We start from the raw sequence: 45,011 nt of genomic DNA on the forward strand, positions 1-45,011 counted from the left end.
CCACACCCGACCGCATCAGGCCCTCAACATGCGCCCACCAGTCCCCGAAACTCTAGTCCGAGATGGCCCAGAACAAGGGGGCTAGACATACGGACCGCACAAGACGCTTTACAGCCGCTGGAAACGCTGGAGCTAGAAAGGGGGCTTCGCGCGGATGATGTCAGGATTAGCCGCTAAACACGGCGACGAGAAGACCGTGATGATGGATGCTACCTACCTGAAGGCGCTTTGCACAGCGACCAGTTTGGGCGTCAAAAAGGGGAACGTGGACACCTGATCGGTCGGACCAAGGGCGGCATGAACACGAAGCTGTACGCCATCTGCGACAGCTAGGGACGACCGCTTGATCTACTCGTCACTGCCGGTCAGGTCAGCGATTACATCGGCGCACGGGCGTTGCTCAGTAGTTTGCCAAAAGTCGACTGTCTATTCGGAGACCGCGGCTATGACGCCATCTGGTTCAGGGATGCGTTAAAAGACAAAGGGATACGCGTCTGCATCCTTGGCCGGAAGCAGCGCAAGGCCCCGGTCAAATACGACAAACGCCGGTACAAGCGACGCAATCGGATCGAGATCATGTTCGGCAGGTTCAAGGATTGGAGGCGCGTTGCAACCGGCTATGATCGTTGTCAAAAAGTCTTTCTCTTCGCCATCACGCTCGCGGCAATCGTTATCTATTAATGATGAATCCTGACCCTAAGAACTTAAGAACCTACCCGGTCTTAGCGTCGATCGATGCAATTTTGAGTTGCCGATAGCTCTATTTTGTTCCCGAACCCAAAAAGCTTGCACGGCTCCCCAGTACTTTTTTTGCTAAGTCGATACCTTCGCGCCCCAAAAAAAGCGTTGGACTAACGTAAGTTGCGACTAACAAAGAAAACGAAACCATTACAATTCCAAGACCCAACGTTACCCATGAAGACATACCAAATGTTAAGTACTTTGTCGCCAACCCAACCAGCAAAACTCCAAAACCAGACAGAAGGGACGGCCAGTGAAGTTTGGCTATCGCCGCCCATTCGATAACAATCGTTTTCTTGGTCAATCTGAGAGACAGGTAGAACTGGACGAATGCTGCGGTTGCGATTCCTAAGCACACTGCCGACAAACCGAACTCATGCAGCCCAACAATCAAGACTGACAACAACACAAGATATAGTACTTGAATTGGTATCAGGGCATATGGGCGACCTGTAGATTGAAAAATGCTTATAAGAAATCTCTGGCCCAAAATTGGATAGAACGACACCCCGAAAGTTGCCAACGGTATCGCCGCTGCAGCCCAACGAGAGCCAAGCATAACCGAGACTATCTCAACCGCGAAACACGCGCAAAATACACCTGCTGGAACTGTGAGTAGAGCTGTAACTGCCAGCCCACTTCTTAATGCCTTGCTTACGCGAGCCGCGTCGCCCTGCACAATAGACAAGCTCGGAAAGGCAGTGGTACGCATTATTCCGCTAAAAACAGTCAATCCTGTCTTTGCTAAAAAAGCCGATCGGGAGTAAAGACCTAGGTCGGATGCTCCCAAAAGTCGGGCTAGCAAGAGCCGATCAATGTTTTTGGACATGAACGAAAACGGTGCCATGACCGCAAAACCGATCCCAAGCGGTATGAGCTCACTAAGCGACTGCCGATCTATCCAGGGTGTCCGCAATTCTTCGCGAGCGAAATAGGCAAGCATCGAGCACCAAACGGCAGCCTCAGCAATGCTCATCGCAACCAGAGCCCAATACCCAAAATCAAAATAGGCGAGCGGTATTGCTACGAAAAAGGTAGCGAACGCCCAACTGATCAATGATGACATTGCAATCTCACGGGATTTCAGACTACGGGCCAAAATCGCCTCTGAAAGTCCACCTAAGACACGGAATAGAACCATCAGTGTAAGGAACTTAGTGACAAATGAAACTTCGTCGATGGCCAATAAGTGGGCAAAAACTGGACCTGCAAACCACATTCCAACAGTCAATAATACTGTCAAAAGCAAGCCGACACCGAATGCTGTAGCTACGTGACGAGCCAAAATCTCTTGTCTTTGAATAATTGCTGACGAAAGTCCCAACTGCCCCAACATTATCGCGAAATCTACAACGATAAGCGAAGCTGCCGCGATCCCGAAATCTGTCGGAGTCACCAAACGCGCAAGCACCGCCACTGCTAGCATTCGAATTGCAATGCGCATCAGTGAAGCTCCGCCCATCCAGGCTGCTCCCTTAAACGCTCTGCGTGTCAAATCTCGATCCCGATTCATCCTGCCAAACCAACAAATTTAAACCGAATATTACGCATAACCAGATGAGTTGCCCTTGTCAGCCTCCGTCTCAGTTTAAAGGCTGCAACATTATGTTCTGCAAAAAATATAACCTTTTAAAGGGTGCTGTCAGGCGAATTCGAACCAGTCTCAATTTGCCGCGGAGACCGTGAACCTATACCGAACAAAGTTGACGCCACTCAGCAAGAGCGGCGGTGCGCGTCAGCTTGAATGTGTCTCTGCTGGTCAGTGATCTTTCCTGGTTGAAGTGGTTGTAAACGGAGGAGTGGACGGAAGCGAATTTCTGCAAACTTCGCATGCGCCTGAAACGTTGCATGGCGCGTTCGCGTCGTCGAAATGGAAGATGCGAATTCTCGACGCAGTTGTTGAGCCAACTGCCCGTCTGCTGTTTTTCGGTAGCACCAAGCTCTCTGAAAGCGGCTCTGTATGAGGCGAGGCGATCCGTGACGACGTTTTCCGCTATACCGTGTCGCTTCACCAATTTCTTGAGGAATTTCAGTGCTTACTGCTTGTTTCGGCGTTCGGTGACAATAGCTTCCAGTACCTCGCCTTCTTGATCAACAACCCGCCAAAGATAATGTCGCTTGCCATTCACCTTCACGAAAACCTCATCCAAGTGCCACTTCCATTTGGAGAACGCACGCAACTGCTGAACGCGCTTCCGTCTAATCTCAGCAGCAAATATCGGGCCAAACCGGTTCCGCCAATATCGGACAGTTTCGTGGCTCACGTCGATGCCTCGCTCATGCAGCAGATCTTCGACATTTCGAAGCGAGAGAGGGAAACGGATGTACAGCATCACCGCAAGACGGATGATCTCGGGACTGGTTTTAGGGTACTTGAATGGTGATCGTCTTTTCATCCCCAGAGGCTACGAAAGCCCCCTGCCCTCCTCAACCCAAGTTCTTCTGACAAGACCTTGCGGACGTCATCGGCTTCCTCAAATTCTCCAAATTTGGCGAGAACTACCGATCTCAAGGGCCAACAGTTAAAGCTCGTACGACAAACAGCACTCCTGACACAGCAATAAGCGCCTCAATAAGATGGTTGTGAATGCACGCGCCCATCTTGTGGACCAAACGACTTGCTAGCCAAGTTCCTGGGATAGTGATCAAACCCATGTATAAGCCAAGAAGTATCAGGTTTTTATCCAACAAACCAAATCCGTAGAATGTCCCCGAGCGCGTCATAGCGTTGACCAAACCTATGACGGCGTCCGTTCCCAACAGCAATGGTCCGCTGAGGCCGATACTGTTAAAAAATGCGATGACCAGCATGCCCGAGCCGGCGGCAGTCCCGCTCACGAATCCGAAGGAAAAACCAAGGCCGAGAATAGTTTTCAACCCCGGCTCAAATGACGTTCTCTTCAGATATCGCCGAGCAGGAAGAACAATGATCAGGATCGTCCCCATAAAGCCGAGGAAGACCTGTTCGGGCACTTCTTTCAGGAAGCTCGCACCAAGAAATATGCCGGGCAGCGAAGCAAGTGTAAACTGAATGGCTGGTTTCCAGGCGATCGTTTTGCGATAGACGACGACCCGAGAAAGGTTCGCGCAGATCGCATAAACGCTGATCAAGGGGATCACCGCTTTGGCCCCAACAACTGGCGTCAGTACGATTACGATGATAAACGAGCCGCCAAAGCCGCCCAAACCACTGACCATTGATCCCAAGAAAGCTGCTAATGCAATCATGGCGTATTCGATGAGCAACCCGCTATCCCTTCAAGACCACGTAATCTGGTTCCCAGCGAGAACTGGCCTCGCCGCGTAGCATCTGGCCCGAATTCAGTGAGCCATAAGAACAGGCATGTCTGCGTGCTTCAGCAGATGGCTGGTCACGCCGCCGAGTATGGATTGGCGTAGACGTGTGTGAGAATATCCACCAGTCACAAGGAAATCGCATTCGGTGTCCGCTGCTAATTTGAGCAGCCCTTCTCCTGCGGAAATAGACTGGCCGCCCAATTCACGAATTTTTGTTTCAACGCCGTGGTGGCCGAGATATGCCCTCACGTCCTGTGCAGTGGGCCTGTCTTCCGCCTTGTCATGGCTGACTGCGATTGAGACTGAAGATGCGCGCTTTAGGAACGGCAATGATTGTTGCACCGCGCGCGACACTTCAAGTCCGCTGTTCCAGCCGATAAGTACATTGCTGTATTTAAACTCCCACATGCCGCGCGGCACCAATAGTACAGGACGCCCGGTGTGCAATATGGCCTCTTCGAAAGTCAGCGTCGCACCGCCCGACTTTGAATGCGGAATGATAATCAGATCACTGACTCGCCCCTGCAGAGAAATCATTTCGCTGCGCGCGCCTGCAAAATCACACCAACTAGCCGTAGGCCGTCCGCCTTCAGGCTTATCGCTAAGTACGACGCCAGCCTGCTCGCAAAGCTCCTGGAAATGCGCTTTGTGCTCCTCCCGCTCATCACGGGCACCTTCATCCATGATGGAAACGATACGATCACGGATGCTGGGTGACAGAGCGAACAACTCGTTTTCCAAACGGTCACTGGGCTTTGACTGCGCGTGGAGGACATTCAGGTGTGCGTTGAAGAAACATGCCAGCGACAGCGCGCCGCGTAGACGCTCAATTTCGTTGCCCCTAGTGTAAACGGGCATCAGGAGAACTTTCGGGTCTGTCATGTTCACTCTCCTTTTCTGATGGCGGACAACGCGTTGATATCGTCCAAATCTTCAAGCGCCCAAACCACGCCGATAAGTGCGTCGGCGGTCGCGCTGCCAAGAATAGGTGCAATCAGATCACGCGCCTTGACCTTCACGTCTTCCGGCGGCATTGGGTTTGACGGGGTGCCTCGCACGGCGACCGTGTGATGGCGGTAGTTTCTACCATCCCCCGTTTCGATCTCGACAATGGCCTGACGCGCCGGTTTTGCCACGGTTAATTCAGGCGAAGGAATTACCGTCATCTTCTCTCTGAGCGCCAAAACTGCTGGATCGGACATACGCGCCTTGCTGTGGCAAGATTCAAACGAGGCTCCGCCATCCAACAGGCAAACGGCAACCATGTGTTGCAGGCAGACATCCGGCATGTCCCGGTTGTTCACGATGGTCAGGCGGTCATCCGGCATAACCAGATTGATCTTGTCTATGCGTTCTACGTCCAACCCTTTGTCCAGCAGCGCCATCACCGCATCAAGCGCCGCCTGTATCGGAGAGCCGACGCACCACTTCTTGATCGACGCTTCCATGATCTCAAACCTTGTGCCCAAACCGTCGGTCAAAGCATTTGCGTCGGGGTTTTCGGCAAAGGCCGACAGATAGTTCAGCGGCCCTTCCAACGGGTCCTGCACACCCGTCATGCCAGCCGCAACCATCATTGCCGAGGAAACCCCGTTCCGCGCTCCCATGCCCCCGAAGTCAAACGCTTTTTCGACGTGCTCTGAGTCCCGCTCCCAATAGGGAATACCGCTGGCTTGCTGTATAGCGTAGGACAGAGTCGACGCGTTTTGCTCGACATTGAAGTCCATAAGTGAGGCCGCAGAAGCGGTCGCCCCAAACAACGCCCCGAGGCTGTGCGTACTGTGGGTCGCGGTTCGCGGGCCTGACACCCCTATCGCAATGGTGAACCGCGCACCGATATCGTACCCGGCGGCCACGGCGTTCAGGACAGCAGTGCCCGAACTTTTCTGACGTTCCCCAACAGCCAAAGCCGCCGGAACCACGGCGCAGCCGGGATGAAACCGCCCTGCTAAATGCGAGTCATCGGTTTCGTCTGCATGCGCCGCGATGCCATTGACCAGCGCCGCGTTGATCGCTGTCGTGCGGATATCCGTACCCCAGACGGTTGCCTCGGGTGTGCCACCTTGAGTGGCGATAAAGCCGGTCGCCAGCCTGCCCGCCCTCAGCCGCGAGCCCGAAATGATCGCAGCCAACGAGTCGATCAGATGGCATTTCGTCTTGATCGCGACCTCTTCAGGCAGATCCTGTTGCGCAACCGAACCAAGGTAGCTCGCGATTTTTTTCGTCGTGCCGATGGGCGCGCGGATTTCAGGGTTGTTTCTGGGCATTACGCCGTCACCGTGTCCAAAATCTCGTTCAGGTTCGACAGCGTTTCGAACTTCTTCGCCAAGTTCAAAAACGCCTCCATGCTGTCAGCGCTTAGTACGCCTTGCGAGGCGTCCCGAAACTTGTCCGAAACCTCGTCCCAGGTCAGCGGGTTCTTTGGGCCACCACGATAGTATCGGTCGGACTCTTCGAAGAATTTCTGACCGGCTTTGGTTGTTAGAGTGATCCGGGAGACGATCACGCCCTTGCCCATGGCGACGATCTCATCGTCCAGAACAGCGGTGACTTTCTTTTGCATCTCCTGACATTCAGGCGATTGCACGAACGCGTCTGAGAACTCGGACAACCCTGCCTTGCGACGCAAGACGATTGCCGCCATCTGGAAAGCCACGCAGAACTTGGCTTCCAACTCGTTGCTGGCGTGTGGGATACGCAGCGGTCCCGGCGTGATGACGTTGGCACCGGTGCGCACTTCGATGCTTTCGACATCCTCTGGCTTGATGTCATGCTTTTCGACTAGCTTCTTCATCGTATCCATGCCCGGATGCCCAACCACGCCGCTGGGGTACGGTTTGATCGACGTGCCGGGATATACAATGGCCCAGGGGTTACCCATCCGCCCTATGATCCATTTGGGGTCATAGCCACCGCCGAAGGCCTCAAAGAAACCTCGACCTGCCTCAAGTGCGTTATTCGGGCCGGTCATTCCGCGTGCCGCGAACAGGGCCGCGGTCACGCCGTTTTCAGCGGCTCGGGACATGTTCAGAGGTTTGGACATGGTGCCGTGGTTCGCACCAACACCCGCCGACATAGTCGAGGCGATGCCCATCGCGTTGGTGATCTGCTTGTAGTCAAGTCCCAACAGTTTGCACGCTGCGATGGTCGCGCCGAATATCCCGATTGTACCGCTCGTATGAAACCCGCGACCGCCTGTGAAATGCTCGGCGTTGACGGCTTCGGCAATTTTCACCTGCACTTCGAAGCCAAGGACAAAAGCCGTCAGAAACTCTTCGGCCGTCACCCCCAGTTGCTCGCCGAGAGCGTAGCAGGACGATAGAGGTTGGACCGTTGGATGGATTAGAACCGAACGGTCCTTTTCCTCGGACAACGCGGTGTCGTCATAATCCAGCGCATGGCCGGACATGCCATTGATCTGTGCCGCGATCTGTACAGGAACCATCATCGAGTCCTTGCCTAATGTCCGTGCCTGTTTCGCCCCTCCGACCTCAGCGGCCAACTCGCGCAGGATGATGGGTGCCGGTTCAACCGAGCCTGCCATCATACAAGCCGTTCCGTCGACAATGCAGCGCTTTGCGATCTCGATCGTCTCGGCCGGTAGATCGGCGTAAGTGGTATCAGCGACGAACCTGACCAGTTCGTGTGTGACGCCTTCTTTGAAGGATTCAATTGCCATTTCTTATGCTCCTATTGCAGCGGCCAGGGGAGTGTGACGACATTCTGAAGCAGCCCGGTTGGATAGCGCAGCGTCAGTTGATGAGAGATGATGCCCAGGAAAAGGACAAAGCCTGCCCCTCCGGCGATGGCTTTCCACCAGTCCAGCTGCGCAGCGCGGCGCAGGAACAGCGTGATGAAGGTCGCGATGCCAAGAACAAACCCGACCAGTCCCGCGAACAGCAGCATGACGACGAGCATGCCGATGTAGAATTCAGCTGACCGGCCGCTTTCTGGAGCATTCTGCCGTTCCGAGTCGTAGAAGAACTCGGAAGGTGCTTTCTTGAAAGCCATGGCAAGGACGATAGGCGTCAGGAAGATCATCGTGCTGATCGAGGCCACCGTCGGGAACAGCCCGGTCAGGCGGTTGAACTGCATTCCGTTCTGCAAAACATAGAGAGCGAAGACGACGACACCGGCGATGAAGATCCACTGCGGCCATTTTTGAAGATGACTGTGTGGGCCCTCGACGGTAAGCGGCTCGCTGCTTTTCTGTTTTAAGAAAATTGCAAGCGCGATGGATAACACAGTCAAGACCAGCAGGGCCATTACGATTGGTCGTTGCAGGAACGAGGCCCCGTAGAGCGTCACGGTCTGATAGACCGAAGACTCTACCCGCTCGGATAAAACGAACCCGATCAGCAATGCGGGTCGCGACCAGCCAAAGCGTTTCATATAAATCGCAAGAACGCTCAGCAGCAGCAAGGCAATCAGATCACCCCAGTTGCGCGTTGCCTGAAAGGCCGCGAAAAAGATGATGCCAATCATAAAGGGCGCGATCAGCGTATACCGGATCGTTGTGATGCGCGCGATTTGTGGGGCCAGAAAGAAACAGATGCCTGCGCCAACAATGTTGGCCGCCGCAATGGACCAGATCATCAGATAGACCTTGTCCATATTGTTGTCGATCATGTCCTTGCCGGGCTCGATACCGATCAGAACCAGACCACCCAGTAGGATCGCCATGCTGCCTGACCCCGGGATACCCAGCAGGAGAGTTGGAACAAGCGCCCCGCCCTCTTTTGCATTGTTGGCGGATTCCGGAGCAACGACACCTCTGGGATCACCGGTTCCATAGGTTTCGCGGTTCTTTGTTGTCTGAACGGCGTGACCGTATGCGATCCAGTCCACAACACTACCGCCAAGCCCGGGCAACGCGCCAATGATTGAGCCGATCATCGAACAGCGCAGGGACAGCCACCAGTTTTTGGCCCAGTCCTGAAACCCTTTCAGCCACCCAGTTGGAGCAAGCTTGCCAGTCTCAGAAATGCTGGATTGTCGGCGCAGCAAATTGACGATCTCAGGAGTCGCGAACATAGCTAGTCCCACAACCACCAGCGGCAACGGGTCGAGCAAGTAATCGCTCCCGAAAGTGGCGCGTTGAACACCCGACATCGGCGCCGCACCCAAAGTGCCAAGCAAAAGCCCCAGCGAACAAGCTGCTAGGCCCTTCCAAAGGTTCGCGCCGGTCAAGATACCAACCATCGACAGCGCCAGAATCACGAGCATGAACTGTTCACCGAACCCGATCTGAAGGATGATCGGTTTGGCGAAGAACACCGCAAAAGACAGCACGAACGCGCCAAAAATGCCACCAAACAGAGAAGATACAAAGGCGATGGATAGCGCGCGAGTGCCTTCTCCACGTTTGGTCATTGGAAATCCATCCAAGACTGTGGCCTGAGAACCGGATGTACCGGGGATGCCCATCAGCACAGATGGGAACGTGTCCGATGTGGTTGTTACAGCAACAAGACCGATCATCATCGCCAGCGCCGAGTTGGGTTCCATCCCGAAGACAAGGGGCAACAAAAGCGCAAGCCCTGCCGTGCCTCCAAGTCCCGGGAGAATGCCAACAATAAGGCCAGTCACGACCCCAGCGACCAATGCCAGCATTGTCGACAAAGTCGTCAGTTGGGCGAGTGCTAAGAGTGCAGCATCCGACATTTGGGCTTTCCCGTTTGAAACTTACTTTGATCAATGTCCCCAGAGTGCCAGTGCCTCAAACGCAGGGCATCGGAACATCGATTGAGAGCGCATTGCGCCTCGTTGGTGGGGGCGCCCTTGCGGGCACTCCCCGGTTGTTTTGATTTAGTTGAGCTTGGTGTCGAAGCGTTCTTCCAAGAATGTCGCAACCCACTCGCGGACTTCTGGGTCCAAGGCCGTACCGCTTGCCAGCGCACGTTGGGTCTCATCACCGAAGTTCAGCGGCATCGAGCCAATCTCGCGTGGCAGCGCAGCTGCAACTTCAGGATCGGACGTCACCGCCTTCATCGCTTCGATATAGACGTCGCGGATGTTGTCAGGTGTCCCCTTGGGCAGCATAACCGCCTTCGAAAGCATGACTTTTGCGTTCATCAGCGACTTCTGCATTTCATATGCAGGGCCTTCCGGTGCCGAACCTGTCACGGCTTCATAAAACTCCGGGAACGTCGGGACGTCCGGCAGGTCCGGGTCGCGCTGCAGATCACCATTTTCGTCAATGACACCATAGCTCCAAACCGGGTTCACCTTGGGGTCTTCGCCATAGTCTTTCAGGTAAGACCGCGTATTGTCGGTGTTCATGTTCATTTCGCCACGCTGAAACGCGGCTTCGGCGTCCTTCGAAGACAAACCGAATAGATAGTTCGGCTCGATCCCCAGCATCTCCATTGATACGAAGTCTAGAAGCTCAGCCGACAACGGGGTTTCTGTGCCAAAGCGGATGTTGGCGTTTTTCAAAGCTTCATAGTCAGCTTTCATATCCGTGCCGCCTAAGCCGATATCGTCGCTGATCGCATACAGCGAAGCGCCGCGTGAGAAACCTGTTACCGCCACCCACTCATTCGGGTCATAGTTTGCAACGTTTGAGCCCATCAGAACCGGAAGCAAACCGGAAGTAGACGCCATAATCAGCATTGTGCCATCTGCGGGTGCATTCTCATGGAAATCGTTGGAAGCTGTAACTGACCCCCCGCCTGGCTTGTTGAGAACGATGACGTTCGGATTGCCGGGCAGGTTTTCGCTCATCTTGGTCTGCAGAACGCGCGTCAGACGGTCGGTACCGCCCCCTTCGCGAAAGCCGACGAGCCAGGTGACCGTTTTGCCTTCCAATGAAAAGTCTTCCGCCTGAACAGTTCCAGGCATCGCAACGGCGGCAGCGGTTGCTGCGCCAATCGCGATTTTCTTCAACCCATCCAGCATGGATTATCCTCCCTTTGAACGTTGCAACACAGCTCTCCTCGGTGCGGGTTTGCAACTCATTCGTCGATAGCGCGGAAAACTTGACACAGCCAAAAAAAGAACTCAAATTCAAAAAAATCAAAGATTATTGCATTCAAGGAATGAATAGATGCTGCGTGACATAACGCTTGGCGATATCAGCGCATTTGTCCTCGTTGCCCGACTGGAGAGCTTTGCCCTGGCCGCCGAAGAACTTCTGGTGACGCAATCTGCTCTGTCCAGACGTATCAAAAAGCTTGAGAACTCGCTGGGCGCACCATTGCTGGACAGAACGACCCGCTCGGTCACAGTTTCGCGTCTAGGTCGGGAGTTTCTGCCGCAGGCCGAGCGGATTGTGAATGATTTTCATAGGTCGTTGGACGACATCGACCAAGTCGTCAAAGTTCAACGCGGAATCGTCTCGTTTTCTTGCAACATGACAATATCCGATACGCTCTTGCCGGAGATACTCGCCCAGTTCAAAACCACCTACCCTGACATTCGAATACGCGTTCACGAGGACTCCAGTCCCCAAGCCATTGAACGCGTATTGAGCGGTCAGTCGGAATTGGCATTGGCGCAGTTTGGAGAAGGTCACCCAGACCTGGAGTTCGAAGCTTTAATCGACGATCGCTTTGTGATTGCGTGCCACAATAGCCATCCTCTTGCGAGTGCTTCATCGACAACGTGGGAGGAAGTAAAAGACGAGCAATTCGTCTTGCTGAGAAGCGAAAGTGGGACGCGGAAAATCCTGCAAAGGTATCTTGGCGAAAAATACGATGTTATCTCGAATGATATGCAGGTAGGCCATTTCCATTCTCAGCTTGGACTGGTCGGGAAAGGCATCGGCATCGCCGCCATTCCATCTCTGGTTCGCCTTTCGCGAAAAGACCTTGAATTGGCGATTATTCCGATTTCAAAACCCACGATCCGACGAAAGCTTGGGATCGTGACTTGTCGCGGACGGTCGCTGTCACCGGCGGCTGAGGAACTTCGCAAAGTTGCAGTCACTATAATGGGTGGATTTTCCGAATAGCGCCACCAACGCCCCTCAAGGCATTGGTGGCAGTTCATACGGCTGGTTTGCAAGAGACCTAAGCATTTCGTTTTCGTTGAGCGTCTCTGATCAAGGCTGCGAGCCGATAAAAGCCATGTGCCATCTTTGTGTACGGTATCAGCAGAAAGAACGTCAGGACCGATCCAAGGTGAATGGCCAGCAGTGCGGGCATAAGAGCTGTTGAGCCGAGGGCATAGAGAACCAACCCACTGAACCCCACAAACCCAAGCAACAGGATGAAACCGATATCACCGCCCCAAGCTGACGGGTCACCGAGATCGCGGTCAGATCTCTGTTTGAGCAGGACCATTGCGCCGCAGCCCACTGTCAGCAGAAGCCCACCGGAAATCCCGAATAATTTGGGCAATGACCAGAACCCGTAAGGCGCGTGCATTCCAAAGCCGTAGTGCATAACCGTCGCCACCGAGGTCGACGCAAAGCACAGCAGGAAGCCGTACATGACGGTGTGGTGAATGTGGCGCCGGCTCTGACTGAACCGGTCTTCGTCCTCGAAGTTGCAACCCTCGCCGTGGCCTGCGGCCAAGTCTTGCATCTTTCCAGCGCGTTTGAACGCAGCAGTCAGATCAGACATTTGGATGGGTTTGCCACCGACATCCGCCCAATAGCGTCTTAGGCTGATGGCTATGCTAATCAGCGGCAGCAAGAATGCCGGAGCAAAGATCGCGACCATCGCGTTGTGCGACAGAACGGCGTAGAACCCCTCCCCTCCGCTGGAGCCGATGGCGCGGATGGCCCAGAACAGCAGAGCAAACCCGAACACAAGCGCCAGCGCAATTGCCCCGCCATGGGTGTGGAACCGTCGCGCCAGCGGTTGTGGCCACGCGAAGCTTTCCCAACTGTCCCGCCGCACCTCGGCCAGAACTTTCGGCAGGTTGAGGGCAAACTCGTGCGGAGCCGTATACTGACAGGCGTAGTAGCAACCCCGACAGTTATGGCACAGGTTAGCCAATTGCGTGATGTCCCCATCCGAAAACGCACGTTCCGCATGGAGGGACGGGAAGACCGAGCAATAGCCCTCGCAATACCTGCAGGCATTGCATATCTCGGCCTGACGGCGGGCTTCTTGAATAAGATCAGTTTGCATAAGCGGCAGCCTCACGTCCTGCGATGCGTCCAAAAACGGTTCCGATGGTCATGCCAAAACCGGCCAGATACCCTTGCCCCAATATCGACCCGGCCATGGTTTCACCGGCCGCCCATAGGTTCTTGATCTTGCCGTCAGGGGTCGAGCATTGCGCTGTGTCGTCAACCTTCAGGCCCAGATAGGTGAAGGTCACACCAGTGCGCAGCGAGTAGCCATAGAAGGGCGGCTCGGTAATCGGACGGGCCCAGTTGGTCTTGGGTGGCGTCAGACCCGAGGTCGCAACCCCGTCCAGTTCGGTTGGGTGAAAGCCACTGGTGTCGCCGCAAGCGACATTGAATTCGTTGACGGTTGCGGCAAGCTTGTCGGCGGGCAGGCCCATCATCCCCGCCAGTTCTACCAAAGTGTCTGCCTTTATCGGAGGGAACACGGACGGCATGAACAGGTTCAGCGACTTGGCATCAATGATCACGTAACCCACCTGATCGGGCTGGGCCGCCACCAGACGTCCCCAAATCGCATAGCGCTTGGGCCAAACATCTTCGCCTTCGTCATAGAACCGCTGTGCATCCTTGTTCACCACGATAGAAAACGGGACACAATCCAGGCGGGTGACGATGCCACCATCGAATTTCGGCGCGCGCCCGTCGACGGCGACCGCGTGACATTGGGTCGGGTCGCCAACGTTCTCGACGCCTTGATCCAACAGATCAGCCAGCACCACACCTCGGTTGTAGGGAGTGCCCCGGATCAGGAAGTTCTTTGCAGGCTCACCCCAGGCGCGGGTCAGCCAATCTGTGTCGGCCTGAAACCCGCCCGAAGCGACAATGACCGCCTTGGGCATGATCCGGTGGGTTTTCCCTTCATAGGTGTAATCCACCCATTCAATCTGATCCTTGTTCAACTCCAAATGCGTAACCGCAGCCTCATAAAGTACATCAACACCTAAACCCGCCGCTGTTCGGTAGTAGGCGTTCACAAGAGACTTGCCGCCGCCCATGAAAAAGGCATTGGTCCGCGCCAGTGACAATGTCCCGGAAAGCGAGGGTTGGAACCGGACCCCGTGTTCCTCCATCCACGGCAGGCATTCCTCGGACGTACGGATTGCCAGACGCGCCAAATGCTCGTCTGTTTTGCCGCCGGTTACCTTCATCAAATCAGAGAGATATTCGTCTTCGCTGTACTCTTCGATCAGCGGACCCAAAGGCCCCCCATGCATACAACGAAAATTGCGCGTATGGCGGGAGTTGCCACCACGATAGGGTTTTGGCGCCGTCTCGAGGATCAGAACACGGGCTCCTGCCTCAGCAGCAGTCATCGCGGCGCATAGGGCTGCATTCCCGCCGCCGATCACAGCGATATCATAAGCTTCCTTTTGGGTGGCCATATCTTGTCTACCTACTGATTTTCGTCGGTTGTCCGGTCGCGTTCTTGCAACGCCCGAATACGCATCCGTTGTGCGGCCTGAATATGCGCGCGCATTTCGGTTTCAGCCGCTGCGCCATCGCGCGCCTTTAAGGCAGCCATGACGCGCTTGTGTTCGGCCACTGCTGTCTCGGCCCGGTCCCCGTCCAACAATTGCGATGGCCCAAGGATCAACAGCGCTTTTTGCAAAGACAACATAGACTTGGCAAGAAACCGGTTCTTTGCCGCATCCAAAAGTGTGGCGTGGAAAATCCGGTTGATCCTAGCGGCTTCCGGGCCGGTGCCAGCCTCGGCCAAGCGATCATTCAGGACGCCCAGTTCGTCCAACTCGACATCTGACGCCGCTCGCGCAGCTAAACGGGCCGCTGTTCCCTCGAGCACCGCGCGCATCTCATAGAGTTCCATTACTTCTGCGTAATCGAGGCTGCGTACGGTTGCACCCTGCCGTGGCACATGAATGACTAGCCCATCGGCCTCCAACTGTCGGATAGCCTCGCGTACAGGAGTGCGACTGACGCCGAGCCGTTCCGACAGCTCAATCTCGCGCAGGCGTTCGCCGGGCAGAAGTAAGCCATCCCGAATCTCGTCCAGCAGGCGTTGATACGCTGAATTGCCTTGCGGGCCAGGCTGTAAGGGGTCGTCTTGGATGGTCATCGAGCGATCTCTTGTAATATTGCATCCACTTGTATACACTTGGATACAATATGAGTCAATATCCTCGGAACCCACGCCTTGCCCACCCAGAACAAAACACCTTTTCCGCTAACAAAACGGGCCGTAACACTGAGCCTGGCACTGCTGGGTACCGGTGTTTTTTGGGCGTTGGATCTACCACTGCCATTTTTGTTCGGCCCAATGTGTGCGTGTCTCATCGCAGCCTTGGCGCATGCTCCTATGGAAGGTTTTGGTCAGGTCTCGGTTGCAGCGCGCACCATACTCGGCGTTGCAGTTGGGGCTTCGATTACCCCTGCCCTTTTTGCAGAGCTGCCGAAGATGGCTTCGTCTATTGCACTGATACCGTTCTTCATCCTGCTGATAGCACTGGTCGGAGTGCCTTTCTTTCGCAAGATCTGGGGGTTTGACTCCATGACAGCGTTCTACGCCGCCATGCCTGGCGGATTGCAGGACATGATCATCTTTGGAACCGAAGCTGGCGCCAACCCGCGTACACTTTCCCTGATCCACGGTACGCGCGTGTTGATCATCGTGACGCTGGCCCCGCTGTTTCTGACAGTGTTTTACGATGCTCAACTCACCAACCCAATCGGAGAGCCTGCGCGCGACCTCCCAAAAAACGAGTTGGCGCTGATGGTATTGGCCGCCCTAATTGGCTGGAAAGGCGGTGAGCGGATCGGTCTGTTTGGGGCATCCATCCTCGGCCCAATGATCCTGACGGCTGCCCTGTCATTGGGCGACTTCATTCATACTCGTCCACCGCGCGAGGCCATCCTTGCAGCGCAATTCTTTATTGGTTGCGGGATCGGCGTGAAGTTCGTGGGCGTCACCTGGGTCGAACTCCGCCGGGTGGTTGCAGCGGGCTTCGCCTATGTCCTTGTCCTTGCCATCCTTGCAGCCGCTTTCACCGCCGTTGTCACTGCATTGGGGCTCGGCCAGCCGGTCGAGGCTTTTCTAGCCTTTGCCCCTGGCGGACAGGCCGAGATGACAGTGCTGGCCATAGTTTCGGGCGCGGATCTGGGCTTTGTGATCACCCACCATCTGACAAGGATCGTGCTGGTTATCATCGGCGCGCCCATAGCGGCCAACCTTATCCTGCGCTGGTCCAAACCTCGGGGTTGATCATGTGAATTGGATCGCCTTTGGCATAGGCGTTCACTTGATCGAAAATGTCTGCGAATTGCAGGTCGAACTCGTCCTCGGTTACAAAACCAATATGCGGCGTCGCAATCAGGTTTGGATGCGATAGCAACGGGTCATTCGGGTCAGTAAGCGGCTCTGTATCATGGACATCAATGGCGGCTTTACCGGGGCGCCTGGCATTCAAAGCCTCAAGCAATGCGCCCTTTGCGATTAGGCCCGCACGGGATGTATTCACAAACAGCGCCCCCGATTGCATCTGCGCGAAATCCGACGCGGTGATAATACTGTGAGTGTCTGGCTTCAGACGAACATGAACCGAGACAACATCGCTTTTGGCAAAGAATGCTTCGCGGCTTTCAGCGACCCGAACGCCATCTGCCTGTGCGCGCGCACGGCCATCGTCCGAGGACCACCAGACCACATTCATCCCGAATGCCTGGGCATACCCAGCAACAGCGCGGGCGATGCGGCCATATCCATACAGACCCAGCTGCCGCCCCTTCAGGGTCTTGCCAACTCCGGCCTGCCAACGCCCCGCTTTGACCGAGGCCATCTGAGCAGGCAAATCACGCATCCCGGCCATGATCAGCGCCCATGTCAGTTCGGCTGCGGCATATGAGGGCGTCCCGCCATGCATGTTCGAACAAAGCAGCACTCCGTTATCCGAGCATGCCTGAACATCAACATGCGGATACACGCTGCGCTGACTGATCAACTTCAGGTTTGGGAGTTTTTCAACCAAATCCCGGGTGATCTTGGTGCGTTCGCGAAACAACACCAGCGCCTCAGCCTCCCGCAAGCGTTCGGCCAATTCGCTGGTATTCTCAACATGATCTGCCCAGACCTTCACGTCATGGCGAGATAGCTTTTCAAAACAGGGCAGGCCCTGCAGTGTCTCAAACCAATCATCCAGAATGTGAACTTTCATCGGCTTTCTATACCCTACTCGGTGGTCAGTTTTCTTGGCGTAGACACAAAATGACGTGCGTCAAGTGCTTCAAGCGCATTGCGAACCCGTTCGCGTTGATCCAGCAAATGGTTAAATTGCTCATCACATCCGGCATTCGGTGTCGGGTATTCCGCGATGTCCCTCCGCAGAGCCGACTGCGCCAGCCTGAGTTCCTGACGCGCGATATCAAGGCATTCGGAATAGTCGTCCATCGTGATATCCTCATAATGTATACCATAGTATACCCAATGAGGATTGCCATTTCAACTGCCGCTCCACTCAGATTCCGGCACATAAACATGCCCATCCGCCAATTTACGCGCAGTCCTCACTAGACCGGCAGAAATTACGTTGAATTCCCCGTCGTTTGAGAAGTCCACCAGAACGTCGATCTTGCCTGAGGCGTGCTCCAACACAACTTCAGCCGGACTTAAAACCGGGCGATCAAGCAGCCCGTCGGCGACGGTTCCGGGTGTCAAAGCGCAGGATGCCATGCATTGCGCACCCGTAACGGCCATTGTCGGGTGAGTTTTCCATGGCATGAAATACCGAACCGTAAGGGTTCCACCCTCTCTGGCGGGTGCCATCAGGCCGAATTTGGGAGTTACCGATTTCGATACGTCCCCCATACCCATCAGTTCCCCGGCTTCGATCCGCACTGCCTCCATCCGATCGAAAAAAGCACGGTTGGCATTAAGTTCTTCGGCGCTTTCATACCCTGTCAGTCCAAAATCGCCAGCCCGGGCTATGGCCATAGGCATGGCGACATCCATGCAAGTCAGCTCGATCCCCTGCACTGTATCGCGCAAGTTTCCTGTGGGTAGAAATGCACCTGTTGCCGAGCCCACAACGCCCATAAAGCTCAGTTGCACTGGCGCAGAATGGCCGGGAACTCCGGCGATTTCCGCATCGCCCTCGTAGACCAACTCTCCGCCTGGGGTCTGCACTTTGGCAACGACACGGGCGCCTGTATTGACGGCGCGAATGCGGATTTCGGTCTCATCGCCTTTGGGCTGAAACAAACCCATTTCAATCGCAGCTGGACCGACTCCTGAGAGGATGTTTCCGCAAGTGGGTTTGAAATCGACCAGCTTCTCATCAACGGAAACCTGCGCGAAGAAATAATCGATATCGGCCCAGTCGTCCTCGCTGACTGACAGCATCGCAACCTTGGTCGTCACTGCGTTCCCACCACCGATCCCGTCGATATTGAGCGCTTGTCCAGCCCCGAGGGCAGCGACCAGCACATCAGCCAACTTGTCCCTATCTTCGGGCAGGTCAGAGCGTCGAAAATAAGGCCCTCGGGAAGTGCCGCCGCGCATGAAAACATATGGGATTGCTGTCTGGGTCATTGCGAACCCTCCTTTACAAACCTTTAAAATTTCTGATTTCAGTGTCGCCCGGCCCGCCTGATTGGCATGCCGGGCAACCGTGGAGCGCCTACTTGAGCGGCCATGGCAGGTTCACCATGTCTTGCAGCAGACCCGGCGGGAAATCCCGGTTCAAAGCGCCAGCCATGAAGCACATGAAACCGACGCCGCAGGCTGTCAGGAGCAACGTCATCTGCCAGCTGGACCCGGCGCGAATACGGAAGAATGCGATCAGGAACCCGATCAGGGCGAGGATGAAACCCACAACCCACGTGGCCGCGATCAGACCTACGAACCACGCGAGCGTCGACCATAGTCCATGTGGCGCGCTCGCATCCTCACCGGCGAGTTCTTTGTCAGCAAAGATCGCATCCCCCTCGGGTCGCCGCATCATCTGGATCAACAGAATGACGCAGCAGAACAGCGACACGCTGCCGATCACCAGCGGGATGATCTTGTCGGTCATGTTGTAGTCAGGGATCATGTTTGCATTGACCAATGCCACGATCAGATAGGCCATGATCACCAACAAAAAGATCAACGGCGCGCGCTTGCTTCCGGATTTGACCTCACCTTCGGCCATGATCATCTTGGCTTGACGAATACCCAGAATGACCGAAACCACGGTGACCACGATCAGTACGATAACGATCGGACTGAAGACATACTCCATCCCCTCACCAAAGCTTTTGCGGAAGCGGAAAGAGGCAATCTGGAACGCCTGGTTGGTGAATTTCTCAACCGGATTCGACAGCACGAACCCAATCAGAAAGGCAGGGCGCGACCAGTCGAACCGACGCAGAAAGATGCCGATCAGGCCAATCACGAATAGGGCCAGAAGGTCTTCGAAGTTTTGTCCGGACTGGAAGGCCGCGAAGCTGATCAGCATGAACAGAAACGGCGCCAGATAGGTGAAACGGATTGTCGTCAGCTTGGCGATCCCACCCGAGGCTGCGATGCATAAGATGGTGCCCACCACGTTGGCGAGAGCCAGCAACCAGACAATCGAATAGGTGATGTCGAGATTATCCTTGAGCATGCTCGGACCGACCTCGATATCACCGGATCCCAACAGAGCAACAGCACCGATAAAGATCGCCATCGAACCCGAGCCGGGAATGCCAAACAGAAGCGTTGGGACCAACCCTCCGCCCTCCTTGGCGTTGTTTGAGCTTTCCGGCCCGATGACGCCTCGCACTTCGCCCTTTCCGAAGTTGCTTTTGTCTTTGGTCGATTGAACCGAATGGCCATAAGCGATCCAGTCAACAACCGAGCCACCAAGGCCGGGAATGACACCGACAACCACGCCAATGATCGAACAGCGGACCGACAACCAGATGTTTGCAGCCCAGTCTTTGACGCCATCAAGCCAACCCGCGCCCAGTGAGGCGCCCTTAGCAATGGATCTGTCTTGACGAAGCAGCGAGACGATTTCCGGCACCGCAAAGATACCCAGGCCAACGATTACCAACTTCAGACCATCGGTCAGGTAAGGAATGTCATAAGTCGCCATACGCAGCGAACCGCCTGCGTCCGCCTCGCCAATCGTACCGATCATCAAGCCCAGCCCTGCGGCGGCAACACCCTTCAACGGGATGCGTCCGGCTAGGATAGCGACCATCGACAAGCCAAGAATGGTGATCATCAGCATCTCGGGCAAACCGAATGCCAGAACGATGGGCCGCGCGACCAGGATAAACATGGTCAGAAATGTTGCGCCGACCAAACCGCCAAACAGCGATGAAGCAAAGGCCGCTGACAATGCCCTCGCGGCCTCGCCCTTTTTTGCCATCGGGAAGCCGTCCAACACCGTAGCCTGTGAGGCAGAGCTACCGGGAATACCCATAAGAACTGATGCGAAGGTGTCAGAGGTCGGAACAACGGCAACCATCCCGATCATCAGCGCCAACCCAAGGATCGGGTCCATGCCGAACATGAAAGGCAGCAGCAAGGACAGACCAGCAATACCGCCAAGCCCCGGAAAAACACCTACGGCCAGTCCCATAACGACACCGAGAACAAGGTACCCCAGAACAATGGGTTGCAGGATCAGACCCCACGCGTCACTGAGCGCAGGAAGAGCGGTGGCGAAAACCTCCATAGCGGCCGCCTTTCATAAATTATCTTGTGTTTAGAAAAGCGCGCGCCCGGCATCGGCGCGCGCGCTGTGGTGTTTGGGCTTAGTTCAGCTCGACACCATAGGCTTCTTTGAGCCAGTTCAGAACGTAGGCTTTGGCGTTGTCGTCGACGTTTGTTGCGGTTTGCAGCGCCGCTTTCGAACCATCGCCGACAAACACAGGATATTTACCAACGCGATTAGAGGAAATATCGGCAAAGTCTCCCCGCTCAGTCACAGCCTGGAACGCTGCGGTGTATGCGTCGACGACTTCTTGTGGTGTGTCTCCGGGCAGGAAGGCCAGCTTCTGAACCGGGAAACCTGCCACGAAGAAGGCTTTCCATGCGTCCCATGCTTCACCGCTGGTTTCGCAACCGTCGGTGGCCTCGCAGACCTCCTTGAAAGTTGGAATATCCGGGAAGGTCGGATCGCGCACGATGTTGCCATCGGCGTCCAACGCGCCCCATGTCATCATCGGAACCGCCTGACCGGCTTCGACCAACGGGGCCGAGCCGCCCAGATAACCGGATGAGGTCTGGTAGTCGATATTGGCCTCACCGCGTTCAAACATCAGGCGGCCATCACCGCGGCCCTTGATACCAAAGACAGGCTCAACATTCATGCCCAACATCTGCCAAGCCAGCAGCGGGACCAGATCCAGCCGGGTCGCGCCCTGCGAACCGTAAATGAAGTTGGTGTCTTTCAGCGCGTTCGCGGAGCCATCAAACTTTGCTCCGTCTTCGGCGTTCAGATAGGCAACACCACCGGTTCCCGATGCCATAACCGGGATCCAGTCGTTGTATTCGTAGCGCACACGCGGATCGCTCAGCAGATACGGGAATTGAGTTGAACCGGAGGTGCCGAACAGCAGCGTGCCATCGTCATGGCTTTGTTCCTGGAACCAGTTTGCGCCTTTGGTCGAACCGGCACCCGGCATGAATTTCACAACAACCGTTGGCTGGCCCGGCAGCGCTTCGGACAGAAGTGGCGCAAAGAAGTTGGCCCATTTGGCAGACCCGCCCGTTTCCGAGAACGGGATGACCCATTCGATTGTCTTGCCCGAGAAATCGACCTCGGCTGCGGCAGGTGCGGCGATACCGGCGGCGGCGATCAGCCCCACGACGGCGCGACGGGTGAAGTTGGAAATGGCCATTGGTTCCTCCCTATTGACCAGACAACCACGTCAGTGCTCGTAGCGCCACCGTGATTGTAAATAGAACTGTGGGGTTGATTCCCCCTCCCATCTGGCAATCATGGAGCGCCAACCTTGCGCGAAACTTGCAGGAGACCCGATGCGGATTGTCATCGTCGAAGACAACGAGACCCTCGCCAAAGCTATTGCTTACCGCCTTCGTGACCGGGGACATGCAGCAGAAGTGCTTGTGGATGGCGATGAGGCTGACTTGTATCTTGCACAAGAGGGCGCAGACTTGGTTGTTCTGGATATCAATCTACCGGGACAGTCAGGGCTGGAGATCCTGAAATCTCTTCGCAACCGTGGTGACGGGGTACCAGTGATCCTGCTTACCGCGCGCGCCGAAACAAGCGACCGGGTTTCGGGTTTGGACATGGGTGCCGATGACTATCTGGTTAAGCCATTCGAAATGGACGAATTGGAAGCACGCATCCGGGCGCTTTCTCGACGCAAAGAACTCGACTACGGAGCAAAGGAGAGCATCGGTGGCCTAGAATTCGACCGCGCTGCCCGTCAGGTTAGCGTGAAGGGCGAAGTTATGGATATTCCGCGGCGAGAAATCGCGGTGCTTGAATGCTTGTTGGAGCGCCGGGGCAGAATTGTTCCCAAAAGCCAACTCACAGATTATGTCTATGGCGTGGGTGCAGATGTCGAGGCCTCGGCCGTTGAGCCTCATGTATCTCGGCTGAGAAAACGTCTTCAAGATCTGGGAATTAGAATAAAGACAGCCCGTGGTCTGGGGTATTTGCTTGAGGTGCAGAAGTGATCAATCACGGCTCGCTTAGGTTAAGACTTTTCATTCTTATCCTTACCCCCTTGGTACTAATTGCCGCTCTGCTTGGTCTTTGGCGTTTTATGATCGCCCAGAATACGGCAAAGGAATTGTTCGACGATAGCCTGCTATCTGCGGGCCTCGCAATATCGCGAGATGTTGCGATTTCTGGGGGTGACGCGCTTTCACCAACTACGCGCAGCATGATCCGCGACGCGTCGGGCGGAGAGATTTTTTACCATGTGACGGGGCCCGGCGGCATCTATGTAACAGGCTATGCCTACCCTCCGGCAACCACCAACCTGTCTGCTCAAGAGGTGTATAAACCGCAGTTTTTCGAAGCGCTCTACCGCCAGGAACCAGTTCGCGTTCTTAAGATGACGGAACGAGTGACCATAGACAATTTAATCGGAGATGCGACAGTTACAGTCTGGCAACGTATGGCGGATCGCAATGCGTTTGCGAATGAACTGTCAATCCGCGCAGGAATTCTCATGGGAATTCTGCTGGCCACCCTCGCCATTGTGGTATGGTTCGGCGTCGCTCGTGGCCTTAGGCCCTTGTTGGATTTGCAAGACGCAATTGACCTGCGTTCACCGGATGACCTCAGTGAGATTAAGCGCTCTGTCCCACTCGAAGTTCAAGGAGTCGTCAGAACCCTGAACCGGCTTTTTGGGCAGGTGGAAAAAAGTATCAACGCCCATCAAGTGTTTATTTCCGAAGCTGCACATCAGCTGCGGAATCCAGCGGCCGCCGTGCAGTCGATGGCCGAAGCGCTGCAGGACGCGAAAACGGATGACGACCGAGAAAAACGCATCTCAGAGCTTGTGGCTGCTGCAAAAAACTCAGCGACGGCGGCTGAACAATTGTTATCACTAGAAAGGCTCAGGCAGCCGACGCACCAAGACCAAATGGATAAAATTGACTTCCGCTCGGTCGTGGAAGAGGCCTGCGCGGAGATGGGAGTTCACATCCTCGCAAGGGGTATCGAGTTTGATGTCACGATACCCGAGACGGCGGTCACGGTATTTGGCGACCGGGTTTTTCTGATTGAGGCTCTAAAGAACCTGTTGGACAACGCAGTCAAACACGGTGGCACTATGTTGAGCCAAGTTTCAGTTGCGCTGCGGTGTGACGGCAAATACGCCAACCTGACTGTGACCGATGATGGTGCTGGCCTTTCGCCGGACCAAAGCGAAGCGGCATTCAATCGGTTTTCTCAATTGGAGTATTCCGAGGGCAGCGGATTGGGGTTGTCAATCGTCTCTGCAGTGGCGGAGCGCCACGGAGGAATGGTCGAAATCAACCAAGTCGAAAAAGGAGCGAGCATTACGCTTGAGCTTCCCATAGTCCTGTAAGCTGTTTCTAATTTCACTCGGAACCCAAAACCAGTTAAAGTCAACGCGAGGTTTTGCGGTTGCTGCGAAAGTCAGTTTTTCACCCTGAGCGACAAAAGCAGCTCTCAAAATCTGTATCTATGTCGTCTTTGAGCTCCACGCGGTGATTCACTGCAACTTGCTTGAACGTCTGCTTTGCGGACAAAGCTTCCGTTCGCTGCGGTGGCTCCAAGGTCCGCTCTGCTCACGCAAGTCAGCCTCAAGCAACTTTGACCAGTAGTTTCTGTGCCTCTCCCCATTGCCTCGGCGATTGCCCATACATGCGCCTGAACTCACGACTGAATTGGGACGGGCTGACATAACCAACGTCCATTGCGGCTTCGTTCACAGGCATCCCGCCCGCGATCTTCATGGCGGCGATGTTGAGGCGCATCGACTTAACGAACTGGATTGGTGCCATCGTCGTGACCTGCTTGAATTTGCGATGGAAGACCGCCCGGCTCATGCCCGCTCGGCTTGCCATATCGTCAATCGAGATCGGCGCATCCAATTGTGACGACACGTGCGCAATGGAACGTGCGATGGCGTTGCCAGCACCGAATGCCTGCCGTGCGAAGGTGCCAGCTTCTCCCTTCAGGATCGAATAGAGCAGCTCACGCAATCGCGCCTCGCCGAGAACCGCTGTATCCGTCTCGCTGTCTCCGAGCCGCAGTAGCCGCAGCAGCGCTTCGGTGAACCAATCGTCCCATCGCGCGAGCCTAATTCCCGGCTCCCGCAGTCCTCCTTTGACCGAAGGCAGAACGCCCCCGGCATTTTCCATCTCCATCGCCAGCTCGGCCATAACACGTTGTTCCAGCGAGATCATAACCCCGTAGAGAGGGTTGTCATGCGAGGCCAAAGGCGTCCCCGCCTTGACCGGCATCGACATTGGACAGCAGAGATATTGACTGTTGTCGTATTCGTATCTTCGGCCACCCAGAACCGCTTCCTTCACACCACTCACGATGGCCACGATACAGGGCTCGTAAACGGCTGGAACACAGGGGATTGATTGCGTGGCGCGAAACAGCCGTACACCCTTGATGCCCGTCTCGGTCAGACCGTCCGCTGCGGTTCGGTCTGCGATGATTTGCTTGATCTGATCCTTGCTCATAAGAGCGTTGTAAAGGCTCCAAATCGATGCTGACAACCACCTTGATACAATCGGGCAAGTATTTGCGATAATCTCGCCTGTTTCTACGCTCTGGCGAGAGCTATCAGCATTTCCATGCTTTAACAAATTTCACTCGGCCCATGCGCCAACGCGGATAGGAGGCAAAAAATGCCAGATACCACATTTGGACCCAAAGGCTGGATGCCTGAGCGCCTCGGCGATCTCTCCGGCAAGACCTACCTCATCACGGGTGCCAACACCGGTGCCGGGTTACAGGCCGCGCGGACGCTTCTTAAGAAGAACGCTAAGGTTGTAATGTTGAACCGTTCGACTGAAAAATCTCAGGCGGCTGTTGCGGACCTGAAGAGTGAGTTCGGCAGTGAAGCAGAAGTGATCTTTATTCGCATGGACCTGGCCTCGCTCGTAAGCGTACGTGAAGCTGCGGACGAGGTTCTAAATTCCGTTCCCCAGATTGATGCGCTCATCTGCAATGCTGCCATCGCGCAGGTGCCAACCCGCAGGCTGACAGAAGATGGGTTCGAGAGCCAGCTCGGCACCAACCATTACGGTCACTTCCTACTCTGTGGTCTTCTGTTTGAGCGGATCGAAGCCTCGAAAGGTCGGATCGTTGTTGTCGCCAGTCTCGGCTACAACATGGGTCTGAAGACGATCAAGTTCGGCGATATGAACTGGGAGGAGGGTTATGGCCCGAACACCGCATACTCGCAAAGCAAGTTGGCGCAAATGATGTTCGCTTATGAATTACAGGACAGGCTTGCCACCGCCGGGCGCACCGAGGTCGAGGTTTATGTCTGCCATCCCGGCTCGTCGGCAACGTCACTGATCAGTACGAGCGGCAGCCGGACGATGCGGTTCATCTGGTTGCTGATGACCAAGACACCGATGGTTCAAACGGCCGAGCAAGGGTCCTATCCCGAAGTCATGTGCGCCACAGAAGAGACTTTGACCGAACAACGCGCACTCTACGGACCAACAGGCCGCTTAGAAGTCGTTGGCCCGGTCGGCAAGGGTAAACTGAACCCACACGCGTATGACAAAACCGTCATGGCAAGGCTTTGGGAGGTCACTGAACAAGAAATAGGCTTGAAGTGGGAGATTTGATCCAACGGGTCCCGTGCGGCTGTTGATGCTTCACCCACAATCGGACATTCGTGCACCGTACAGCATTTAGTAGAATGGGCTCAGAGCGGACCTTCGCTGCAGTTGGCCCGGTGCTGTCAGACGAATTCGAACCAGTCTCAGTTTGGCGTGGAAACCGCGAACCTATCCGGAAGATAGCTGACGCCCCTCGGCAAGAGCGGCGGAGCGCGTCAGCTTGAAGGTATCTCGACTGGCTAGCGATCTTTCTTGGTTGAAGTGGTTGTAGACGGAGGAGTGGACGGAAGCGAAGGTGCTGTCAGACAAATTCGAACCAGTCTCAGCTATGCCATTAGAGCTGCCCTTTATGCCGCACCAAGTTCGCGCCACTCGGCAAGAGCGGCGGCGCGGGTCAGCTTGAAGGTATCTCGGCTGGTCAGCGATCTTTCCTGGTTGAAGTGGTTGTAGATAAAAAAATGGACGGAGGCGAATTTCTGTAAACTTCGCATGCGCCTGAAACGCTGCATCGCGCGTTCGCGTCGTCGAAACGGCAGGTGCGAGTTCTCAACGCGGTTGTTGAGCCACCTGCCCGTCCTTTGTTTTTCGAGCGATCCTAGTTCTCTGAGGGCAGCCCTGTAGGATGCAAAACGATCCGTCACGATCTCATCGGCGCAACCATGGCGCTGCATCAATTTCCTGAGGAATTTCAGTGCAGCCTGCTTGTTTCGGCGTTTGATGACAATGGCTTCCAGCACCTCGCCTTCATGATCAACGGCCCGCCAAAGATAATGCCGCTTGCCATTCACCTTCACGAAAACCTCGTCCACGTGCCACTTCCATTTAGAGAACGTGCGCAGCTGCTGAACACGCTTCCGTCTGATCTCAGCAGTAAACATCGGCCCGAATCTGTTCCACCAATATCGGACGGTTTCGTGGCTAACGTCGATCCCGCGTTCGTGCAGCAAATCTTCGACATTCCGAACCGAGAGAGGGAAACGGATGTACAGCATTACAGCCAAGCGAATGACCTCTGGACTAGTCTTGAAGTACTTGAAAGAGGCAGGTCTGGTCATGGGCAAAAGCTACGCAACCGCCCTGCCCCGCTCAAGCAAAGTTCTTCTGACAAGACCTTCCGAAGTGAAAGTAAAAACCTAGTTTTAAGCACCGCTGCCAACGGATGATCTCAGGACTGGTTTTGAAGTACTTAAATGGCGATCATTTACTCACAAGCCGAGGCTACGAAAGCCCCCTGCCCACCCCAAGGTAAATTCTTCTGACAAGACCTCTCTGACTAGGTTCGAATCAGAATTCCAGTTGCGACGCCCGCGAACAAAATCGGGCAAATCCGTGGCTGAAAAATAGCCCATGTGCCAAGTAATTCACCCTATACGTGTATTTCTCCCAGCTTTGAATGATGCGTACTCAAGCCCGAGGGCCGTACCATTGATGCATACTCCGTCGAAAGTTGGGGGGGTAAGACCGCCGCTAATTTGTACGGCAACAGTGTGAAACTAATAAGTTTTCTAGGAGAGTAAAATGTTGAAACTTTATGTAATCATGAAAAGCCTAGCACGTGATGAGCGCGGCGCGACCATCGTCGAGTACGGGGTCGCACTTACCGTCGTCACAGCCATCGCTGTTCTCACCCTGACGAACCTGGGTGCTGACGTGAACACTCAATTCACCGAAGCAGAAGGCCTGATGTAAGCGCCTGTTTGAACGCAAAGTACGCGGTGCAAGTGGTGCCGCGTGCTTTCCACCCATGACGGGATTTCTTGATCCATCGGCAAAGTGTGACCGTTCAAAGCGGCTCATTCGATGAACGCAAAGAAATAGCTGAAGGAGAACGAGATGAGACTTTCTGCCATTTTCACTGCATTGACGGGATTGGCCGTAGCCGGAGGATCAGTTTACGTCGCTCGCGACTACATCCGGTTTGACACCACAACAACCAGTGTCGGAACTGAAAGTGAGACTGTCAGCGTGGTCGTGGCATCGCGCGACATTTCATTTGGCGAGGAAATTAACCCAGGTGCGTTGACAACAATCGAGTGGCCCCGTGGCGCTCTTCCCGTTGGAGTTTTTACTGGCTACGACGACCTGATCGCCGCCGCCAACATGCCGACCCGACGTGCTCGCCGAGCGATTACTCAGGGTGAGCTCATCCTGAGTAACAAGGTTTCTGATTTTGGTGAAAAGGTCACAATCGTTCAAACCATCGGTGCGGAACACCGTGCTATGGCGATCGAAGTAGATGCTGAAACAGCTGTCGGGGGTTTTGTCACGCCAGGTGACCGTGTCGATATCGTGATGACGACCGGCGAGAAAAAGAACATGCAAGCCGTGACCATTCTGCAGAATATTCGGGTTATCGGCGTCGATCAGGAATCTGACGAGCAGACCGACCAGCCAGTAGTGGCGCGAACGGTCACGGTTGCAGTCACACCTGATCAAGTCCAACGCCTGGCTTTGGCACAACGCGCGGGTCGGCTGAGTCTGACGTTACGGTCCATCGATGACACCGAAGACAAGGCGCTAACTATGACACGCCTGAATGATCTTCTTGTTGACGAACCAAAAACCCCAACGGCCGTAGACGAACCTGTACGTCGAACCGTAATCCGCGTTCGCCGCGGCACCGAAGTGACCGAAGCCGTCATCAATTGAACCTGTCAAAGAAAGTGTCAATCGTGTTCTTCGCAAATATCATAAGTCATTTCCGTCGCTCTGAAGATGGCGCGATCCTGGTATTTGTCGCAGTGGCGCTGTCGGCGATGATAGGTATGGCGGCTCTCGCCTTTGACATTGGACGCGTCACTACGACTCAGTCCGAATTGCAAAGCTTCGCGGACAACGTGGCATTGGCGGCCGCTGGAGAATTGGATGGGCGGCCCGACGCAATCACTCGCGCGACGAATGCAGCGGCGAGGATGATCCGTGATCGCCAGACGTTTGGGGTACGCAACAAGGATCAGCTTCTTTCCGGCTCTACCGACTACCAGCTGCAGTTCTATGAAAGTCCGACGGACAATTCGACGGAACCTGCACAACCTGCGCAGTTGTTGGACACCTCCGACGCCGCAAGCGCATCCATCGCATCTTTCGTCCGCGTGACAGTAGACACACACGAAGTCGAGACGCCTCTGGCGGCAGCAACGGCGGCTCTCATCGGTAATTCGCGCCCTTTCGCCACTGTAAGTGCCGAAGCCGTTGCAGGGTTTACGTTGTTGGCCTGCGACATCACTCCTATGTTTATTTGCTTGCCTCAACCAAGCTTGGACTTGTCTGAAGGCCAGCTTGTCAAAATGGTGAGCCAAGGCGGCAATGATCAATGGGGGCCGGGCAATTTCGGCTTTCTCTCCGCCAACCAGAATCTGGCGATCGATACTGCTGGCGCTTGTGCTTCTGTACCGCCCGGTCAGGAAGACTCATGTGCGTTGGCCGCGTCACGTGCTGTGTCCATGTGTTTTAGTCAACGGGCGGTGGAAACCCGTCCTGGCCTGAGTGTTGGCAATATGATCGCAGGATTTAACACGCGGTTTGACAGATTTGAAGCAAGCGCCGGACAATTCCAGAATGACAGACGCTACGACGTCGACAACTTCGCCGCATCCCCGCATGTTCTGGACGGTTGGATTACGTCTGCAAACGGAAACAACTGCACCAATGAAAAGGCCCCGCCCTACGAAATTGACGGCGTGATTGATCCCACTGCAACGGTTGGTTTGCCTCTGGATGACTGCTTCGATACCGGCGGTTGCCCCTCATCACGCGTTGGCGATGGCAACTTTTCGACGGGGCTCGAAGATTATCTGACCATTAATTACGGCGCAGATTTCAGCAACCCCGTTCCGACTGGTGTTCCAGTCTGGTTCCCAACAAACGGAACGCGGCACGAAATTTATAACGCAGAAGTAGCCAACCAAGCCGCACTGGAAGCCATTCTGGCGGCTGGCGGCAAATCCGAAAGCAGCATGCCTGCTTGCCAGCCCCCTTCGCCCTCGCGCGCAAATCCCCGTCGTCGTGTCATCACAGTGGCTGGAATTGATTGTGCCACCTATGAAAGCGAGCTGAACGGAGGATCGGGCTCTATCCCGGTGACAAGTTTCATCGAGATGTTCCTGATCCGTCCGTCCGAGGCGGGAAGCACCGGCGCCAACGCCGTCATCTATGGTGAGGTCATCAAGATCGTATCTGACGGATCTGGCGGCGGCGTAATTCACGATCTGGTTCAGCTTTATGAGTAAGGTCATGTTTGTACTGTCGAAATATATTCAACAAGAAGCCCTTCGACTTAAGAAGGACCAATCGGGCGCATCCATTATAGAGTTTGCGATCCTGCTTCCGCTCATGTTGGCGACATTTGCCTTGATCGCCGAGGGTGGGCGTTTGTTCTGGTCTTATCAAAATGCGATCACAGGCGTTCGGGACACCGCGCGATACGTCGGGAGAATTGCACCGTCCGACCTGTGTGCGGCGTCGCCAAGTGCTGCGATCAGCGATTATCAGACGGCTGTCTCCAACACTCTGTCGTCGCTTTCGACCACAAACATCACCATAGGATTGGACGATCTTTCACTCGAATGTGTCGGGACCTCTGGCGAATATCGTGTTTCGCCCACACCTGTGGCCGTTCTCACTGCGTCACTGACAATTTCGGATCTTCCGTTTGCGCCTTTGTTCCAACTGGTTGGTGGCGCCGAACGGACGCAGATCCAGACCACTGTAACAGATCGCAGCCGGGTGTTTGGACCATGACCCATCGTATTGATCGCATAAAGCGGGATGTGTCTCGTCTAACCCGCAATGAAGACGGTTCAACCATCGTGGAGATGGCGGTTGTCCTGCCCTTGTTCCTTCTGATCTTTCTGGGCCTGATCGACTTCGGAAGGCTCGCGTTTCACTATATAGCCGCGGAAAAAACTGCCCAGGTTGCAGCCAGAATGGCAGCCGTTATGCCGCCCGCCTGCGACGGTATACCAACAACCAACTTCCGAGGCGGCTATACCGATGTTTCCGGACCGCGTTTTGGTACAAATTGCAGCTTTGCGACTGGGGTCTGTTTTGCACCTACATTGGAGGACTCGACCTGCGATGGCGATGATCCCGCTGGCGTCGCGGCGCAAACCACCAGGACTGAAATTTGGAATATGCTTCAGTTTGCAGTTCCCAATGATCCTACAGCCAATTTTGACGCCGGAAACATTGAATACACTTACGAATTCGATCCCCAGATGAATTTCCTTGGCGGCCCCTATGTGCCTAACGTCACGGTCACCATCGAAGCGCTTCCTTTCCGGTTCGTATCTCCGTTGGGGGCGCTTGCTGCCCTGGCGGTGGGTGGTGATACCCCCCAAACCGATGCACTGACCGATGCAACCACGGATTTCAAGATTTTTTCCGATTTCAGCGCAACCCTTCCAGGCGAAGACCTCGCCAACGGAACCAACGGTTGAATGTTAAAAAATAGGAGCTGCAATATGACCCACAAATCATTGGCCCTAATCTCTGACAACGAAGCGATCATTAGCTCAGTCACCAAGGCAGTTGATCGCTTAGAGGATCATTCACTCGAAACGCTTACCGGAACATTATCTTCGGTAAACGGGCATGCGAGCCAGTTGCTGAATAACAATGATCTCTTGGTGTTCACGCTTTCTGAAGATGTGGATATGGAAATAGTCAGCGACCTGCGTCGTAGTGCTGGCCCAAGTGCTACCATTCTTGCGCTCAGTGACCGAGATATCTCTTTGTCTGATGCCCGAGCCCTGAACAAGGTGGGCGTGGACGAAATCCTACCATTTCCCATAGGGTCAGAGGAACTAAGAGAACAGATTCAAAAGCTTACAGTCGACAAGTCTCTGCTACCGGCTATTTACAACCCTCAAAAAAAGCGTTTGGGGCAAGTTATCAGTGTTTGTCCGGCCCGTGGGGGTATCGGCGCATCAACGCTGACAATTAACCTTGCTGACCAATTGCAAGGCTACTCTGGCATTTTCAGGAAAAAGACGCAGAACAAAGTCGCCATCGTCGACCTGGATCTGCAATTCGGAACTGTTGCTACAGCCTTGGACCTGGAACCGTCCTCTGGGCTATTGAGGATGGCCCAACAAGGTGTGAATCCGGATCGGACCTTCCTTCAACAATCGTTGGTGCAACACGCATCCGGACTGGAAGTTCTTAGCGCACCCGAGGATTTCATGCCTCTGGACGCCCTGACACGTGAACAAGTCACCGCGCTAATCGAGGCATTGCGTCACGATTTCGATTACGTCGTTATCGATCTGCCGCGCATTCTGGTTGATTGGATTGGTGCTGTCGTGACCGCGTCTGATCGGATGTTAATGATCGGAGACAGCTCGGTTTCTTCGGTCCGCCAAGCCTGTCGCCTGATTGACTTCTTCACGAAGGAACGTCTCGCTCCTCCTGTTGAGATCGTGTTCAGCCGGGAAGCGAAGCCGACTTTTCGCTCAAGTCATCACGTAGAAGCGCAAAAAGCACTTGGTCGCGAGTTGCGGCATTGGCTGCCTTGTGATGCCCGTCACGCAAAACAAGCCCTGGATCAGGGACAGTTGCTTTCTCAGTCGGCAAACAACTGTGCCTTGTCCAAATCGATCCGAATGATGGGGCGCAAGATAATGAGTGAAACGAGTGGCGAGGCCAAAGACCTCAAAAACAACGCTGCTTAATTGGAGTAAAAGGTATGTTTGAAAAGTTTGCACGCGCCGGGCGCCCCAGTGAGGCAGAAGTTATCCAGTTGAGCCATCACTCAGAACAGAAAGCCGAGGAAGTTCAAGACGAACCCTCGGCTGAAGACAAGCAATTGGCCGATTGGCTAGAACTCAAAAGCACTTTGCACGAGGCGTTACTTGATCGACTAAACCTTTCGGTAATCGAAAAAGTCGAAAAAGATGTGCTCCGCCGCGAGGTGGCTGGGGTGGTCAGCAGCGCACTATCTCAAACGGGCAAGCCGCTTAACACGGACGACTTCAATCGTATTGTCGACGAGCTTCTGGATGAAATTCTGGGATTTGGCCCGTTGGAACCTCTTTTGGCAGATCCTACAATCAATGACATTTTGGTTAACGGTTATCAGACTGTATACGTTGAACGTTTTGGTTTGCTGGAACGAGCCCCGGTGCGTTTTCGTGACGAAAAACACTTGCTGCGCGTCATTGACAAGATTGTCAGCAAAATTGGACGCCGCGTGGACGAACGCCAGCCTTGGGTAGATGCACGGTTAGAGGACGGAAGCCGCGTGAACGCGATTATCCGACCCTGTGCGATCGACGGTCCCAGCGTCTCTATCCGAAAATTCTCACAATCAAAACTGACAATGGACAAGCTGGTTGCGAATGGCGCGCTGAATGAAGGAGCTGCGCGGTTTCTGCAATCCTTGGTATACGCGCGCCTCAACGTTTTGATTGCAGGCGGAACAGGGTCCGGCAAGACAACCATGTTGAATGCCCTGTCGTCTTACATCGATCACGGTGAGCGTGTTGTAACAATCGAAGACGCGGCAGAATTGCAACTTCAGCAGGATCATGTCGTCCGCCTGGAAACGCGACCGCCCTCCCCGTCTGGCGACGGTCAGGTCATTCAACGCGATCTGGTACGCAATGCGCTCCGGATGCGCCCCGACAGAATAATCGTCGGTGAGGTTCGCGGTGCAGAAACCTTTGACATGCTGCAAGCTATGAACACCGGGCATGATGGCTCAATGACAACTGTCCACGCGAATTCAGCGCGTGACTCACTCGGGCGAATCGAGCAAATGGTCACTATGACCGGGATAGAATTTCCGGCAGCAGCCATTCGATCCCAGATCGCGTCTGGTTTGCATTTTATAGTACATCTGTCCCGCTTGGCGGATGGGTCACGCCGCGTCACCAGCATTTCGGAAATAACCGGGATGGAAGGTGAGATTATCACAATGCAGGACATCTTCGTGTTCCAGAAGAAGGGGCGCTCGGAAACCGGCGAGGTGATAGGGCAATTTGTGCCGACAGGTATTCGTCCGAAATGCTTTGATTTGCTCACGGCCGCCGGCGTCGATCTGGAGCCTGAAACATTCCGGGTATCAGGGGGTTAAAGTTATGCCTAATATCAACACCGTAGAACTCCTGAATTATCTGACACTCGTATGCGTTTTCGTTGGTATATTCCTGGTCATCACAGGTTTTCTGCATTTGGTTCGAAGAGGCGAAAACCACTCAGAGGCCCGCAACCGCCGCTTGCGCATGGTCCGGGGGGGCGTGTCTGACGAAGAGCGTCTTTCGCTTCTTCTCCCGGACGCACACACTGGACTCTGGTCTCGGGTCCCGTTTTTTGGAAAGCTGCCGGAAACACTGGTCCAGGCAGGGTTGCAAATATCGCCGCAGAACTTTTTACTACTGTCCGCATTTGGCACTGCTGTAGTCGCTATCGCTGGCGTATTCTTTTTTCCCGTCTGGCAAGCTATTCCCATAGCCTTTGTATTGGGCGCAGTCGTACCCGCGCTGATTGTCAAATCACGTCAGGCAGAGCGCCAAAAGCTCCTGACCGGCCAGTTACCCGACGCCTTGGAACTCATGGCGCGTGGACTAAAAATTGGCCATCCGGTAAACACCTCGATCAAAGCTGTCGCGGATGAGATGCAAGACCCAATCGGGACTGAATTCGGGATTATCTTCGACCAGATAAGTTTCGGGGACGAGTTGCCTGATGCTGTTCAGGACTTCGCTGACCGTGTTGGCTCGGAGGACGCGCAATACCTGGCTGCCAGTATGGCAATCCAGCATGGTACCGGCGGTGATCTTGAACGGATCGTTACCGTTCTTGCCACTGTTATCAGAAGACGGATTGCTTTGCGCGGACGTATCAAGGCAATCTCCGCTGAAGGACGTCTGTCCGGGGTACTGCTGTCGATCATTCCACTGGTGATCATGGGCATAATGTCTGTCAACGCGCCGGGATATTACACCGATGTGAGTGACGATCCGGCGTTCATCAAACTCGCCGTGCTGGTTGTGGTTTTGATGATCTCCAACGTCGTTGTACTGTACAAGCTTGTTAATTTTCGCATTTGAGGTGAGTCACATGGATCGCATTCTGGAAATGATGTCACTTCGCTTTGGCCTACCTGCTGAAACGATTTTATTAACTGTTTTTGGCCTTGGCGTGTTGTTAGTTTTTTTTGCGGTAAGCTCAGCCCTTAGCCGACGGCATCCTGCGGCGGTCCGTATCGCCAACTTGCGTGCTCAACGGCTAGACGCGCGCAAGGATCGTGGCCTGTTGCGTGAGACAGTCGCTACGCCAAAGGGCCTTTTTAAGGCTGCACTTCCAAGCCGACAGTCTGAGCGTCGCAAAATTGAAGACAAATTGATTCAGGCCGGACTGACCAACCCAAACGCCTTACGCATCTACACGCTGACACGAGTCTGGTTGGGAGTTTTAATTCCGATGATTGTGGCTTTGCTTATCGTCGCTGCAAAAACGCCCGGAATTCCATTTCCCAGTTCAATTGCAGGTTTCTTTGAAAGCACCAGCAATTCCAATGCTATACAGCTTGTCGGGTTGTTAACTGGTGTAGGCTATTTCCTTCCCGCAATCTGGCTGAACCGCCGCAGAAAAGAGCGCCAACAAAAGATCCGAGACGCGTTTCCAAATGCGCTCGATCTTTTGCAGATTTCTCTGCAGGCCGGAATTGGGTTTGACGCTGCGATGACCCGGGTTGGGAATGAACTAGCCGCAGCTTCACCGGATCTTGCATTTGAATTTTTGAGCACACAACATGAGATTCAGGCCGGGCGGCCACGCGGGGATGCACTATCCGAGATGGCGCGACGCACCGGCGTAGACGAAATTCGGTCTTTCGCCACCGTCGTTCAGCAATCAATGCGGTTTGGAACAAGTATGTCGGATGCATTGACGACCTACGCTTCGGAAATGAGAGACTGGCGCGAAAACAGAGCGCAGGAGTTAGCCAACCAACTGCCCGTAAAGATGTCCGCAGTTCTGGCTGCGCTGATGTTGCCGACCCTGATGATTATTACTGCTGCACCGTCTCTGATTCGATACTTCCGGGGCTTTGGTGCGTAGCATTCGCCAATGCAATGCAACAATGATTAGGTCACATGGATAATGTTCCCAGATTGAAGCGCAAGAAGAGCATTTTGCAAACGCACTTTGATCAAAGACGCAAAATAGTGCAAGGTAAATAGGCACTTATGTGCAGTCTGGTCACTTTAAAAAACGGGCATTTGGTTGAGTAGCGAAGTCCACCAAAGACCGTCGGTTTAAAATGAACCGAATGCAAAAATCGAAAGTAGCGGGACGCAAACAGCTAAAGATATGGGGGCCGGCCACTTAAAAAGACCAGACATTTGGATGGGTGGGACTGTCTAAGGAAAGGCGTTGGTCGTGTTTTGACCAATGGTAAATAGTATGAAGGTTTTGTTTTCGGCGCATCACTCTGCGCTGGGTTCAATTGAACAAACCCAGGAACTTATGAAAGTTGTCGCCGCTCTTTGTCAGGCTTCACAGGGTAACGTTCCCTTGTTGAACGCGCTGCGTGAAACTGCGCTTATGATCGGAGCAGATGCTGTCTCTATAAGCCGAGTTGACCTAGCGTGCGGAAAGGGCTCAGCGAAAGTACTGAGCTATGACGCCAATCCGCAGCACGACCATTCAGGCAGCTTTGATTTCTGTGTGGCACCGATCGTCTGCGGAAAGAATATGAGCCGGGCCAAGCCGGGATCTGCTTGGTTTGGTACACTTGATGATTTCGCTGAACATGAGCATTTTTTCGAACTTTATAAAAACCGTCGGCTGTCGGAATCCGTTTCGATATTGCTGGAACGACGAAATGGGGACGCGGACTTTTGGGAATTGCATTTCTCTCGCCCGATTTCTACAGCATTGGAGAACATTCTGGCGCTTATTGGTCCAATACTCTCTGATTGTTGGAAAAAGAGGTCCCTTGGGCGGTTTTCCGAAGCGAAATTGTCGAGTGCGCGCAGAAAGTCGGTAAAGAAATACGTCAAGGACATCCTATCTATGGACAACCCTTGCCGCCTGAGCCGTGCCGAATATCGGGTATGCTTGTTGTTAGCCCGTGGCCTTAATAATGACGCCTTGTTATCCGAACTTTCAATTTCGATTTCTACTCTTCGTACGCATTTGCGCAATATCTACGGCAAAACAGGTACGTCGTCTCAACCCGAATTGATTCATGATTTGCTTACCCCGGCCGTGAAACCCCAAGTGTCAAAGTTGGGTGGATCACATGTCGCCTGAGACCGAGCAGTTAGGCCCGCTGATACTGATTGCACCGTTGTTGGTAATAATGGCTCTGCATGACCTGAAGAACCTCAAAATATCTAACCTACTCGTGCTGATTTTGCTTTTCGCCTTTTTGTTGTCAGCACCATTCTACCTTTCCTTTCAAGAAAGTATGCATCGGTTTCTAGGCGCGCTGATAGTGTTTGCCTTGGGAGCAATCGGCTTCGCATTTCGCCTTTGGGGTGGCGGGGATGTAAAGGCAATTGCCGCGCTGGTTCTCTTTATTCCCAGCAATGGGCTTCTTCATTATTTTAATTGTTTTGCATTCTCCATGGGCGCCGGAATGCTAATTGTTGTCTCTGGTCGTCATATTCTTGCCTACCCTGAATGTTCTTGGAGGGCCTTTCGACCAAAAGCTGGCTACCCTATGGGTGTATCTATCGCTATGTCGGGGATTTTATGGCTAGTGATTTCGTTAGCTATATCAACGTAAGATAATGTTAATCAAATTCGATCCAGTCTTATTTAATGTTAGAACCCATTGGTTTACGCACGGTGAACCTCTTCAAAGTTCGAAAAACGAGCGGTGACATACCTGCTCTTTTCTGGCTGAGCGATGTGAAGAAAGCGTGGACCCCATTCCCCTCAGGTCCCGGGTCTACACAAGTGTCGAAAACTGGTGAGTACAGCATTACGGCAAGACAAACGACTTAGGTTCTATGACCGCGTTCCCAAGGTCTTTCTCTCGGCCGTAGCCCTCGCAGTAACCCTCATCTACTGGTTATAAATCTTGCCTCCAAGACCTTTGGGCGAAAGGCCTAAGAAATCAGATTGGAAAAGAACAGGAGCAGACTATCAAAATAGACCGACCTCATCTTGGCTATGCCAGTTAAAAAACTCTTATGGAGCACAACAAACCGCGCTACTTACTTGGTCAGTGCACGTCGCCGGCGGCAAAGAAAATTGTCGTTTTTCTATCCAGAAACAATTGTATGACAAGCCAATCCGCCAAGGCGCTTCGATGTCTCTAACTCCAGTTTGCCACCGTATGCATTTATAAGATCAAGGGATATAGCCAACCCTAATCCTGTTCCGCTGACAGAGGTATCCAGACGTCTCCCAGACCGAAGCACCTCTTTTCGGGCGTCTTCTGGAATTCCAGGACCGTCGTCCTCAATGCAAAGTTCAATACCGTCTGCACATCGTTTGGCTGACAAGTGGATTTTTCCGCAACTCCATTTGAGAGCGTTGTCGAGGAGGTTACCGATCACCTCTTCTAAATCTTGGGCGTCCATTCTGACCCAAAGACCACGTTCGCACTCTGACGTGAGAGATTTACCTTCACGCTCTGCCATTACAGAGAACAATCGAGACAACCTCTCGACTGAATTGGAAAGGTCAGTTTTTGAGTGGGTGAGCTCGGCCGTATTTGACGCCCGCATTCGCGCAAGAGAGCGTTGTAGTTGAGCATCGATCCTACTCAAAGCATCGTCTGCAGGCACTGTGTCTACGCCAGTTTCTGACAAACTTGCCAATTCATTTCGGAGTATTGCCGTGGGCGTTTTAAGTGCATGCGCCAGGTCTGCCGCCTGCCTGCGGGAACTAGAAACAATCTCACGATTTCGATGAAGCAATTGGTTGAGGTCCTCCACGAGTGGAGCAACCTCTTCGGGATAACTCTCTGGATTTAGATCGTCCCCTTTGTCCCAGCGATGTCCTACATCTTCGCGCAACTTTCTTAAGGGGCCAATTATTGCAGACATTAGTAGAAGTGAGCTGGCAACTCCGATCAAGCCGATCAACACAAAAACCGGAAGCAGGTTATTTTGGGCAGCCCTGCGTTCGCTGATCAGTTCAAGCCTGCTTTCGGCAACAGATACTCCCCATTCTGTTCCATCTTCGAATGTGATCTTCTGGTAGATACTGCGGACTGCTTCGTTATCCGGCCCTAGAGTATTCCAGACCGCCGCCCCCTCGCCCGCATCTGAAGGTTCTGCAATCGTTTCGTCAAAGAGTGAGGCGGATGTAAAGGTAGCCCCACTGCCATCCGTCACCTGCCAATATCTGCCTGAAAATGGCGTGCTGTAGCCTGGGTCGAACATCAAATCCCGCAAGGCTTCTGGGTTATCCGTGGTGGCGCTAAGCCCAACAACAAGCTGCGTGTGCCTGTCGCGCAACGTCTCGTCGAACTGTTCCAGAACGCGGGTATTGATGTAGGACAGCACAACTAATGTCCCGACGCCTACGGACAACGCGCCAGAGGCGAGACCACCTAGCAAGGCACGCTGACGCAGAGATAGCATCACGCGGTATCGATCATGTAGCCGCGTCCTCTGACCGTCGTGATTAGGTTCGGGCCTAATTTTTTACGGAGTCGGGTTATGAAAACGGCAATGGTATTTGAGTCCCTGTCACCGTCATATTCGTAAATATGCTCTGACAACTCAGTTCGTGAAACCATGCGTCCTATATTGTGCGCAAGGTATGTCAGCACAGCTATCTCCTGCGCGGTCAGATCAACGGGAATTCCACCCAAGCTGGCGCGTCCGTTTCGCGTATCAAGAGAGACGTCCCCCATTTCAATCACCGGGTTCATTTGGCCACTCTGTCTGCGCAGGATTGCTCGGACGCGTGCTGCCAGTTCCGGCATGTGAAATGGCTTGGTCATATAATCATCCGCACCTGCGTCAAGGCCATCGACACGCTCACTCCACCCATCACGAGCCGTGAGAATCAGTACCGGAGTTTTGACGCCTGCGCTTCGCCATTCTCGTAATACGGAAATACCGTCACGCTCTGGCAACCCAATGTCGAGAATGATCATGTCATATGGTTCGGTCGCCCCCAAGTGCAACGCATCCGTCCCATTGTTGGCCACATCTACCACGCGGCCTTCTGCGCCCAAAAGCTTTTTGATCTGCTCGCACAGCTGCGGTTCATCTTCGGCCAGAAGTACTCTCATAAACAATAACTACAGCTACAGCGGCATTGGTTTAAGTACTATTTCTTGCCGTTGCCTTTGCCGCCGCCATTACCTCCGCTGTTACCGCCGCCATTGCCACCGCTGTTACCGCCGCTGTTACCGCCGCCATTGCCTCCGCTGTTACCGCCGCCATTGCCTCCGCCGTTACCGCCGCCATTGCCTCCGCCGTTACCGCCGCCATTGCCACCGCCGTTACCGCCGCCATTGCCACCGCCGTTACCGCCGCCATTGCCACCGCCGCTGTTACTCTTGCTGCTGTCACCACGGCTGGCCGCGGAACTGCGGCTCTTATTTGACTGGCCATTGCTATTGGCTTTTTTGGAATTAGTTTGCGCGGCCTTTGATATTTGACGACCTACGCTGGATCGATTGGATACCACCGCACCGGTCTGGGCATTCACCACCACACTGACGATCTTGCCATTTGGTTTTTTAACCAAAATACGATAATAGATTTCGTCCGCTAGAAATGCACGCGCATCTACCGGGGTGCCTCCAAAAGCCTTTTCAACGCCCTTGATAACCCGTTTCAAGCGGATTGTGTTTCCCGACAGAGTCGCTTTACGCAGTTCGCCTTGTTTGAGTTCGCGAGTGTCAGCAACCGCTTCCCCACTGGAAAAAGCAGTCACCAAGCTTGCTGCCAACAAGAACGACTTCACTCGCATCAAACCCTCGCACTTATCTGCCGAGAATACCCAACCCAACATGAACCATTGATGAACAAGCAGTTAGCCCTGCGTTCAAGCGCTCTCAAGTTAAATGTCACAAGCTATCAGTGATTCATACGCACTGCAGACGAATGGGCTCTGGGATTTGTCCTACAAAACCGGTGGCCGCGGGCGTTCTATTAAGGAGATTGACATGAAAGCCACCACATCGGGACTTCTGAAAGCTACTACATTGGCGATAGCACTGCTGGGATCGTCGGCCATTGTCGCCGCGTTTGCCGCCCCGGATATTGTCTATGCAAAAGAAGGCAAGGGCAACGGCGGTGGAAAAGGCGGTGGTAACGGTGGCGGAAAAGGCGGCGGTGAAGGCAAGGGCGGCGGAAAAGGCGGCGGCGAAGGCGGCGGAAAAGGCAACGGTGGTGGAAAAGGCAACAGCGGCGGAAAAGGCGACTCCGCCAAAGGTAAGAGTGGAGATCGCAGCTCGGCGGGCAAAAGTAGTGGCGGAAAAGAAGCTGGCAAAGCCCGTGATGGCCGCAGGGCCGGGGCGTCCAACCAAGGCAAGACAAAAACTAAGTCTGCACGTGCTACTTCGGGGAAAAACAATCGGTTTTCTTTGAAAGACCTGTTCAGCGGGAAAGGTAAAACAAGGACCACTGCAACATCTAAGAAGGGTGGTATCTTTGGTGGCAGCAAGCAAAAGCCCAAGTCACAAACAAGGATTTCTCGAACCACGGCTGTCGAAAAGTCTCTTCGCCCTGCCGTTCGAACCAAAGGCAACAGGATAGCATCACTTCTTGGGGCCCATCCGTCTGAATTGGGCGCGTTGAACGCGGCCAACGCAAGCGCAACCGCTTTGGCAAACGCTTCTCCCAATTCTCGCGTAGGTCGAATTGCCAACTATCGCGACACGGTACTGGACGGAGAACCGCTGCGTCAGGAATACGCGGATCAGTTGGAGGAATTTGCAGGGCTTGAGCCACCAGAGCGTGAAGTTTCTGAAATTGAGGAAGACCTGGAAGCCGCGCTGGATGATGTCCAGAACAATAGGCAACGGGTCGAAGATCTTGAACAGGCACTGGAAGACGCCGGTGGCACTGATCCTGAGATCGAAAACGAGTTGGAAGAAGCGCGTAAGGAACTGGATGACTCTGTCGAGGAAGCGCAGAACCTGAACGATGAAAGGGAGGCTGCCATCGAATATGACGAAGCAGCCGAAGAAGTGCAGGAACTGGCCGATCTTGTCGAAGAACAGGAATTGACCGAACGTGAAGCTCTGGAAGCCGCAGCTAACAAACCAGTCACCGATGCAGTTGAAGAAGAGGTTAAGTCGTTGCTGGGCCTTTAATTAAAGGGCCTCAAAACGCCAATACGATTTTCAATCAGTGCTCACTACTCACGGAAGTACTGGAAGTCGGGCCAGCCACGTGCTTTGGGAAAAGTGCAAATGGCTGGCCCATACTTTTCTTAAGGCGGGGTCTTATGGCGGACCTCGTTTGCGGTAAACCCAAAAAGAAACCCCGCCCTGGATCAGGGCGGGATTGAGTTTTCAATTCCGATAGGTTGGACGATTATCGGGAATTGTCGGGGGTCTGCTGAACTGCCTTCAGACTTTGTTTTTTGCCTCAAGAAACCGCTTGTTTTTAATGATATCGGTTAGTGCATTTTCTATAGGAGGGAAGCGGCCACAGCTCGCATTGGTCGTAGTTGGCAAACATTCTTCGGCAAGTTCACCGGAGGTTTGCGCCACAGCTCTTATGCTGGAGTCTTCAATCACAAAGGCAGATTTGATCATGCTTTTCCCCTGTTGGCAATCACACAGGCACCACCCGTCTGATCCAATATAAACAATATGCCGGAGAGTAGTTGAACACATTGGGAATACACTGTTCACGTTCAGTTAATGTTGTTTACGAAATAAGGACAAATGAACCAAAAGGCGTCCGAGGGGTACTGTAAGACAAATTCGAACCAGGGTGCTGTCAGACAAATTCGAACCAGTCTCTGGTAGGCCAGTATAGCTGCCCTTTATGCCGCACCAAGCTTGCGCCACTCGGCGAGAGCAGCGGTGCGTGTCAGCTTGAAGGTGTCTCGGCTGGCTAGCGATCTTTCCTGGTTGATGTGATTGTAGACGAAGGAGAGAACGGACGCGAAATTCTTCAAACTACGCATGCGCCTGAAACGTTGCATGGCGCGTTCGCGTCGTCGAAACGGAAGATGCGAATTCTCGACGCGGTTATTGAGCCACCTGCCTGTTTGCTGTTTTACGGGTGCACCAAGTTCTCTGAGCGCGGTGCTGTCAGACGAATTCGAACCAGTCTCAGTTTGCCGCAGAAATCGCGAACTTATCCGGAACAAAGTTGACGCCACTCGCTAAGAGCGGCAGCGCGGGTCAGCTTGAAGATGTCTCGGCTGGCGAGCGATCTTTCCTGGTTGAAGTGGTTGTATACGGAGGAATGGACGGCGGCGAATTTCTGCAAACTTCGCATGCGCCTGAAACGTTGCATGGCGCGTTCACGCCGTCGAAACGGCAGGTGCGAATTCTCGACGCGGTTGTTGAGCCACCTGCCCGTCCTTTGTTTTTCGGTAGCGCCAAGCTCTTTGAGCGCGGCTCTGTGTGAGGCGAAGCGATCCGTGACGACGTTTTCCGCTTTTCCGTGCCGCTTCATCAATTTCCTGAGGAATTTCAGTGCAGCCTGCTTGTTTCGACGTTTGGTAACAATGGCTTCCAGCACCTCGCCTTCATGATCAACGGCCCGCCAAAGATAATGCCGCTTGCCATTCACTTTCACGAAAACCTCGTCCACGTGCCACTTCCATTTGGAGAAGGCGCGCAGTTGCTGAACACGCTTCCGTCTAATCTCAGCAGCAAACATCGGCCCGAACCTGTTCCACCAATATCGGACAGTTTCGTGGCTCACGTCGATGCCTCGCTCATGCAGCAGATCTTCGACAATCCGAAGCGAGAGCGGGAATCGGATGTACAGCATCACCGCCAAGCGGATGATCTCAGGACTGGTTTTAAAGGTTTTGAAAGAGGCAGGTCTGGTCATGGGCAAAAGCTACGCAACCGCCCTGCCCCGCTCAAGCAAAGTTCTTCTGACAAGACCCTTAACCTAAGGTTTCTTTCATTAAGATTTGGTTAATCTCAAATCACGCAGACGCTGAAGCCTTGTACAAAATTCTGCCGAGAACCACCTAGTCAGGTGACTCATTTGGTAATTCGAAAGGCAACCGGTATGAAGAAGGTATTGATAGCCTGCGCGCTTGGCGGTTCACTACTCTTAGCTGCATGTGGGGCACCGACGACCCCAACTCAGGCTCAGGTGCAGCATGATGCTCGCTGTGCTGCTGGTGTCCTAGGAGGCGCTGCACTCGGGGGAGTGGTCGGAAACCGATTCGGCGGCGGAACTGGCAAAACCCTGGCAACCGCAGCAGGGGCAGGTCTTGGTATGTATGCAGGTCAATCAGCCTGCTACTGACTCTATAAATTCAGTGGCTTGCCTGAATTTTGTAGGCACTTGCGTTCTCGGGGGTGCTGTCAGACGAATTCGAACCAGTCTCAGTTTGCCGCAGAAATCGCGAACTTATCCGGAACAAAGTTGACGCCACTCGCTAAGAGCGGCGGCGCGGGTCAGCTTGAAGGTGTCTCGATTGGCTAACGATCTTTCCTGGTTGAAGTGGTTGTAAACGGAGGAGTGGACGGCGGCGAATTTCTGTAAACTTCGCATGCGCCTGAAACGCTGCATGGCG

Annotated in this window: 41 protein-coding genes and 5 pseudogenes; 20 read left to right on the plus strand and 26 right to left on the minus strand. The window is 54.1% G+C overall.

Going from position 1 to position 45,011, the window contains the following annotated elements; translation table 11 throughout:
- Positions 1–88 precede the first annotated feature (88 nt).
- Positions 89–681: pseudogene (locus tag ACR0ER_RS22220) on the plus strand (IS5 family transposase); the annotation flags it as partial.
- A gap of 79 nt (positions 682–760) precedes the next feature.
- Here the strand turns inward: ACR0ER_RS22220 and ACR0ER_RS22225 are convergent.
- From ACR0ER_RS22225 to ACR0ER_RS22260, 8 genes and pseudogenes are all read right to left on the minus strand, one after another.
- Positions 761–2,254 (minus strand): oligosaccharide flippase family protein, encoded by a 1,494-nt coding sequence (locus ACR0ER_RS22225; protein ID WP_480770772.1) that lies wholly within the window; start codon positions 2,252–2,254, stop codon positions 761–763.
- Positions 2,255–2,429: 175 nt separating this feature from the next.
- Positions 2,430–3,137, minus strand: a pseudogene (locus tag ACR0ER_RS22230) (IS6 family transposase).
- A 112-nt stretch (positions 3,138–3,249) separates the two neighbouring features.
- Positions 3,250–3,987: a sulfite exporter TauE/SafE family protein gene (locus tag ACR0ER_RS22235; protein ID WP_480770773.1), complete on the minus strand. Its 738-nt coding sequence runs from the start codon at positions 3,985–3,987 to the stop codon at positions 3,250–3,252.
- A 75-nt stretch (positions 3,988–4,062) separates the two neighbouring features.
- Positions 4,063–4,920: a universal stress protein gene (locus ACR0ER_RS22240; protein WP_480770774.1), complete on the minus strand. Its 858-nt coding sequence runs from the start codon at positions 4,918–4,920 to the stop codon at positions 4,063–4,065.
- Between the two features lie 2 nt (positions 4,921–4,922).
- On the minus strand, positions 4,923–6,305 hold the full coding sequence (locus ACR0ER_RS22245) for an MmgE/PrpD family protein (RefSeq protein ID WP_480770775.1): 1,383 nt from the start codon (positions 6,303–6,305) through the stop codon (positions 4,923–4,925).
- Positions 6,305–7,717, minus strand: coding sequence for an MmgE/PrpD family protein (locus tag ACR0ER_RS22250; protein ID WP_480770776.1), 1,413 nt, complete (start codon positions 7,715–7,717; stop codon positions 6,305–6,307). The genes ACR0ER_RS22245 and ACR0ER_RS22250 overlap by 1 nt, the downstream gene beginning before the upstream one ends.
- Before the next feature lie 11 nt (positions 7,718–7,728).
- The gene (locus ACR0ER_RS22255) at positions 7,729–9,702 is read right to left on the minus strand and encodes a tripartite tricarboxylate transporter permease (protein WP_480770777.1); all 1,974 of its coding nucleotides are present in this window, start codon (positions 9,700–9,702) and stop codon (positions 7,729–7,731) included.
- 144 nt (positions 9,703–9,846) lie between these two features.
- Positions 9,847–10,938 (minus strand): Bug family tripartite tricarboxylate transporter substrate binding protein, encoded by a 1,092-nt coding sequence (locus ACR0ER_RS22260; RefSeq protein ID WP_480770778.1) that lies wholly within the window; start codon positions 10,936–10,938, stop codon positions 9,847–9,849.
- A gap of 148 nt (positions 10,939–11,086) precedes the next feature.
- On the opposite strand from ACR0ER_RS22260, the gene ACR0ER_RS22265 reads away from it, so the two are divergent.
- A complete protein-coding gene (locus tag ACR0ER_RS22265; protein WP_480770779.1) occupies positions 11,087–11,992 on the plus strand; it encodes a LysR family transcriptional regulator in 906 nt (301 codons plus the stop codon).
- A 58-nt stretch (positions 11,993–12,050) separates the two neighbouring features.
- Here ACR0ER_RS22265 and tcuB read toward each other — a convergent pair whose 3' ends face one another.
- Genes tcuB through ACR0ER_RS22280 form a run of 3 tightly spaced genes read right to left on the minus strand, consistent with a single transcriptional unit; the run spans position 12,051 to position 15,194 of the window.
- Entirely contained in the window at positions 12,051–13,118 is a 1,068-nt protein-coding gene (gene tcuB, locus ACR0ER_RS22270) for a tricarballylate utilization 4Fe-4S protein TcuB (RefSeq protein ID WP_480770780.1), read from the minus strand.
- Positions 13,108–14,502, minus strand: coding sequence for an FAD-dependent tricarballylate dehydrogenase TcuA (gene tcuA / locus ACR0ER_RS22275; RefSeq protein WP_480770781.1), 1,395 nt, complete (start codon positions 14,500–14,502; stop codon positions 13,108–13,110). The genes tcuB and tcuA overlap by 11 nt, the downstream gene beginning before the upstream one ends.
- A gap of 11 nt (positions 14,503–14,513) precedes the next feature.
- Entirely contained in the window at positions 14,514–15,194 is a 681-nt protein-coding gene (locus ACR0ER_RS22280) for a GntR family transcriptional regulator (RefSeq protein WP_170336747.1), read from the minus strand.
- A 240-nt stretch (positions 15,195–15,434) separates the two neighbouring features.
- Here ACR0ER_RS22280 and ACR0ER_RS22285 point away from each other — a divergent pair, with 240 nt between their 5' ends.
- Positions 15,435–16,337 (plus strand): AbrB family transcriptional regulator, encoded by a 903-nt coding sequence (locus tag ACR0ER_RS22285; protein WP_480770782.1) that lies wholly within the window; start codon positions 15,435–15,437, stop codon positions 16,335–16,337.
- Here the strand turns inward: ACR0ER_RS22285 and ACR0ER_RS22290 are convergent.
- The 5 genes from ACR0ER_RS22290 to ACR0ER_RS22310 all read right to left on the minus strand — a co-directional run bounded on the left by ACR0ER_RS22290 (position 16,306) and on the right by ACR0ER_RS22310 (position 21,946).
- Entirely contained in the window at positions 16,306–17,286 is a 981-nt protein-coding gene (locus ACR0ER_RS22290; RefSeq protein ID WP_480770783.1) for a D-2-hydroxyacid dehydrogenase family protein, read from the minus strand. The genes ACR0ER_RS22285 and ACR0ER_RS22290 overlap by 32 nt on opposite strands.
- Positions 17,287–17,300: 14 nt before the next feature.
- The gene (locus ACR0ER_RS22295; protein WP_480770784.1) at positions 17,301–17,519 is read right to left on the minus strand and encodes a hypothetical protein; all 219 of its coding nucleotides are present in this window, start codon (positions 17,517–17,519) and stop codon (positions 17,301–17,303) included.
- A gap of 51 nt (positions 17,520–17,570) precedes the next feature.
- Positions 17,571–18,659 carry a 4-oxalomesaconate tautomerase gene (locus ACR0ER_RS22300; protein ID WP_480770785.1) on the minus strand — a complete coding sequence of 363 codons (1,089 nt, stop codon included), beginning with the start codon at positions 18,657–18,659 and terminating at the stop codon, positions 17,571–17,573.
- Between the two features lie 88 nt (positions 18,660–18,747).
- On the minus strand, positions 18,748–20,778 hold the full coding sequence (locus ACR0ER_RS22305) for a tripartite tricarboxylate transporter permease (protein WP_480770786.1): 2,031 nt from the start codon (positions 20,776–20,778) through the stop codon (positions 18,748–18,750).
- A 79-nt stretch (positions 20,779–20,857) separates the two neighbouring features.
- Positions 20,858–21,946: a tricarboxylate transporter gene (locus ACR0ER_RS22310; protein WP_480770787.1), complete on the minus strand. Its 1,089-nt coding sequence runs from the start codon at positions 21,944–21,946 to the stop codon at positions 20,858–20,860.
- A 139-nt stretch (positions 21,947–22,085) separates the two neighbouring features.
- Here ACR0ER_RS22310 and ACR0ER_RS22315 point away from each other — a divergent pair, with 139 nt between their 5' ends.
- Together ACR0ER_RS22315 and ACR0ER_RS22320 are read left to right on the plus strand one after the other, a co-directional pair.
- Positions 22,086–22,754, plus strand: coding sequence for a response regulator transcription factor (locus ACR0ER_RS22315; protein WP_480770788.1), 669 nt, complete (start codon positions 22,086–22,088; stop codon positions 22,752–22,754).
- On the plus strand, positions 22,751–24,118 hold the full coding sequence (locus tag ACR0ER_RS22320) for a sensor histidine kinase (protein ID WP_480770789.1): 1,368 nt from the start codon (positions 22,751–22,753) through the stop codon (positions 24,116–24,118). Before ACR0ER_RS22315 ends, ACR0ER_RS22320 begins: the two co-directional genes overlap by 4 nt.
- 238 nt (positions 24,119–24,356) lie before the next feature.
- Here ACR0ER_RS22320 and ACR0ER_RS22325 read toward each other — a convergent pair whose 3' ends face one another.
- Entirely contained in the window at positions 24,357–25,250 is an 894-nt protein-coding gene (locus ACR0ER_RS22325; RefSeq protein ID WP_480770790.1) for an AraC family transcriptional regulator, read from the minus strand.
- Positions 25,251–25,418: 168 nt separating this feature from the next.
- Between ACR0ER_RS22325 and ACR0ER_RS22330 the strand changes: the two genes are divergently transcribed.
- Positions 25,419–26,372: an SDR family oxidoreductase gene (locus ACR0ER_RS22330; RefSeq protein ID WP_480770791.1), complete on the plus strand. Its 954-nt coding sequence runs from the start codon at positions 25,419–25,421 to the stop codon at positions 26,370–26,372.
- Positions 26,373–26,534: 162 nt separating this feature from the next.
- Here the strand turns inward: ACR0ER_RS22330 and ACR0ER_RS22335 are convergent.
- Together ACR0ER_RS22335 and ACR0ER_RS22340 are read right to left on the minus strand one after the other, a co-directional pair.
- Positions 26,535–26,660 (minus strand): annotated as a pseudogene (locus ACR0ER_RS22335) (IS6 family transposase); the annotation flags it as partial.
- 53 nt (positions 26,661–26,713) lie between these two features.
- Positions 26,714–27,421, minus strand: a complete 708-nt coding sequence (locus ACR0ER_RS22340; protein ID WP_480770792.1) for an IS6 family transposase — start codon at positions 27,419–27,421, stop codon at positions 26,714–26,716.
- Positions 27,422–27,884: 463 nt separating this feature from the next.
- Between ACR0ER_RS22340 and ACR0ER_RS22345 the strand changes: the two genes are divergently transcribed.
- From ACR0ER_RS22345 to ACR0ER_RS22395, 11 genes are all read left to right on the plus strand, one after another.
- On the plus strand, positions 27,885–28,055 hold the full coding sequence (locus ACR0ER_RS22345; RefSeq protein WP_480770793.1) for a Flp family type IVb pilin: 171 nt from the start codon (positions 27,885–27,887) through the stop codon (positions 28,053–28,055).
- Between the two features lie 144 nt (positions 28,056–28,199).
- Positions 28,200–29,015, plus strand: coding sequence for a Flp pilus assembly protein CpaB (gene cpaB, locus ACR0ER_RS22350; RefSeq protein WP_480770794.1), 816 nt, complete (start codon positions 28,200–28,202; stop codon positions 29,013–29,015).
- A gap of 23 nt (positions 29,016–29,038) precedes the next feature.
- The gene (locus ACR0ER_RS22355) at positions 29,039–30,595 is read left to right on the plus strand and encodes a pilus assembly protein TadG-related protein (protein WP_480770795.1); all 1,557 of its coding nucleotides are present in this window, start codon (positions 29,039–29,041) and stop codon (positions 30,593–30,595) included.
- Between the two features lie 4 nt (positions 30,596–30,599).
- The gene (locus tag ACR0ER_RS22360) at positions 30,600–31,106 is read left to right on the plus strand and encodes a TadE/TadG family type IV pilus assembly protein (protein ID WP_480770796.1); all 507 of its coding nucleotides are present in this window, start codon (positions 30,600–30,602) and stop codon (positions 31,104–31,106) included.
- Complete coding sequence (locus tag ACR0ER_RS22365) at positions 31,103–31,804, plus strand: TadE/TadG family type IV pilus assembly protein (protein WP_480770797.1); 702 nt, start codon at positions 31,103–31,105, stop codon at positions 31,802–31,804. The genes ACR0ER_RS22360 and ACR0ER_RS22365 overlap by 4 nt, the downstream gene beginning before the upstream one ends.
- Positions 31,805–31,828: 24 nt before the next feature.
- The gene (locus tag ACR0ER_RS22370) at positions 31,829–33,037 is read left to right on the plus strand and encodes a CpaE/TadZ family protein (RefSeq protein WP_480770798.1); all 1,209 of its coding nucleotides are present in this window, start codon (positions 31,829–31,831) and stop codon (positions 33,035–33,037) included.
- A 14-nt stretch (positions 33,038–33,051) separates the two neighbouring features.
- Positions 33,052–34,440 (plus strand): TadA family conjugal transfer-associated ATPase, encoded by a 1,389-nt coding sequence (locus ACR0ER_RS22375; protein ID WP_480770799.1) that lies wholly within the window; start codon positions 33,052–33,054, stop codon positions 34,438–34,440.
- Positions 34,441–34,444: 4 nt separating this feature from the next.
- Positions 34,445–35,416 carry a type II secretion system F family protein gene (locus ACR0ER_RS22380; protein ID WP_480770800.1) on the plus strand — a complete coding sequence of 324 codons (972 nt, stop codon included), beginning with the start codon at positions 34,445–34,447 and terminating at the stop codon, positions 35,414–35,416.
- A 10-nt stretch (positions 35,417–35,426) separates the two neighbouring features.
- Positions 35,427–36,428, plus strand: a complete 1,002-nt coding sequence (locus tag ACR0ER_RS22385; protein ID WP_480770801.1) for a type II secretion system F family protein — start codon at positions 35,427–35,429, stop codon at positions 36,426–36,428.
- A 345-nt stretch (positions 36,429–36,773) separates the two neighbouring features.
- The gene (locus ACR0ER_RS22390) at positions 36,774–37,625 is read left to right on the plus strand and encodes a helix-turn-helix transcriptional regulator (protein ID WP_480770802.1); all 852 of its coding nucleotides are present in this window, start codon (positions 36,774–36,776) and stop codon (positions 37,623–37,625) included.
- Entirely contained in the window at positions 37,615–38,103 is a 489-nt protein-coding gene (locus ACR0ER_RS22395) for an A24 family peptidase (RefSeq protein WP_480770803.1), read from the plus strand. Before ACR0ER_RS22390 ends, ACR0ER_RS22395 begins: the two co-directional genes overlap by 11 nt.
- A gap of 481 nt (positions 38,104–38,584) precedes the next feature.
- Here the strand turns inward: ACR0ER_RS22395 and ACR0ER_RS22400 are convergent, their stop codons facing one another.
- The 3 genes from ACR0ER_RS22400 to ACR0ER_RS22410 form a co-directional block, all read right to left on the minus strand.
- Positions 38,585–39,835 carry a sensor histidine kinase gene (locus ACR0ER_RS22400; protein WP_480770804.1) on the minus strand — a complete coding sequence of 417 codons (1,251 nt, stop codon included), beginning with the start codon at positions 39,833–39,835 and terminating at the stop codon, positions 38,585–38,587.
- 77 nt (positions 39,836–39,912) lie between these two features.
- Entirely contained in the window at positions 39,913–40,572 is a 660-nt protein-coding gene (locus tag ACR0ER_RS22405) for a response regulator transcription factor (RefSeq protein ID WP_170336929.1), read from the minus strand.
- Between the two features lie 38 nt (positions 40,573–40,610).
- Positions 40,611–41,300 (minus strand): PepSY domain-containing protein, encoded by a 690-nt coding sequence (locus tag ACR0ER_RS22410; protein WP_480770805.1) that lies wholly within the window; start codon positions 41,298–41,300, stop codon positions 40,611–40,613.
- Between the two features lie 154 nt (positions 41,301–41,454).
- Here ACR0ER_RS22410 and ACR0ER_RS22415 point away from each other — a divergent pair, with 154 nt between their 5' ends.
- On the plus strand, positions 41,455–42,606 hold the full coding sequence (locus tag ACR0ER_RS22415; RefSeq protein ID WP_480770806.1) for a hypothetical protein: 1,152 nt from the start codon (positions 41,455–41,457) through the stop codon (positions 42,604–42,606).
- A 258-nt stretch (positions 42,607–42,864) separates the two neighbouring features.
- Here the strand turns inward: ACR0ER_RS22415 and ACR0ER_RS22420 are convergent, their stop codons facing one another.
- From ACR0ER_RS22420 to ACR0ER_RS22430, 3 genes and pseudogenes are all read right to left on the minus strand, one after another.
- Positions 42,865–43,053, minus strand: coding sequence for a hypothetical protein (locus tag ACR0ER_RS22420; RefSeq protein WP_480770807.1), 189 nt, complete (start codon positions 43,051–43,053; stop codon positions 42,865–42,867).
- 233 nt (positions 43,054–43,286) lie between these two features.
- Positions 43,287–43,565: pseudogene (locus tag ACR0ER_RS22425) on the minus strand (DDE-type integrase/transposase/recombinase); the annotation flags it as partial.
- A gap of 38 nt (positions 43,566–43,603) precedes the next feature.
- On the minus strand, positions 43,604–44,251 hold the full coding sequence (locus ACR0ER_RS22430; RefSeq protein ID WP_480770808.1) for an IS6 family transposase: 648 nt from the start codon (positions 44,249–44,251) through the stop codon (positions 43,604–43,606).
- On the opposite strand from ACR0ER_RS22430, the gene ACR0ER_RS22435 reads away from it, so the two are divergent.
- Both ACR0ER_RS22435 and ACR0ER_RS22440 read left to right on the plus strand, forming a co-directional pair.
- Positions 44,171–44,404, plus strand: coding sequence for a hypothetical protein (locus ACR0ER_RS22435; RefSeq protein ID WP_480770809.1), 234 nt, complete (start codon positions 44,171–44,173; stop codon positions 44,402–44,404). The two genes, ACR0ER_RS22430 and ACR0ER_RS22435, sit on opposite strands and share 81 nt — an antisense overlap.
- Positions 44,405–44,497: 93 nt before the next feature.
- A complete protein-coding gene (locus ACR0ER_RS22440) occupies positions 44,498–44,740 on the plus strand; it encodes a glycine zipper 2TM domain-containing protein (RefSeq protein WP_170329814.1) in 243 nt (80 codons plus the stop codon).
- Positions 44,741–44,845: 105 nt separating this feature from the next.
- Here the strand turns inward: ACR0ER_RS22440 and ACR0ER_RS22445 are convergent.
- Positions 44,846–45,011: pseudogene (locus tag ACR0ER_RS22445) on the minus strand (IS6 family transposase); the annotation flags it as partial.

This window comes from Ruegeria sp. CH8 (assembly GCF_056536985.1).

Excerpts from the sequence above, each read along its gene's own strand:
- ACR0ER_RS22390 (WP_480770802.1), top strand. The coding sequence starts at position 36,774 with ATGAAGGTTTTGTTTTCGGCGCATCACTCTGCGCTGGGTTCAATTGAA.
- ACR0ER_RS22375 (WP_480770799.1), top strand. The coding sequence starts at position 33,052 with ATGTTTGAAAAGTTTGCACGCGCCGGGCGCCCCAGTGAGGCAGAAGTT.
- ACR0ER_RS22440 (WP_170329814.1), top strand. The coding sequence starts at position 44,498 with ATGAAGAAGGTATTGATAGCCTGCGCGCTTGGCGGTTCACTACTCTTA.
- ACR0ER_RS22410 (WP_480770805.1), bottom strand. The coding sequence starts at position 41,300 with ATGTTGGGTTGGGTATTCTCGGCAGATAAGTGCGAGGGTTTGATGCGA.
- ACR0ER_RS22345 (WP_480770793.1), top strand. The coding sequence starts at position 27,885 with ATGTTGAAACTTTATGTAATCATGAAAAGCCTAGCACGTGATGAGCGC.
- ACR0ER_RS22285 (WP_480770782.1), top strand. The coding sequence starts at position 15,435 with ATGGAAGGTTTTGGTCAGGTCTCGGTTGCAGCGCGCACCATACTCGGC.
- ACR0ER_RS22290 (WP_480770783.1), bottom strand. The coding sequence starts at position 17,286 with ATGAAAGTTCACATTCTGGATGATTGGTTTGAGACACTGCAGGGCCTG.
- cpaB (WP_480770794.1), top strand. The coding sequence starts at position 28,200 with ATGAGACTTTCTGCCATTTTCACTGCATTGACGGGATTGGCCGTAGCC.
- tcuB (WP_480770780.1), bottom strand. The coding sequence starts at position 13,118 with ATGCAAACTGATCTTATTCAAGAAGCCCGCCGTCAGGCCGAGATATGC.
- ACR0ER_RS22415 (WP_480770806.1), top strand. The coding sequence starts at position 41,455 with ATGAAAGCCACCACATCGGGACTTCTGAAAGCTACTACATTGGCGATA.
- ACR0ER_RS22255 (WP_480770777.1), bottom strand. The coding sequence starts at position 9,702 with ATGTCGGATGCTGCACTCTTAGCACTCGCCCAACTGACGACTTTGTCG.
- ACR0ER_RS22225 (WP_480770772.1), bottom strand. The coding sequence starts at position 2,254 with ATGAATCGGGATCGAGATTTGACACGCAGAGCGTTTAAGGGAGCAGCC.
- ACR0ER_RS22325 (WP_480770790.1), bottom strand. The coding sequence starts at position 25,250 with ATGAGCAAGGATCAGATCAAGCAAATCATCGCAGACCGAACCGCAGCG.
- ACR0ER_RS22300 (WP_480770785.1), bottom strand. The coding sequence starts at position 18,659 with ATGACCCAGACAGCAATCCCATATGTTTTCATGCGCGGCGGCACTTCC.
- ACR0ER_RS22310 (WP_480770787.1), bottom strand. The coding sequence starts at position 21,946 with ATGGCCATTTCCAACTTCACCCGTCGCGCCGTCGTGGGGCTGATCGCC.
- ACR0ER_RS22250 (WP_480770776.1), bottom strand. The coding sequence starts at position 7,717 with ATGGCAATTGAATCCTTCAAAGAAGGCGTCACACACGAACTGGTCAGG.
- ACR0ER_RS22360 (WP_480770796.1), top strand. The coding sequence starts at position 30,600 with ATGTTTGTACTGTCGAAATATATTCAACAAGAAGCCCTTCGACTTAAG.
- ACR0ER_RS22305 (WP_480770786.1), bottom strand. The coding sequence starts at position 20,778 with ATGGAGGTTTTCGCCACCGCTCTTCCTGCGCTCAGTGACGCGTGGGGT.
- ACR0ER_RS22370 (WP_480770798.1), top strand. The coding sequence starts at position 31,829 with ATGACCCACAAATCATTGGCCCTAATCTCTGACAACGAAGCGATCATT.
- ACR0ER_RS22315 (WP_480770788.1), top strand. The coding sequence starts at position 22,086 with ATGCGGATTGTCATCGTCGAAGACAACGAGACCCTCGCCAAAGCTATT.
- ACR0ER_RS22330 (WP_480770791.1), top strand. The coding sequence starts at position 25,419 with ATGCCAGATACCACATTTGGACCCAAAGGCTGGATGCCTGAGCGCCTC.
- ACR0ER_RS22240 (WP_480770774.1), bottom strand. The coding sequence starts at position 4,920 with ATGACAGACCCGAAAGTTCTCCTGATGCCCGTTTACACTAGGGGCAAC.
- ACR0ER_RS22365 (WP_480770797.1), top strand. The coding sequence starts at position 31,103 with ATGACCCATCGTATTGATCGCATAAAGCGGGATGTGTCTCGTCTAACC.
- ACR0ER_RS22245 (WP_480770775.1), bottom strand. The coding sequence starts at position 6,305 with ATGCCCAGAAACAACCCTGAAATCCGCGCGCCCATCGGCACGACGAAA.
- ACR0ER_RS22380 (WP_480770800.1), top strand. The coding sequence starts at position 34,445 with ATGCCTAATATCAACACCGTAGAACTCCTGAATTATCTGACACTCGTA.
- ACR0ER_RS22385 (WP_480770801.1), top strand. The coding sequence starts at position 35,427 with ATGGATCGCATTCTGGAAATGATGTCACTTCGCTTTGGCCTACCTGCT.
- ACR0ER_RS22395 (WP_480770803.1), top strand. The coding sequence starts at position 37,615 with ATGTCGCCTGAGACCGAGCAGTTAGGCCCGCTGATACTGATTGCACCG.
- ACR0ER_RS22265 (WP_480770779.1), top strand. The coding sequence starts at position 11,087 with ATGCTGCGTGACATAACGCTTGGCGATATCAGCGCATTTGTCCTCGTT.
- ACR0ER_RS22260 (WP_480770778.1), bottom strand. The coding sequence starts at position 10,938 with ATGCTGGATGGGTTGAAGAAAATCGCGATTGGCGCAGCAACCGCTGCC.
- ACR0ER_RS22405 (WP_170336929.1), bottom strand. The coding sequence starts at position 40,572 with ATGAGAGTACTTCTGGCCGAAGATGAACCGCAGCTGTGCGAGCAGATC.
- ACR0ER_RS22420 (WP_480770807.1), bottom strand. The coding sequence starts at position 43,053 with ATGATCAAATCTGCCTTTGTGATTGAAGACTCCAGCATAAGAGCTGTG.
- ACR0ER_RS22340 (WP_480770792.1), bottom strand. The coding sequence starts at position 27,421 with ATGACCAGACCTGCCTCTTTCAAGTACTTCAAGACTAGTCCAGAGGTC.
- ACR0ER_RS22280 (WP_170336747.1), bottom strand. The coding sequence starts at position 15,194 with ATGACCATCCAAGACGACCCCTTACAGCCTGGCCCGCAAGGCAATTCA.
- tcuA (WP_480770781.1), bottom strand. The coding sequence starts at position 14,502 with ATGGCCACCCAAAAGGAAGCTTATGATATCGCTGTGATCGGCGGCGGG.
- ACR0ER_RS22295 (WP_480770784.1), bottom strand. The coding sequence starts at position 17,519 with ATGGACGACTATTCCGAATGCCTTGATATCGCGCGTCAGGAACTCAGG.